The sequence below is a fragment of the Citrobacter sp. CK206 genome, assembly GCF_030333125.1.
GTDB lineage: Bacteria > Pseudomonadota > Gammaproteobacteria > Enterobacterales > Enterobacteriaceae > Citrobacter_B > Citrobacter_B koseri.
The window spans coordinates 460,760-518,430 of the sequence record NZ_JAOWGM010000023.1 but is presented as its reverse complement, the minus strand read 5'-3'; the positions used below and the strand labels follow the sequence as shown (position 1 = coordinate 518,430).

51 protein-coding genes (2 of these 51 running past the window's edge) are annotated in these 57,671 nt (G+C 54.9%); 14 read left to right on the top strand and 37 right to left on the bottom strand.

Annotated elements, in window-relative coordinates:
- Positions 1 to 1,507 carry the 3' portion of a DNA mismatch repair protein MutS gene (gene mutS, locus OGX81_RS09105; RefSeq protein WP_012134851.1) on the top strand. 1,055 nt of this gene lie to the left of the window's left edge, so the window shows 1,507 of its 2,562 coding nt (coding positions 1,056-2,562); its start codon lies off the left edge, out of view; the stop codon is at positions 1,505 to 1,507.
- 96 nt (positions 1,508 to 1,603) lie between these two features.
- Here the strand turns inward: mutS and OGX81_RS09100 are convergent, their stop codons facing one another.
- The 3 genes from OGX81_RS09100 to OGX81_RS09090 are packed head-to-tail and all read right to left on the bottom strand — an operon-like array spanning position 1,604 to position 3,871.
- Positions 1,604 to 1,840, bottom strand: coding sequence for a non-oxidative hydroxyarylic acid decarboxylases subunit D (locus OGX81_RS09100; RefSeq protein WP_104868266.1), 237 nt, complete (start codon positions 1,838 to 1,840; stop codon positions 1,604 to 1,606).
- A 10-nt stretch (positions 1,841 to 1,850) separates the two neighbouring features.
- Positions 1,851 to 3,278 carry a non-oxidative hydroxyarylic acid decarboxylases subunit C gene (locus OGX81_RS09095; RefSeq protein ID WP_071257925.1) on the bottom strand — a complete coding sequence of 476 codons (1,428 nt, stop codon included), beginning with the start codon at positions 3,276 to 3,278 and terminating at the stop codon, positions 1,851 to 1,853.
- Positions 3,278 to 3,871 carry a non-oxidative hydroxyarylic acid decarboxylases subunit B gene (locus tag OGX81_RS09090; protein WP_071257924.1) on the bottom strand — a complete coding sequence of 198 codons (594 nt, stop codon included), beginning with the start codon at positions 3,869 to 3,871 and terminating at the stop codon, positions 3,278 to 3,280. The genes OGX81_RS09095 and OGX81_RS09090 overlap by 1 nt, the downstream gene beginning before the upstream one ends.
- Before the next feature lie 168 nt (positions 3,872 to 4,039).
- On the opposite strand from OGX81_RS09090, the gene OGX81_RS09085 reads away from it, so the two are divergent.
- Positions 4,040 to 4,444, top strand: coding sequence for a MarR family winged helix-turn-helix transcriptional regulator (locus OGX81_RS09085; RefSeq protein ID WP_104868265.1), 405 nt, complete (start codon positions 4,040 to 4,042; stop codon positions 4,442 to 4,444).
- A gap of 150 nt (positions 4,445 to 4,594) precedes the next feature.
- Here OGX81_RS09085 and rpoS read toward each other — a convergent pair whose 3' ends face one another.
- The 12 genes from rpoS to cysD form a co-directional block, all read right to left on the bottom strand.
- On the bottom strand, positions 4,595 to 5,587 hold the full coding sequence (gene rpoS, locus OGX81_RS09080; RefSeq protein WP_000081498.1) for an RNA polymerase sigma factor RpoS: 993 nt from the start codon (positions 5,585 to 5,587) through the stop codon (positions 4,595 to 4,597).
- A 62-nt stretch (positions 5,588 to 5,649) separates the two neighbouring features.
- Positions 5,650 to 6,777, bottom strand: coding sequence for a murein hydrolase activator NlpD (gene nlpD, locus OGX81_RS09075; protein WP_104868264.1), 1,128 nt, complete (start codon positions 6,775 to 6,777; stop codon positions 5,650 to 5,652).
- A gap of 138 nt (positions 6,778 to 6,915) precedes the next feature.
- The gene (gene pcm / locus OGX81_RS09070; protein ID WP_012134859.1) at positions 6,916 to 7,542 is read right to left on the bottom strand and encodes a protein-L-isoaspartate O-methyltransferase; all 627 of its coding nucleotides are present in this window, start codon (positions 7,540 to 7,542) and stop codon (positions 6,916 to 6,918) included.
- Positions 7,536 to 8,297 carry a 5'/3'-nucleotidase SurE gene (gene surE / locus OGX81_RS09065; RefSeq protein ID WP_012134860.1) on the bottom strand — a complete coding sequence of 254 codons (762 nt, stop codon included), beginning with the start codon at positions 8,295 to 8,297 and terminating at the stop codon, positions 7,536 to 7,538. The genes pcm and surE overlap by 7 nt, the downstream gene beginning before the upstream one ends.
- On the bottom strand, positions 8,278 to 9,327 hold the full coding sequence (gene truD, locus OGX81_RS09060; protein ID WP_047461633.1) for a tRNA pseudouridine(13) synthase TruD: 1,050 nt from the start codon (positions 9,325 to 9,327) through the stop codon (positions 8,278 to 8,280). Before truD ends, surE begins: the two co-directional genes overlap by 20 nt.
- Positions 9,324 to 9,803 (bottom strand): 2-C-methyl-D-erythritol 2,4-cyclodiphosphate synthase, encoded by a 480-nt coding sequence (gene ispF, locus OGX81_RS09055; protein WP_104869109.1) that lies wholly within the window; start codon positions 9,801 to 9,803, stop codon positions 9,324 to 9,326. Before ispF ends, truD begins: the two co-directional genes overlap by 4 nt.
- A gap of 139 nt (positions 9,804 to 9,942) precedes the next feature.
- Positions 9,943 to 10,638 (bottom strand): 2-C-methyl-D-erythritol 4-phosphate cytidylyltransferase, encoded by a 696-nt coding sequence (gene ispD, locus OGX81_RS09050; protein WP_012134863.1) that lies wholly within the window; start codon positions 10,636 to 10,638, stop codon positions 9,943 to 9,945.
- Positions 10,639 to 10,656: 18 nt separating this feature from the next.
- The gene (gene ftsB / locus OGX81_RS09045) at positions 10,657 to 10,968 is read right to left on the bottom strand and encodes a cell division protein FtsB (protein ID WP_012134864.1); all 312 of its coding nucleotides are present in this window, start codon (positions 10,966 to 10,968) and stop codon (positions 10,657 to 10,659) included.
- 191 nt (positions 10,969 to 11,159) lie between these two features.
- Positions 11,160 to 11,483 carry a DUF3561 family protein gene (locus tag OGX81_RS09040; RefSeq protein WP_012134865.1) on the bottom strand — a complete coding sequence of 108 codons (324 nt, stop codon included), beginning with the start codon at positions 11,481 to 11,483 and terminating at the stop codon, positions 11,160 to 11,162.
- A gap of 49 nt (positions 11,484 to 11,532) precedes the next feature.
- On the bottom strand, positions 11,533 to 12,138 hold the full coding sequence (gene cysC / locus OGX81_RS09035) for an adenylyl-sulfate kinase (RefSeq protein ID WP_104868263.1): 606 nt from the start codon (positions 12,136 to 12,138) through the stop codon (positions 11,533 to 11,535).
- Positions 12,138 to 13,565, bottom strand: coding sequence for a sulfate adenylyltransferase subunit CysN (gene cysN / locus OGX81_RS09030; RefSeq protein ID WP_104868262.1), 1,428 nt, complete (start codon positions 13,563 to 13,565; stop codon positions 12,138 to 12,140). Before cysN ends, cysC begins: the two co-directional genes overlap by 1 nt.
- A 9-nt stretch (positions 13,566 to 13,574) precedes the next feature.
- Positions 13,575 to 14,483, bottom strand: coding sequence for a sulfate adenylyltransferase subunit CysD (gene cysD, locus OGX81_RS09025; protein ID WP_047461624.1), 909 nt, complete (start codon positions 14,481 to 14,483; stop codon positions 13,575 to 13,577).
- Positions 14,484 to 14,736: 253 nt separating this feature from the next.
- Between cysD and OGX81_RS09020 the strand changes: the two genes are divergently transcribed.
- Positions 14,737 to 15,780 carry an aminopeptidase gene (locus OGX81_RS09020; RefSeq protein ID WP_104868261.1) on the top strand — a complete coding sequence of 348 codons (1,044 nt, stop codon included), beginning with the start codon at positions 14,737 to 14,739 and terminating at the stop codon, positions 15,778 to 15,780.
- Between the two features lie 245 nt (positions 15,781 to 16,025).
- Here OGX81_RS09020 and cysH read toward each other — a convergent pair whose 3' ends face one another.
- The 3 genes from cysH to cysJ all read right to left on the bottom strand — a co-directional run bounded on the left by cysH (position 16,026) and on the right by cysJ (position 20,379).
- Entirely contained in the window at positions 16,026 to 16,760 is a 735-nt protein-coding gene (gene cysH / locus OGX81_RS09015) for a phosphoadenosine phosphosulfate reductase (RefSeq protein WP_012134870.1), read from the bottom strand.
- A gap of 101 nt (positions 16,761 to 16,861) precedes the next feature.
- Complete coding sequence (cysI, locus tag OGX81_RS09010; protein ID WP_104868259.1) at positions 16,862 to 18,574, bottom strand: assimilatory sulfite reductase (NADPH) hemoprotein subunit; 1,713 nt, start codon at positions 18,572 to 18,574, stop codon at positions 16,862 to 16,864.
- Positions 18,574 to 20,379 (bottom strand): NADPH-dependent assimilatory sulfite reductase flavoprotein subunit, encoded by a 1,806-nt coding sequence (gene cysJ, locus OGX81_RS09005; RefSeq protein WP_104868258.1) that lies wholly within the window; start codon positions 20,377 to 20,379, stop codon positions 18,574 to 18,576. The genes cysI and cysJ overlap by 1 nt, the downstream gene beginning before the upstream one ends.
- 307 nt (positions 20,380 to 20,686) lie before the next feature.
- On the opposite strand from cysJ, the gene queD reads away from it, so the two are divergent.
- The 4 genes from queD (at position 20,687) to OGX81_RS08985 (ending at position 23,311) form a co-directional block, all read left to right on the top strand.
- The gene (gene queD / locus OGX81_RS09000; RefSeq protein WP_012134875.1) at positions 20,687 to 21,049 is read left to right on the top strand and encodes a 6-carboxytetrahydropterin synthase QueD; all 363 of its coding nucleotides are present in this window, start codon (positions 20,687 to 20,689) and stop codon (positions 21,047 to 21,049) included.
- Between the two features lie 81 nt (positions 21,050 to 21,130).
- Positions 21,131 to 22,402, top strand: a complete 1,272-nt coding sequence (locus OGX81_RS08995) for an FAD-dependent oxidoreductase (protein ID WP_104868257.1) — start codon at positions 21,131 to 21,133, stop codon at positions 22,400 to 22,402.
- Positions 22,393 to 22,653 carry a ferredoxin family protein gene (locus tag OGX81_RS08990; protein WP_012134877.1) on the top strand — a complete coding sequence of 87 codons (261 nt, stop codon included), beginning with the start codon at positions 22,393 to 22,395 and terminating at the stop codon, positions 22,651 to 22,653. The genes OGX81_RS08995 and OGX81_RS08990 overlap by 10 nt, the downstream gene beginning before the upstream one ends.
- An 82-nt stretch (positions 22,654 to 22,735) precedes the next feature.
- A complete protein-coding gene (locus OGX81_RS08985; RefSeq protein ID WP_012134878.1) occupies positions 22,736 to 23,311 on the top strand; it encodes a glycerol-3-phosphate responsive antiterminator in 576 nt (191 codons plus the stop codon).
- Positions 23,312 to 23,430: 119 nt separating this feature from the next.
- On the opposite strand, the gene OGX81_RS08980 is transcribed toward OGX81_RS08985, so the two are convergent.
- The 5 genes from OGX81_RS08980 to OGX81_RS08960 all read right to left on the bottom strand — a co-directional run bounded on the left by OGX81_RS08980 (position 23,431) and on the right by OGX81_RS08960 (position 28,806).
- The gene (locus OGX81_RS08980; RefSeq protein ID WP_058668021.1) at positions 23,431 to 24,285 is read right to left on the bottom strand and encodes an electron transfer flavoprotein subunit alpha/FixB family protein; all 855 of its coding nucleotides are present in this window, start codon (positions 24,283 to 24,285) and stop codon (positions 23,431 to 23,433) included.
- Entirely contained in the window at positions 24,282 to 25,064 is a 783-nt protein-coding gene (locus OGX81_RS08975; RefSeq protein WP_104868256.1) for an adenine nucleotide alpha hydrolase family protein, read from the bottom strand. Before OGX81_RS08975 ends, OGX81_RS08980 begins: the two co-directional genes overlap by 4 nt.
- A complete protein-coding gene (locus tag OGX81_RS08970; RefSeq protein WP_232103851.1) occupies positions 25,042 to 26,391 on the bottom strand; it encodes an MFS transporter in 1,350 nt (449 codons plus the stop codon). Before OGX81_RS08970 ends, OGX81_RS08975 begins: the two co-directional genes overlap by 23 nt.
- Before the next feature lie 111 nt (positions 26,392 to 26,502).
- Positions 26,503 to 27,957: an FAD-binding oxidoreductase gene (locus OGX81_RS08965; protein ID WP_012134883.1), complete on the bottom strand. Its 1,455-nt coding sequence runs from the start codon at positions 27,955 to 27,957 to the stop codon at positions 26,503 to 26,505.
- A gap of 63 nt (positions 27,958 to 28,020) precedes the next feature.
- Positions 28,021 to 28,806 (bottom strand): SDR family oxidoreductase, encoded by a 786-nt coding sequence (locus OGX81_RS08960; RefSeq protein WP_104868255.1) that lies wholly within the window; start codon positions 28,804 to 28,806, stop codon positions 28,021 to 28,023.
- 317 nt (positions 28,807 to 29,123) lie between these two features.
- Here OGX81_RS08960 and OGX81_RS08955 point away from each other — a divergent pair, with 317 nt between their 5' ends.
- Entirely contained in the window at positions 29,124 to 30,422 is a 1,299-nt protein-coding gene (locus OGX81_RS08955; protein ID WP_012134886.1) for an MFS transporter, read from the top strand.
- Between the two features lie 25 nt (positions 30,423 to 30,447).
- Positions 30,448 to 31,926 (top strand): FGGY-family carbohydrate kinase, encoded by a 1,479-nt coding sequence (locus OGX81_RS08950; protein ID WP_024130901.1) that lies wholly within the window; start codon positions 30,448 to 30,450, stop codon positions 31,924 to 31,926.
- 149 nt (positions 31,927 to 32,075) lie between these two features.
- Here the strand turns inward: OGX81_RS08950 and queE are convergent, their stop codons facing one another.
- From queE to rlmD, 6 genes are all read right to left on the bottom strand, one after another.
- Positions 32,076 to 32,747, bottom strand: coding sequence for a 7-carboxy-7-deazaguanine synthase QueE (queE, locus tag OGX81_RS08945; protein ID WP_047461605.1), 672 nt, complete (start codon positions 32,745 to 32,747; stop codon positions 32,076 to 32,078).
- A gap of 135 nt (positions 32,748 to 32,882) precedes the next feature.
- The gene (eno, locus tag OGX81_RS08940) at positions 32,883 to 34,181 is read right to left on the bottom strand and encodes a phosphopyruvate hydratase (protein ID WP_012134889.1); all 1,299 of its coding nucleotides are present in this window, start codon (positions 34,179 to 34,181) and stop codon (positions 32,883 to 32,885) included.
- An 88-nt stretch (positions 34,182 to 34,269) separates the two neighbouring features.
- Positions 34,270 to 35,907, bottom strand: coding sequence for a glutamine hydrolyzing CTP synthase (gene pyrG / locus OGX81_RS08935; RefSeq protein ID WP_047461602.1), 1,638 nt, complete (start codon positions 35,905 to 35,907; stop codon positions 34,270 to 34,272).
- A 353-nt stretch (positions 35,908 to 36,260) separates the two neighbouring features.
- Positions 36,261 to 37,052, bottom strand: a complete 792-nt coding sequence (mazG, locus tag OGX81_RS08930; RefSeq protein WP_012134891.1) for a nucleoside triphosphate pyrophosphohydrolase — start codon at positions 37,050 to 37,052, stop codon at positions 36,261 to 36,263.
- A 130-nt stretch (positions 37,053 to 37,182) separates the two neighbouring features.
- Positions 37,183 to 39,417, bottom strand: coding sequence for a GTP diphosphokinase (gene relA / locus OGX81_RS08925; RefSeq protein WP_047461598.1), 2,235 nt, complete (start codon positions 39,415 to 39,417; stop codon positions 37,183 to 37,185).
- Positions 39,418 to 39,468: 51 nt separating this feature from the next.
- Positions 39,469 to 40,767, bottom strand: a complete 1,299-nt coding sequence (gene rlmD, locus OGX81_RS08920) for a 23S rRNA (uracil(1939)-C(5))-methyltransferase RlmD (protein ID WP_104868254.1) — start codon at positions 40,765 to 40,767, stop codon at positions 39,469 to 39,471.
- 57 nt (positions 40,768 to 40,824) lie between these two features.
- Here rlmD and barA point away from each other — a divergent pair, with 57 nt between their 5' ends.
- Positions 40,825 to 43,581, top strand: a complete 2,757-nt coding sequence (barA, locus tag OGX81_RS08915) for a two-component sensor histidine kinase BarA (RefSeq protein WP_049009494.1) — start codon at positions 40,825 to 40,827, stop codon at positions 43,579 to 43,581.
- An 88-nt stretch (positions 43,582 to 43,669) separates the two neighbouring features.
- Here the strand turns inward: barA and OGX81_RS08910 are convergent, their stop codons facing one another.
- From OGX81_RS08910 to syd, 8 genes are all read right to left on the bottom strand, one after another.
- Entirely contained in the window at positions 43,670 to 44,812 is a 1,143-nt protein-coding gene (locus OGX81_RS08910; RefSeq protein WP_047461590.1) for a glycerate kinase, read from the bottom strand.
- A gap of 81 nt (positions 44,813 to 44,893) precedes the next feature.
- Positions 44,894 to 46,234 (bottom strand): glucarate dehydratase, encoded by a 1,341-nt coding sequence (gene gudD, locus OGX81_RS08905; RefSeq protein ID WP_024130902.1) that lies wholly within the window; start codon positions 46,232 to 46,234, stop codon positions 44,894 to 44,896.
- Positions 46,235 to 46,253: 19 nt separating this feature from the next.
- Positions 46,254 to 47,594 carry an enolase C-terminal domain-like protein gene (locus tag OGX81_RS08900; protein ID WP_104868253.1) on the bottom strand — a complete coding sequence of 447 codons (1,341 nt, stop codon included), beginning with the start codon at positions 47,592 to 47,594 and terminating at the stop codon, positions 46,254 to 46,256.
- Between the two features lie 2 nt (positions 47,595 to 47,596).
- A complete protein-coding gene (gene gudP / locus OGX81_RS08895) occupies positions 47,597 to 48,949 on the bottom strand; it encodes a galactarate/glucarate/glycerate transporter GudP (protein ID WP_012134898.1) in 1,353 nt (450 codons plus the stop codon).
- Between the two features lie 456 nt (positions 48,950 to 49,405).
- Positions 49,406 to 49,855, bottom strand: a complete 450-nt coding sequence (locus OGX81_RS08890) for a flavodoxin (protein ID WP_012134900.1) — start codon at positions 49,853 to 49,855, stop codon at positions 49,406 to 49,408.
- 18 nt (positions 49,856 to 49,873) lie between these two features.
- Positions 49,874 to 50,656, bottom strand: coding sequence for a tRNA pseudouridine(65) synthase TruC (gene truC / locus OGX81_RS08885; protein ID WP_047461581.1), 783 nt, complete (start codon positions 50,654 to 50,656; stop codon positions 49,874 to 49,876).
- Positions 50,656 to 50,985 carry a YqcC family protein gene (locus OGX81_RS08880; RefSeq protein ID WP_104868252.1) on the bottom strand — a complete coding sequence of 110 codons (330 nt, stop codon included), beginning with the start codon at positions 50,983 to 50,985 and terminating at the stop codon, positions 50,656 to 50,658. The genes truC and OGX81_RS08880 overlap by 1 nt, the downstream gene beginning before the upstream one ends.
- Before the next feature lie 634 nt (positions 50,986 to 51,619).
- Entirely contained in the window at positions 51,620 to 52,165 is a 546-nt protein-coding gene (gene syd / locus OGX81_RS08875; RefSeq protein WP_047461575.1) for a SecY-interacting protein, read from the bottom strand.
- A gap of 68 nt (positions 52,166 to 52,233) precedes the next feature.
- Between syd and queF the strand changes: the two genes are divergently transcribed.
- The 4 genes from queF to sdaB form a co-directional block, all read left to right on the top strand.
- Positions 52,234 to 53,082, top strand: a complete 849-nt coding sequence (gene queF, locus OGX81_RS08870) for an NADPH-dependent 7-cyano-7-deazaguanine reductase QueF (RefSeq protein WP_104868251.1) — start codon at positions 52,234 to 52,236, stop codon at positions 53,080 to 53,082.
- Positions 53,083 to 53,196: 114 nt separating this feature from the next.
- Positions 53,197 to 54,561 carry a nucleotide 5'-monophosphate nucleosidase PpnN gene (gene ppnN, locus OGX81_RS08865; protein ID WP_024130903.1) on the top strand — a complete coding sequence of 455 codons (1,365 nt, stop codon included), beginning with the start codon at positions 53,197 to 53,199 and terminating at the stop codon, positions 54,559 to 54,561.
- A gap of 564 nt (positions 54,562 to 55,125) precedes the next feature.
- On the top strand, positions 55,126 to 56,415 hold the full coding sequence (sdaC, locus tag OGX81_RS08860; protein WP_049009488.1) for an HAAAP family serine/threonine permease SdaC: 1,290 nt from the start codon (positions 55,126 to 55,128) through the stop codon (positions 56,413 to 56,415).
- Positions 56,416 to 56,475: 60 nt separating this feature from the next.
- Positions 56,476 to 57,671, top strand: the 5' portion of a protein-coding gene (gene sdaB / locus OGX81_RS08855) for an L-serine ammonia-lyase II (protein ID WP_012134908.1). It continues 172 nt past the right edge of the window; 1,196 of the gene's 1,368 nt are visible here — the first part of the coding sequence; it begins with the start codon at positions 56,476 to 56,478; its stop codon lies off the right edge, out of view.

Sequence of the window (57,671 nt, the reverse complement as noted above, 5' to 3'; positions counted from 1 at the left end):
CGCCCGTCTGGCCTTGCGTACCGCCCGACCACGCGATCTCGCCCGTATGCGTCACGCCTTCCAGCAGTTACCGGAACTGCGCGCACAGCTTGAAACCGTAACCAGCGCCCCCGTGCAGAACCTGCGCGAGAAAATGGGCGAGTTTACCGAACTGCGCGATCTGCTGGAACGCGCCATTATCGATGCGCCGCCGGTTCTGGTGCGCGACGGCGGCGTTATTGCGCCGGGCTACAACGAAGAACTGGACGAATGGCGCGCGCTGGCTGACGGGGCGACCGACTATCTCGATCGTCTGGAAATACGCGAGCGTGAACGTACCGGGCTGGATACGCTGAAAGTCGGCTTTAACGCCGTACACGGTTATTACATCCAGATCAGCCGTGGGCAAAGCCACCTGGCGCCCATTAACTACGTCCGCCGTCAGACGCTGAAAAACGCCGAGCGCTACATTATTCCCGAGCTGAAAGAGTACGAAGACAAAGTTCTGACCTCTAAAGGCAAAGCGCTGGCGCTGGAAAAACAGCTTTATGACGAGCTGTTCGATCTGCTGCTCCCTCACCTGGCAGAGCTGCAACAGAGCGCCAATGCGCTGGCTGAGCTGGACGTGCTGGTCAACCTGGCTGAACGCGCGTATACGCTGAATTATACCTGTCCGACTTTTAGCGATAAGCCCGGCATTCGTATTACCGAAGGTCGCCATCCGGTTGTCGAGCAGGTGCTGAACGAGCCGTTTATCGCCAACCCGCTGAACCTTTCCCCGCAGCGCCGAATGTTGATTATCACCGGGCCGAACATGGGGGGTAAAAGCACCTATATGCGTCAGACCGCGCTGATTGCGCTGCTGGCGTATATTGGCAGCTACGTGCCAGCGCAAAGCGTTGAGATTGGCCCGATTGACCGCATCTTTACCCGCGTAGGCGCGGCGGACGATCTGGCTTCCGGTCGTTCAACCTTCATGGTCGAGATGACCGAAACCGCCAATATTTTGCACAACGCGACCGAAAACAGTCTGGTTTTGATGGACGAAATCGGGCGCGGCACATCAACCTATGACGGCCTGTCGCTGGCGTGGGCGTGTGCGGAAAATCTGGCGAATAAGATCAAAGCGTTGACGCTGTTCGCCACCCACTACTTCGAACTGACGCAGTTGCCGGAGAAAATGGAAGGCGTCGCGAATGTGCATCTGGACGCGCTGGAGCACGGCGATACCATCGCCTTTATGCACAGCGTGCAGGACGGGGCGGCAAGCAAGAGTTACGGTCTGGCGGTAGCTGCGCTGGCGGGCGTGCCGAAAGAGGTGATCAAACGCGCGCGGCAAAAGCTGCGCGAGTTGGAAAGCCTCTCGCCGAATGCCGCCGCGACCCAGGTGGATGGTACGCAGATGTCGCTGCTGTCGGTTGCGGAAGAGACCTCTCCTGCCGTTGAAGCGCTGGAGAACCTCGACCCTGACTCTCTGACGCCACGCCAGGCGCTGGAGTGGATCTACCGGTTGAAGAGTCTGGTGTAAATCAGAAACGCCCGGTGGCGCTACGCTTACCGGGCCTACAAGAAGCATCGCAATACGTAGGCCGGATAAGGCGCCAGCCGCCATCCGGCTTTTTTATTAACGCTTATCTTCCGCCAGCAGCGGTGGAATGCCCGGCACCATCGGCGCTTGATCAATATCTTTCTGCGTCATGCGAAACGCTTGCGGGTAATGTTCACGGCTGGTACGGCGTAGCGGCTCGGTATCACGCCAGGTGTACAGACAATGCTGGCACTGATACACCGTCCAGATCCCTTTGACCGGAGAGGTCGCCATCAATTCAATATGTTCATCAGTGCAACGTGGACAAATCATCTGCTACTCCTTATTTACGGTTGGCCAGCATGGCAGTCAGCTTTTCAGCCCAGGCTTTGGTTTCCGGTAAATCACATACCGGCTGGCTGTAGTGGCCGCGATTATCCGGCGCAACCGGCGTTGTGGCGTCGATGATCAGTTTGTCAGTGATCCCCGCCGGGCTTGAGCCTGGGTCCAGTTCCAGCACCGACATGTTCGGCAGCTGCACCAGATCGCCTGCCGGGTTGACCTTCGACGACAGCGCCCACATCACCTGCGGCAGGTTGAACGGATCGACATCCTCATCAACCATAATCACCATCTTCACATAGCCCAGACCGTGCGGCGTGGTCATTGCCCGCAGGCCGACCGCGCGGGCAAACCCGCCGTAGCGTTTTTTGGTTGAGATAATCGCCAGCAGACCGTGGGTATACATGGCGTTAACCGCCTGCACTTCCGGGAACTCCGCTTTCAACTGCTGATACAGCGGCACACAGGTCGCTGGCCCCATCAGGTAGTCGATTTCAGTCCACGGCATCCCGAGGTAGAGCGATTCAAAAATCGGTTTAGTGCGATAAGACACTTTGTCGATGCGCACTACCGTCATATTGCGCCCACCAGAATAGTGGCCGGTAAACTCGCCAAACGGCCCTTCAATTTCACGCTTACGGCTTTCGATCACCCCTTCAAGGATCACTTCTGAACCCCACGGCACATCAAAGCCGGTCAGCGGCGCGGTGGCGATCGGATATGGGCTTTCGCGCAGCGCGCCCGCCATTTCATACTCAGACTGATCGTATTTCAGCGGCGTGGCGCCCATCAGAGTGATGATCGGATCGTTACCGAGCGTAATAGCAATCGGCAGATCTTCGCCACGCTCTTCCGCCTTATGCAGATGCAGCGCGATATCGTGCATTGGCACCGGTTGCAGGCCCAGCTTGCGCTTGCCTTTCACTTCCATCCTGTAAATACCCACATTCTGCTTGCCGAAGTGATCCGGGTCGAGCGGATCGCGGGAGACGACACAGGCTTTATCCAGATAGAAGCCGCCATCGCCATCGTTGAGGCGAAACAGCGGCAGAATATCAAACAGGTTGATCGCCTCGCCATCAACGGTGTTTTCCGCCCACGCCGGGTTGACACGGCGCTCGGGGGCGACGGGGAACGTGTCCCAGCGGCGGATAAATTCATCAATTTGCTTTTTTACTGGCGTATTAGGCGGCAAGCCTAAAGAGATGGCATGGTTCTGCCAGGAGCCAATAGTGTTCATCGCCACGCGCGCATCCGTGAAGCCACGGATATTGTCGAACCACAGCGCCGGCGCTCCGTCGCCAATGCGCCCGGTTGCGTTAGCCGCAGCAGCCAGATCCGGCTCTGCATTCACTTCTTCACTGATTTTCAGCAGTTGCCCCTGCTCGTCGAGCGCCTGCAAAAAGCTGCGTAAGTCATCAAATGCCATTATTCATTCTCCTGTGAAAAATTCTGCGCCTGCTGCAACCCCTGCCAGCGCCGGGCACGCGGATGCTCCAGACCAAACTGATCCAGCACACGCGCCACAATATGCTGCGTAATATCATCAATGGTTTGCGGATGGTTGTAGAAAGCAGGCATGGGCGGCACCATCGCGACCCCCATGCGAGAAAGGGCGAGCATGTTTTCCAGATGGATCGTGCTGAGCGGCATTTCACGCGGCACCAGCACCAGTTTGCGCCCTTCTTTCAGCACCACATCGGCGGCACGGCCAACTAACCCCTCGGCATATCCTGCGCGAATCCCCGCCAGCGTTTTCATACTGCAAGGAATAATGATCATGCCGTCGGTGCGAAATGAGCCGGAAGAGATCGTCGCCGCCTGATCCGCCGGGTTATGGCAGTAATCAGCCAGTCCGGCAACATCTCGCGCACTGTAAGGCGTTTCCAGCTCAATGGTCGTTTTGGCCCACTTAGACATTACCAGGTGTGTTTCTACTGTCGGCATTTGCCGCAGCGCCTGTAGCAACGCAATGCCTAGCGGCGCCCCCGTTGCGCCAGTCATCCCCACAATCAGTCTCATTCATCACTCCATTTTTGTTCGTATACGAACGTTTTAGATAAAATACGCTACCCGGAATACCTGGACAAGCTTCATTCCCCATAGCCGCACGGAGAGCTAAAAGATTGAGCATTATAAAAATTGCTACAACCCGTTATGATAGCAACAGATATTTTGCCAGGAGCGCACATGGAGTTACGAAACACAGCGTTTCATCTGTTACGTCAGCTTTTTCAACAGCATACGTCCCGCTGGCAGCACGAATTACCGGAACTGACCAAGCCACAGTATGCGGTAATGCGCGCTATTGCTGAGCATCCAGGCATTGAGCAGATTGCCCTAATGGAGGCGGCGGTCAGTACAAAAGCGACGCTGGCGGAGATGCTAAGCCGAATGGAAAGCCGGGGACTGGTGACGCGGGAAAGCGATCCACAAGATAAACGCCGCCGCTTTGTTTATCTCACTGGCGAAGGAGAAACGCTGCTGACCGGCGCCATACCGTTGGGGGATCGTGTGGATGATGAATTTTTAGGGCGCCTGAGCGACGATGAGCGTGAGCAGTTCACGCAGCTGGTGCGCAAGATGATGGGGTAAAGTCAGCCTGGGATATTTTTGTCGGCCCGATAAGCAAAGCGCCATCGGGCAATAAGTGCCGGATGACGGCTACGCCTTATCCGGCCTACGAACTGACGGCCAAAGAAAAAGGCCAGTCTCACGACTGGCCTTTTTTTGACGAATAATCACTTACTCACGGAACAGCGCTTCGATATTCAGCCCCTGAGTCTGCAAAATTTCGCGCAGACGACGCAGGCCTTCAACCTGAATCTGACGAACACGTTCACGGGTGAGACCAATTTCACGCCCCACATCTTCCAGTGTCGCCGCTTCATACCCCAGCAGACCGAAACGACGTGCCAGCACTTCACGCTGTTTGGCGTTCAGTTCGAACAGCCATTTGACGATACTCTGTTTCATATCATCATCTTGCGTGGTGTCTTCCGGGCCGTTCTCTTTTTCATCGGCCAGGATATCCAGCAACGCTTTTTCGGAATCACCACCCAGCGGGGTGTCTACCGAGGTTATGCGCTCGTTGAGACGAAGCATACGGCTGACGTCATCAACCGGTTTATCCAGTTGCTCTGCTATCTCTTCCGCGCTCGGTTCGTGGTCCAGTTTATGCGACAACTCTCGTGCGGTACGCAGATAGACGTTCAGCTCTTTAACAATGTGAATCGGCAGTCGAATCGTACGGGTTTGGTTCATAATGGCCCGTTCGATCGTCTGGCGAATCCACCAGGTAGCGTATGTTGAGAAACGGAACCCACGTTCAGGGTCAAACTTCTCGACGGCACGGATAAGCCCCAGATTGCCCTCTTCAATCAGGTCCAGCAACGCCAGTCCACGATTGCCATAACGGCGGGCAATTTTTACCACCAGACGCAAGTTACTCTCAATCATGCGACGGCGAGAGGCAACATCTCCACGCAGTGCGCGACGCGCAAAATAAACTTCTTCTTCGGCCGTTAACAGTGGCGAATAACCAATCTCACCAAGGTAAAGCTGAGTCGCGTCCAACACACGCTGTGTGGCCCCTTGCGATAACAGCTCCTCTTCAGCCAGGTCGTTATCACTGGGTTCCTCTTCACTCAAGGCTTTTTCGTCAAAAGCCTCTACTCCGTTCTCATCAAATTCCGCGTCTTCATTTAAATCATGAACTTTCAGCGTATTCTGACTCATAAGGTGGCTCCTACCCGTGATCCCTGGACGGAACTAGCAAGTGCAAGCCTGGTTCCGCCGAATTATCGCTGCGGTAAATAGCGCAGCGGGTTTACGGATTTCCCCTTGTAACGAATTTCAAAATGCAAGCGTGTAGAACTGGTTCCGGTGCTACCCATGGTAGCGATTTTTTGCCCCGCCTTAACTTCTTGTTGTTCCCGGACCAGCATCGTATCGTTATGGGCGTAGGCACTCAGGTAATCATCGTTGTGTTTGATGATAATAAGATTACCGTAACCGCGCAGCGCGTTACCGGCATATACGACGCGTCCATCTGCGGTCGCGACAATAGCCTGTCCTTTACTGCCTGCAATGTCGATCCCTTTGTTGCCACCTTCGGTAGCCGCGAAGTTTTCGATCACTTTGCCTTCAGTCGGCCAGCGCCATGTGGAGATTGGCGAACTGGTTGACGTACTGCTTGCAGTCGGTTCGGTTGTGCTCGCTGTTGGTGCCGTTACAGGCGCTGTGACCACGGTCCCAGCAGGCTTGTTGTTCGGCAACATTTTATTAGCACTTTGTTCACCTGAATCCTCAGAATACGTAATTGTCGGTTTCGACGCAACTACAACGGTGGAATTTTGTGCAGGTTTGGTCACAACTCCTTGCTCTACTGCATCCGCCTGCGTAATCGCGTTGCCGCCGGTAATTGGCGTGCCTGAGGCATTGCCGACCTGGAGCGTTTGCCCCACATTCAGGCCGTATGGGGCCGGAACGTTGTTACGCTGAGCAAGGTCGCGGAAATCGTTCCCGGTGATCCAGGCGATATAAAAAAGCGTGTCGCCTTTTTTAACGGTGTATGTGCTGCCGCCGGTGTAGCTGCCTTTCGGAATGTTCCCATACTGGCGGTTGTACACGATACGGCCATTTTCCATTTGCACAGGCTGCTCAGCGACCGGCTGGATCTGCCGGGACTGGGCAACCGGTTGAACAGGCTGCACGGGCTGAATCTGCGGCGTTTGTTGCGCCGTTGTCCCCATTTTGGGCGGCGGCGTGATCAGCATCCCGGAGCTGGTGCTCGACGGGGTATTACCATTAACTGAGCTTACCGGCGCAGGAGGATTCGAAGAATTGGAACAACCTGCCAGCCATAGCGAAACCAGCGACAATGCCGCAATGCGGCTAACGGTGAATTTTGGGCTTCCCGCGCTCATTTATCCCCCAGGAAAAATTTGGTTAACAACCAGTGACGTAATAACCGTGCAAGGCATCGGCCTGGACGCTGGAAACGTCCCCACAATACGCTTACCCTTTATAAAATAACCAGGAAAAATCCGGGTATTAAAGGATGCTTAAGCGAGTTCGCCTTTCACTAAAGGCACAAAGCGGACGGCCTCCACGGTATCGATAATAAATTCGCCTCCCCGGCGACGCACCCGTTTCAAGAACTGATGCTCCTCACCCACGGGTAAAACGAGAATCCCGCCTTCATCCAGTTGCGTCATTAACGCCGTCGGAATTTCCGGCGGAGCTGCCGTCACGATGATGGCGTCAAACGGGGCGCGAGCCTGCCAACCTTGCCATCCATCGCCATGACGAGTTGAAACATTGTGTAAATCAAGCTGTTTCAGGCGACGACGCGCCTGCCATTGCAGCCCTTTAATGCGCTCCACCGAGCACACATGCTGTACCAGATGCGCGAGAATCGCCGTCTGATACCCGGAGCCAGTGCCGATCTCCAGCACTCTGGATTGCGGCGTCAGCTCAAGCAATTCTGTCATTCGCGCCACCATATAGGGCTGCGAAATGGTCTGCCCCTGGCCAATCGGCAAAGCGATATTGTCCCAGGCTTTATGTTCAAACGCTTCATCAATGAATTTTTCACGCGGGACGGCGGCAAGCGCATCCAGCACTTGCTCATCTTTGATGCCCTGAGCGCGCAATTGTTCAAGAAGAGTGTGTACGCGTCTGCTTACCATTGCGCGTCAACTCCCACGCTGTCTAACCAGTCCGAAACCACATCATGCGCGCTATACGCCGTTAAATCCACATGCAGCGGGGTAACGGAGACATAGCCCTCATCCACCGCTGCAAAATCGGTGTCCGGCCCGGCGTCGCATTTGCCGCCCGGCGGGCCGATCCAGTACAGCGTGTTGCCGCGCGGGTCCTGCTGTGGAATAACCTGATCGGCCGGATGGCGGCTGCCGCAGCGGGTTACGCGAATGCCTTTGATTTGATCCAGCGGCAGATCCGGGACATTGATATTCAGAATGCGTCCGGTACGCAGCGGCTCCCGACGTAATGCACGCAAAATAGAGCAGGTTACCGCTGCCGCCGTCTCATAGTGCTGATGGCCGTCAAGCGATACCGCCAGCGCGGGAAAACCCAGGTGACGGCCCTCCATCGCTGCGGCGACGGTCCCGGAATAGATGACATCATCGCCCAGATTGGGGCCCGCGTTAATGCCTGAAACCACAATATCCGGGCGCGGACGCATCAGCGCGTTCACGCCCAGGTAGACGCAGTCGGTCGGTGTGCCCATCTGCACGGCGATATCGCCGTTATCAAAGGTAAAGGTACGAAGCGAGGATTCCAGCGTCAGCGAGTTTGACGCGCCACTGCGGTTACGATCCGGGGCGACGACCTGTACGTCAGCAAACTCACGCAGCGCTTTCGCCAGCGTTTGTATACCGGGCGCGTGGACCCCATCATCGTTACTCAGCAATATGCGCATAATCACCCATTGTGTTAATCAGTTCCCTTACGACGCTGGTGGCGAAACTGCCTGCCGGTAGCCAGAAGCGCAGCTCAACGGTGACGTCATCCCACCAGTTCCAGCGTAATTGTTGCGGATAGAGCAGCATCGCCCTGCGCGCCGCTTCAACCTTTTCGCGTAGCAGTAACGATTGCAGTTCGCCCTCATCCGCAATGGCAGCCTCTTCAAACGCCAGCGCGTCGCGCAGGGTTCCCCACTCGCCGCTACCGGGAAGCGCCGCCGTAATCATCAGTTCTTTTTCGTCAACGCGACGCTGCAATTCCGCCTGTTCTTCCTGCGTGGCCACAAACCAGCTCCCGCGCCCCGCTAATTGTAGCGCATCGCCATCAACAACTTGATTAAAGTCTGGTTTTTTCACGCGTTCGTTGACGATCTGATTAAACAACGCACTGCGGGCCGCCGACAACCAAAAACTGCGTTTATTGCGATCGCGCACCGGCGCATTGCTTTGCGCCCAGCGCAGCGCGCCTTGCAGGTTGCTGCCGCCAATACCGAATCGCTGCGCGCCAAAATAGTTTGGTACGCCGCGCGTATTGATGGCCTGTAGCCGGGCTTCGACATCATCACGATGGCTGACTTCACGCAGCACCAGCGTAAACGCGTTGCCCTTCAGCGCGCCTAAACGCAGCTTACGTTTGTGACGCGCGTACTCCAGCACTTTACAGCCTTCAATCTGGAATGCGCTCAGGTCTGGCATCTCTTTGCCCGGCACGCGCGCGCACAGCCACTGTTCAGTGACGGCATGCTTGTCTTTCTGCCCAGCAAAGCTCACTTCACGGGCATGAATTTTAAGGAATTTCGCCAGCGCATCGGCCACAAAACGGGTGTTACAACCGTTTTTCAGAATGCGAACCAGAATATGTTCGCCTTCGCCATCTGGCTCAAAACCTAAATCTTCAACCACCACAAAATCTTCCGGGTTCGCTTTAAGCAGCCCGCTGCCCTGCGGCTTTCCGTGGAGGTACGTCAGGTTTTCAAACTCGGTCATTTCGCGGCCTTAATCAGTAGCGCCACCGCTTCGCAGGCAATCCCTTCCCCACGCCCGGTGAACCCGAGTTTCTCCGTGGTGGTCGCCTTGACGTTGACATCATCCATATGACAACCAAGATCTTCCGCGATAAACACGCGCATTTGCGGGATATGCGGCAGCATCTTCGGCGCCTGGGCGATAATGGTCACGTCCACGTTACCAAGGGTATAGCCTTTGGCCTGAATGCGTCGCCATGCTTCCCGCAGCAATTCGCGGCTGTCCACGCCTTTAAAGGCCGGATCGGTATCCGGGAAAAGTTTGCCGATATCGCCAAGCGCCGCCGCGCCGAGCAGCGCATCGGTCAGCGCATGCAGCGCCACGTCGCCATCAGAATGCGCCAGCAGCCCTTTATCATACGGGATGCGCACGCCACCAATGATAATTGGGCCTTCTCCGCCAAAAGCGTGTACGTCAAAACCGTGTCCGATTCGCATCATGCATTCTCCTGATATACACATCATCCTTCAAGCTGCCTCTTTGTTGGCTGCCTTTGTTCACCCCAGTCACTTACTTATGTAAGCTCCTGGGGATGCACTCAATTGCCGCCTCGATGCAGCCTGAATGATTTTGTGTCTAGATTGTTCGGGTCAGATAAAATTCCGCAAGCGCCAGATCTTCCGGGCGGGTGACTTTTATATTATCAGCCCGGCCTTCAACCAGTTGGGGATGAAAACCACAATACTCCAGCGCGGACGCCTCATCGGTAATGGTCGCGCCTTCGTTCAGCGCACGGCTCAGGCAATCGTGCAGCAGCTCGCGTGGGAAGAATTGCGGCGTTAACGCGTGCCACAGGTCGGTACGCTCTACGGTATGCGCAATGGCGGCTTTACCCGGCTCGGCGCGTTTCATGGTGTCGCGTACCGGAGCGGCGAGGATTCCACCCGTGCGGCTGGTTTCGCTAAGCGAGAGCAGGCGCGCCAGGTCATCCTGATGCAGACAAGGCCGGGCGGCGTCATGCACCAGCACCCACTGCGCGTCACCGGCCGCCCGTAAGCCTGCCAGTACGGAATCGGCGCGCTCGTCGCCCCCGTCCACGACGGTGACCTGCGGATGTTGCGCCAGAGGAAGTTCGGCGAAGCGGCTGTCGCCAGGGCTGATTGCGATAACGACGCGCGTCACCCGGGGATGCGCCAGCAGCGCATGCACCGAGTGTTCAAGAATGGTTTTATTGCCAATAGAGAGATATTGCTTAGGACATTCCGTTTGCATTCGGCGGCCAAATCCGGCAGCCGGTACCACAGCGCAAACGTCCAATAAAGTGGCTGCCATGTCATTTCCTGGGCTGATTTATCGATTAGTTTGCCCCGCAGCCTGAGCACGTTTAGACGCGTCAGGCACCAGACGGTAAAAAGTTTCGCCCGGTTTGGTCATGCTGAGTTCATTACGCGCGCGCTCCTCGATCGCTTCCTGGCCGCCATTGAGATCGTCAATTTCGGCGAAAAGCTGATCGTTACGCGCTTTAAGTTTCGCATTCGTAGCTTGCTGCGCAGCCACATCATCGTTGACGCGGCTGTAGTCATGTATGCCGTTCTTACCGAACCACAGCGAATACTGCAACCAGACCAGTAAAGTCAGCAGCAGCAGCGTTAGTTTACCCATCCTGCCCCCTGAAAAACGGCACCATCATCCCATAACTTTCCCAGAGACTCTACTCTGAGGCGGGAATGCCGCGACAACGCGGGCAAATGTACCACATTTATCCGCCGATCCGCATATCTCGTGCAGGGAGAACATAATCTTATTGTTGGTTACGGTTTGAATTATGGCCGTCATGAAAAGGGAGGGCTGACCTACCCCAACAGCCACATGAAGAGCGCGCCAAACATCGCGCCTACCGTTAATAGCGTAGCCGTAATGCTGTAGAACAGTTTGCCGCTCATGATTGAATGCAGGGCCACGCCGACCACAACCGCAACGGGCATGAGCGCCAGGAAAAAGGGCCAGGTATAGAGGAAGAAAAACAGCGTGTTAGGGCCATAGATGAGAAAGGGAATTCCCAACGCCAGCAGCCACGAGGCAAAACCGACCACGGCGCCCGGCAGTGACCAGGTTGTGTCGTCGTCGGTCGTGAGGGCATCTGACCTTGTGATAGTAATGTTATGGCTATTACGCATATCGAATCCTGTAACCTTGACTCACCGGGCATACAAGCCCGGCGGTGTCTCAGGATCTGATAATATCGCCCTGTCTCAGTAGATCTAATAATTGGGCAACCAAATTTGTTACTAATTGTTCACCATCCAGATGAACTTCAGGCGATTCAGGCGTTTCATATACCGAATCAATGCCGGTGAAATTACGCAGTTCACCCGCCCTGGCCTTCTTGTACAGCCCTTTAGGATCACGCGCTTCACAGGTTGCCAGCGGCGTATCGACAAAAACCTCGATAAACCGCCCCTCCCCGATGCGCTCGCGCACCATCTGCCGCTCCGCGCGATGCGGCGAAATAAACGCCGTCAGCACCACCAGCCCGGCATCCACCATCAGGTTCGCAACCTCCCCCACCCGACGGATATTCTCTTTACGGTCTGCGTCGCTAAAGCCAAGATCGCTGCACAGGCCGTGACGGACATTATCGCCATCCAGCAGCCAGGTGCTGACGCCCAGCTTATGCAGGGCCTCTTCCAGCGCGCCTGCAACCGTTGATTTCCCCGAACCGGAAAGTCCCGTAAACCAGACCACAGCCCCTTTATGCCCATGCAGCGCTTCACGATCTTCGCGCGTCACCGCATGGGCATGCCAGACGACGTTTTCGTCATGCAGCGCCATTACTTGCCTCCCAGCAAATCACGCGCGCCCCAGTGCGGGAAGTGGCGACGGATCAGCGCGTTCAGTTCCAGCTCAAAATCGCTGAACCCGGAAGGCGTCGCGGCGGTGCGCTCAATAGGCTCACGCACCAGCCCCGCGCCAACGGTCACGTTGGACAGCCGGTCGATGATGATTAACCCGCCAGTGACCGGGTTCTGCTGGTATGTATCCAGCACTAACGGTTCGTCAAAAGTCAGTTCGACCAGGCCGATACCGTTCAACGGCAGGCTTTCCACCTCGCGCTGGGTCAGGTTGTTGATATCAACCTGATGGCGAATGGCATCGACGCGCGCACGGGTCTTTTTACCGGCAATCTTGATGTCATAACTCTGCCCGGCCGATAGCGGTTGTTCCGCCATCCATACCACATCAACGGCGGCGCTCTGTACGGCTGGCAGGTTTTCGCCTGCATCCAGCAACAGATCGCCACGGCTGATGTCAATTTCATCTTTCAGCACCAGCGTAATCGCTTCACCGGCGTGCGCCTCTTGCAGATCGCCATCAAAGGTGACGATGCGCGCCACGTTGGATTCAACGCCGGACGGCAGAACTTTGACACGCTGCCCGACCTTCACGCTGCCGGAGGCCAGCGTTCCGGCATAACCACGGAAATCGAGGTTCGGACGGTTCACATACTGTACCGGGAAGCGCATCGGCTGGGTGTCAACAACCCGCTGGATCTCAACCGTCTCCAGCACTTCCAGCAGCGTCGGGCCGTTGTACCACGGCATACTGGCGCTCTGGGTCGCGACGTTATCCCCTTCCAGCGCAGAGAGCGGCACAAAGCGGATGTCCAGGTTCCCCGGCAGCTGCCCGGCAAACGTCAGGTAGTCTTCGCGAATACGGGCGAACGTCTCCTCGCTGAACCCCACCAGATCCATCTTGTTGATCGCCACCACCAGGTGCTTAATGCCCAGCAGCGTAGAGATAAAACTGTGGCGGCGGGTCTGATCCAGCACGCCTTTGCGGGCGTCGATCAGCAGGATCGCCAGATCGCAGGTCGATGCGCCGGTCGCCATGTTACGCGTGTACTGCTCGTGCCCTGGCGTGTCGGCAATAATAAATTTGCGTTTCTCGGTCGAGAAATAGCGGTATGCCACATCAATGGTAATTCCCTGCTCGCGCTCAGCCTGCAACCCGTCGACCAGCAGCGCCAGATCGAGTTTTTCACCCTGCGTGCCATGACGCTTACTGTCGTTATGCAGCGACGAGAGCTGATCTTCATAAATCTGACGCGTATCGTGCAGCAGTCGGCCAATCAGCGTGCTTTTACCGTCATCGACGCTGCCGCAGGTCAAGAAACGCAGCAGGCTTTTGTGTTGCTGGGCAACCATCCAGGCTTCGACGCCGCCTTCATTAGCGATTTGTTGTGCAAGTGTGGTGTTCATGGCGGCTCCTTAGAAATACCCCTGACGTTTCTTCAGCTCCATTGAGCCCGCCTGGTCGCGGTCAATCACGCGCCCCTGACGTTCACTGGTGGTCGAGACCAGCATCTCTTCAATAATTTCCGGCAGCGTCTGCGCGCTGGATTCCACCGCCCCCGTGAGTGGCCAGCAGCCGAGGGTACGGAAACGCACCATGCGTTTTTTGATCACCTCGCCGGGTTGCAGGTCAATACGATCGTCATCGATCATCATCAGCATGCCGTCGCGCTCCAGCACCGGGCGCTCAGCGGCCAGGTACAGCGGCACGATCTCGATGTTTTCCAGCCAGATGTACTGCCAGATATCCTGTTCGGTCCAGTTAGAGAGCGGGAAAACGCGGATGCTTTCGCCTTTGTTAATCTGCCCGTTATAGTTGTGCCATAGCTCCGGGCGCTGGTTTTTCGGGTCCCAGCGGTGAAAGCGGTCGCGGAAGGAGTAAATACGCTCTTTGGCGCGCGACTTCTCTTCGTCGCGGCGCGCGCCGCCGAACGCGGCATCAAAGCCATATTTATCCAACGCCTGTTTCAACCCTTCGGTTTTCATAATATCGGTGTGTTTAGCGCTGCCGTGAACGAACGGGTTAATCCCCATCGCCACCCCTTCCGGGTTTTTATGCACCAGCAGTTCACAACCGTAGGCCTTTGCGGTGCGATCGCGGAATTCGTACATCTCACGAAACTTCCAGCCGGTATCAACGTGCAGCAGCGGAAACGGCAACGAGCCTGGATAAAACGCTTTACGCGCCAGATGCAGCATGACGCTGGAATCTTTACCGATGGAATACATCATCACCGGATTAGAAAATTCGGCGGCCACCTCGCGAATGATATGGATGCTTTCCGCTTCCAGCTGCCGCAGGTGGGTGAGTCGTTTTTGGTCCATAACCGTTCCTTTGCAATACCGCTATTTTGCTAAACATTCAGATAACACGACTATAGGGAGCGCAGGAGAACGAATGAAATTACGAATTGGAATGAGTAGTTCCTCAAAGGAATAACGATTTGAGAAAGCAAATATCAAAAAGTGCTTAACCCACCGAATTTAGGGCATTTCAGAGCAAATGAAATTGTTTTACGGCAATCACGGTTTCATACTAAGCGGGTAAAAATTTCTGCTCTGTATTTAAGGACTCACTATGTTTTCCGCATCGCGCCTCCGTGCAGCGCTCCTGGCGCTCGGCGTATGCTTTATCCTTCCCGCGCAGGCAACGTCACCGAAGCCTGGCGATATCGCCACTATTCAGGCACGACACATTGCAACATTCTTTCCCGGCAGAATGACCGGAACACCGGCGGAGATGCTCTCTGCCGATTATTTACGTCAGCAATTTGAGCAGATGGGATATCGCAGCGATATCCGAACATTTAATAGCCGCTATATTTATACCGCCAGGAATAATCGCAAGAACTGGCATAACGTGACGGGCAGTACCGTTATTGCGGCGCATGAAGGGAAAGCGCCGCAACAAATTATTATTATGGCGCACCTGGATACCTATGCGCCGCTGAGCGATGCCGATACCGACGCCAATCTCGGCGGTTTAACCTTGCAGGGCATTGACGATAACGCCGCCGGGCTGGGCGTGATGCTGGAACTGGCTGAACGCCTGAAAGACATCCCGACGCAGTACGGCATCCGCTTTATCGCCACCAGCGGTGAAGAAGAGGGAAAACTGGGCGCAGAAAACCTGCTTAAGCGGATGAGCGCCGCTGAGAAGAAAAATACGCTGCTGGTCATTAACCTTGATAACCTGATTGTCGGCGACAAACTCTACTTCAACAGCGGGCAGCAAACGCCGGAAGCCGTACGCAAACTGACGCGCGACCGGGCGCTGGCGATTGCGCGCAGCCACGGTATCGCCGCCGCGACCAATCCGGGTCTGAACAAGGATTACCCGAAAGGCACAGGCTGCTGCAACGACGCCGAAGTCTTCGATAAAGCCGGTATTTCCGTGCTGTCGGTTGAGGCCACCAACTGGAATCTGGGGAAAAAAGACGGCTATCAGCAGCGTACGAAAACGCCTTCATTCCCGGCCGGAAACAGCTGGCACGATGTGCGTCTGGATAACCAACAGCACATCGACAAGGCGCTACCAGGAAGAATTGAACACCGCAGTCGCGATGTCGTGCGCATCATGTTGCCGCTGGTAAAAGAACTGGCGAAAGCCGGTAAAGCCTGATGTGTCGCCCGGTGGCGGCTACGCCTTACCGGGCCTACAGAGCTGCACTTGCCGGATGGCGGCGTAAACGCCTTATCCGGCCTACAGACACTGTCTGGTAGACCTGATAAGCGTAGCGCCATCAGGCAAAACAATCACCCTTCGTGCTGTCTGGTAGGCCTGATAAGCGCAGCACCATCAGGCAAAACAATCACCCTTCGTGCTGTCTGGTAGGCCTGATAAGCGCAGCGCCATCAGGCAAACAATCACCCTTCGTGCAGCCCGCACTCGCGCTTCAGCCCGAAGAATCGCGTCTCTTCTTCCGCCATGCCGGGCTCCCATTTACGGGTGGTGTGGGTATCGCCAACCGACAGATAGCCCTGATCCCATAGCGGATGGTATTTCAGACCGTGTTTTTGCAGATACTGGTACACCGTCCGGTTATCCCAGTCGATGATGGGCAGCACTTTAAAAACGCCGCGCTGAATCGCCAGCACTGGCAGATGTGCCCGGCTCCCGGATTGTTCGCGGCGCAGGCCAGCAAACCACGTTTGCGCGTTAAGCTCTTTTAACGCCCGGTTCATCGGCTCGACTTTGTTGATGTCATTGTATTTCTCAATGCCCTCAACGCCTTGCTCCCACAGTTTACCGTAGCGGGCTTCCTGCCAGGCCGCGCTTTCCGTCGCACGGTAGACTTTCAGGTTCAGATTCAGCTTTTCCGTCAGCTCATCAATAAACTGGTAGGTTTCCGGGAACAGATAGCCGGTATCGGTCAGGATAACCGGAATATCCGGGCGAACCTGGTTAACCAGATGCAGGCTGACCGCCGCCTGAATACCAAAGCTCGACGAGAGCACGTATTCACCGGGTAGATTCTCCAGCGCCCACGCCACGCGTCCTTCAGCATCCTGCTTTTCCAGCTGCGCGTTGGTTTCAGCCAGCGCCATGACGCGCTCGACTTTCGGCAATTCATTCAGGGCGTTTAGATCGAGTACGGACATAAGTTCCTCACTGTTTGCCTTGCCTGATGGCGCTGCGCTTATCAGGCCTACCGTCTACGTAGGCCTGATAAGGCATTTATGCCGCCATCCGGCGATGCACGTTATTCCCAGAAATCCCGGGCGGGATCGAGCACCGGGCGAATGATGCCCGCACGCACCGTAAAGTCGCCGAAGCCTTCACCCGCTTCGCGCTCTTTCACCCAGCGCCCAATCAGTTCATCCAGCGACGCCAGAATTTCCGGCTCGGTAATGTTCTCTTTGAACATACGCGGGATACGCGTTCCGATGCGATTGCCGCCCAGATGCAGGTTATAACGACCCGGCGCTTTCCCCACCAGGCCGACTTCCGCCAGCATGGCGCGTCCGCAGCCATTTGGGCAGCCCGTCACGCGCAGCACGATGTGCTCATCGCTCACGCCGTGGTGGGTCATCAACGCGTCCACTTTATCGACGAAGGTCGGCAGGAAACGCTCCGCTTCCGCCATCGCCAGCGGGCAGGTCGGGAACGATACGCAGGCCATCGAGTTTTCACGCTGCGACGTGACCACATTCATCAGGCCGTGGTTGCGCGCCAGTTTTTCAATCTTCGCTTTCTGGTTTTCCGGCACGCCGGCAATGATCAGGTTCTGGTTGGCGGTAATACGGAATTCGCCCTTGTGGATCTTCGCGATCTCCAGCAGACCGGTTTTCAGCGGGCGCCCCGGATAATCCAGAATACGGCCATTCTCAATAAACAGCGTCAGGTGCCATTTGTTGTCGATGCCTTTCACCCAACCGATGCGATCGCCGCGCCCGGTAAATTCATACGGGCGGATCGGTTCAAATTTGATGCCTGCACGACGCTCGACTTCCGCCTTGAACGTCTCGACCCCAACACGCTCCAGAGTGTATTTGGTTTTGGCGTTTTTACGATCGGTGCGATTACCCCAGTCACGCTGAGTCGTCACCACCGCTTCCGCCACCGCCAGAGTATGCTCCAGCGGCAGATAGCCGAACTCGCTCGCGGTGCGGGCATACGTTTTCTTGTTCCCGTGCTCAATAGAAAGCCCGCCGCCGATCAGCAGGTTAAAGCCCACCAGCTTGCCGTTTTCCGCCACGGCGACAAAATTCATGTCGTTGGCATGCAGATCGATGTCGTTCTGCGGCGGGATCACCACGGTCGTTTTGAACTTACGCGGCAGATAGGTCTGGCCGAGGATCGGCTCCTCATCCGTTGTGGCGACCTTTTCCTGATCAAGCCAGATCTCCGCATAGGCGCGAGTACGCGGCAGCAAATGCTCGGAGATCTTTTTCGCCCACTCATAGGCTTCGGCATGCAGCTCAGACTCATACGGGTTAGAGGTGCACAACACGTTACGGTTCATGTCGTTGGCGGTCGCCAGCGCGTCCAGCCCAACGGAGTGCAGCATCTGATGTACCGGCTTCACGTTCTTTTTCAGAATGCCGTGGAACTGGAAGGTCTGACGGTTAGTCAGGCGAATGCTGCCGTAAATCGTATTTTCCGCAGCGAATTTATCAATCGCCTGCCACTGTCTGGTGGTAATAACCCCACCCGGCAGACGGCAACGCAGCAGCATCGCATGACGCGGCTCCAGCTTCTGCTCGGCGCGCTCGGCGCGAATGTCGCGGTCATCCTGCTGGTACATACCGTGAAAACGGATCAGCAGAAAGTTGTCGCCTTTAAAACCGCCGGTCAGGCCATCATTCAAATCTTCAGCAATGGTGCCGCGCAGGTAGTTGCTCTCAAGCTTCATGCGCTCGGCATCTGCCAGTTTACCTTCGACCACCAGTGGGCCTGGATGTTTTTCGCTCATTAGTAGACATCTCGCTGATAACGGCGCTCAACGCGCAGCTCACTTAAAAATTCATCCGCCGCTTCGGCATCCATACCGCCGAATTCGGCAATCACTTCCAGCAGTGCCTGCTCAACGTCTTTCGCCATGCGATTGGCGTCGCCACAGACATAAATGTGCGCGCCGTCATTAATCCAGCGCCACAGCTCTGCGCCCTGTTCGCGCAGTTTGTCTTGTACGTATATTTTTTCTTTTTGATCGCGGGACCAGGCCAGATCGATGCGGCTCAGGACGCCCTCTTTGACGTAGCGCTGCCATTCCACCTGGTAGAGGAAATCTTCGGTAAAGTGCGGGTTGCCAAAGAACAACCAGTTTTTACCCGGCGCTTCATCTGCCGCACGCTGCTGCATAAAGGCGCGGAAAGGGGCGATCCCGGTGCCTGGACCAATCATGATCACCGGTGTTTCCGGGTTGGCCGGCAGACGGAAATTATCGTTGTGTTCGATAAATACGCGCACTTCACCCTCTTCTTCCACGCGGTCGGCCAGGAAGCTTGATGCCCCGCCCGCCCGCGCCCGGCCTTCTATTTCATAACGCACGGCGCCTACGGTGATATGCACTTCGCTCTCGACTTCCGCCTGGGAAGAGGCTATCGAGTAAAGACGCGGCGTCAGCGGGCGCAGCAGCCCCACCAGCGCATCAGCATCCAGCTGAGCCGGAGAGAAACGCAGCATATCAACGACAGGCGTCGTCGCGGCGTAATGCTGCAACTGGGCTTTATCACCCACCAGCGGCAACAGCGATTCGCTGCGGGTCAGCGTGGCGTAGTTTTCCACGATATTGGCGGTGTTCACCGTCAGCTCAAAATGCCACTGCAAGGCTTCGGCAAGCGGCAGCACCTTACCGTTAACGGTAACCGGCTCCGTGCCTTTCAGCCAGACCAGTTCGACGATCTCTTTGACCAGTTCAGGATCGTTCTGATACCAGACGCCCAGGGCATCGCCCGGCTGATAACGCAGGCCGGAATCTCCCAGATCGATTTCGATATGGCGCACATCTTTTTCCGAGTCGCGGCCGGTGATTTTCTGATTGACGGCGAGCGAGGCGCTCAGCGGCGCTTCTTTGGTATAAGGGCTGGAATGCACGTCATTCACGGCCCCCGTTGCCGCGACAGCGACCTGCGCTGCCGATGCGCTCGGCGCACGCGCTTTCAGTACGTCAACAACGCGAGCCCTCCATTCTTGTGCCGCCGCCTGGTATTCCACATCCGCATCGACGCGATCGAGCAGACGCTCCCCCCCCAGTTCCGCCAGCTTGCTGTCGAAATCTTTACCCGCCTGGCAGAAAAATTCATAGGAGGTATCACCGAGGCCAAAGACGGCGAAGGCGGTGTTGTCGAGCTTCGGCGCTTTTTTAGAGAACAGAAACTTACGCAGCGCAACGGCTTCTTCCGGTGGCTCGCCTTCGCCCTGCGTGGACGCGACCACAACCAGCAGCTTTTCATTGGCGATCTGTTTGAATTTGTAGTCGCCCGCATTAACCAGCGTGACGCTCAGTTTCGCCGCCAGCAGGTCATCGCGCAGGGCTTCCGCCACGCGCCGCGCATTGCCGGTTTGCGATGCAGAAATAAGCGTAATACCCGGCATTTCAGCGACAGGCGCTGGCGTGGCGGCGAGCGTGCCCGGCTGCTGGTTCAGCATTCCCCAGAAATAGCCGGAAACCCAGGCAAGCTGGGTGGGAGAAAGATCGGTTGTGGCCGCCTGAAGGCGTGCCAGCTGCTCCGGGTTTAGCGGAAGCAAAGCGGATGGTGGGGCCTGTGTTGTCATGCGTCGTTATGTTCCAGTAGCAAAGCGGAATTTATGCAAAAAGACCAAACTAGCGATAAGGTTAACGGCGGGGATAATAACAATTAAAGAAGGGATGGAAATAACAAATAACCAAATGGACTAACCTGTTTTAGTTATAGTTATTAACAACAAAAGCGATTAAACAACTTATTGAAATAGAAAGAAATAATTCACAATTCTTGTGTAAATCTCATTATCCGCGCGTCAACGCCGTTTTAGTTAATGATAAAAAATGTGCTTTCCGGTACCCTACGGCGGTTTTTGTATTCTTGAGAGTTAATCATCCATGTCCACCACCTTGTTTAAAGATTTCACCTTTGAAGCCGCTCACCGCCTGCCCCACGTACCGGAAGGGCATAAATGTGGCCGCCTGCATGGTCATTCATTTATGGTGCGCCTTGAAATTACCGGTGACGTCGATCCGCATACCGGTTGGATCATGGATTTCGCCGAACTGAAAGCCGCGTTCAAACCGACGTACGATCGTCTGGATCATTATTATCTGAACGATATTCCAGGTCTGGAAAATCCAACCAGCGAAGTGCTGGCAAAATGGATTTGGGATCAGGTTAAACCTGCCGTACCGCTGCTGAGCGCAGTAATGGTGAAAGAGACCTGCACAGCAGGCTGCGTGTATCGCGGCGAGTGATTTTTTTGTTTGTGTCGCGGGTCAATTTTCCTTAAATAACGTTATGTTAGGGTTGTGTTCTCAGGATTTCTGGAGCACAACATGGCTGACGATTTCGATATCATCATCATCGGTGCAGGGATAGCGGGCACTGCTTGTGCTTTACGCTGTGCGCGGGCTGGACTCTCAGTCCTGCTGCTTGAACGCGGTGAGTTTCCCGGCAGAAAAAATCTTTCCGGCGGTCGTTTATATTGTCATGCGCTCGCCGAACTTCTTCCCGACGTTCACCAGTCCGCCCCCCTTGAACGCCGTATCACTCAGGAAAACCTCACGCTATTAACCCGTGATGGCGCGACAACCTGGTCCAGTCTGCAACCAGACGGTGACTCATGGAGCCTACTGCGAGCCCGCTTCGATCCCTGGTTTGTCGCTCAGGCCGAGGCCGCAGGGGTACAGTGCGTTAACGGCGTTACGGTTGAAGCGCTCCATATTGAAGATGGCCGAGTCTGCGGCGTCATGTGCGAAGATGAAACGCTGCGCGCCCGTTATGTCGTGCTGGCAGAAGGAGCAAACAGCGTACTGGCGGAACGGTATGGATTCCTGCCTCGCCCCGCCGCGACATCAATGGCGCTGGGGATCAAAGAGGTGCTGGCGCTGGATAAACAGACGCTTGAAGAGCGCTTCCGATTGTCCGGGGCGGAAGGTGCCGCCATGTTGTTTAGCGGAGAAATTTGCGGCGATCTCCCCGGCGGCGCGTTTCTTTATACCAACCAGGAGACGCTCTCTTTAGGCGTCGTGTGTCCACTCTCTTCTGTTGCACAGAGCGACATTCCGACAGCCGAACTGCTGGAACGGCTCAAAGCGCATCCGGCGCTGCGTCCTTTGCTCAGAGGCAGCGAAACGCTGGAGTACGGCGCGCATCTGGTGCCGGAAGGCGGCTTACACAGCATGCCCGTCCAGTACGCAGGCGAAGGCTGGCTGCTGACAGGCGATGCGTTGCGCAGCTGCGTCAATACCGGCTTCTCCGTACGCGGTATGGATATGGCGCTCATCGGCGCTCAGGCGGCCGCGCAAACCCTGATTAACGCCTGCCAGAAACATGCGCCGCAAAATCTGTTCCCGGCCTATCATCAGGACATCCGGCACAGTCTGCTGTGGGAGGTTTTGCAACGCTATCGGGATGTTCCCGCGCTGTTGCAGCGCCCGGGATGGTATCGTCAATGGCCTGCATTAATGCAGGATATTTCTCACGAACTCTGGCATCAGGGGCATCATCCTGTGCCGCCACTGCGCCAGATCGTCTGGCGTCATTTTCGCCGTCACGGCCTGCGCCATCTGGCAGGCGATATTATCAGGAGCTTACGATGTCTGTAGCCCGCAACATCTGGCGCCCCGCCGATATTTCCCATATTGTTACGGCTGCCGCTGTCGACAGCAAAACGGCAGAACGGCTGATCACGTCCTGCCCCGCCGGACTCTTTTCCCGCACGCCGGAAGGGGGCCTGCAAGTCGACTTTCGCGGCTGCCTGGAGTGTGGCGCCTGTCGACTACTGTGTGATGAAAAAACGCTGCAACAGTGGCGCTACCCGGCATCTGGGTTTGGCATCACTTACCGATTTGGCTAATTTGATACTCTAAATAATTCGAGTTGCGAGGAAAGCCAACGCACCAGCAAATTGAAGTATGACGAGTATATAAGGATAATCTATGCCCCTGTTACACCTGCTCCGCCAAAATCCGGTGATTGCCGCCGTTAAAGATAACGCCAGCCTACAGTTAGCCATTGATTCCGAATGTCAGTTCATCTCCGTGCTGTACGGGAACATTTGCACCATCAGCGCGATTGTGAAGAAAATAAAAAATGCGGGTAAATATGCGTTTATCCACGTTGATCTGCTGGAGGGGGCGTCAAATAAAGAGGTCGTGATCCAGTTTTTAAAATTGGTCACCGAAGCGGATGGCATCATCAGCACGAAAGCGGCAATGCTGAAAGCCGCCAGAGCGGAAGGTTTTTTCTGTATTCACCGTCTGTTTATCGTTGATTCCATTTCATTTCACAATATTGATAAGCAGGTCGCGCAGTCAAACCCGGACTGTATTGAGATCCTGCCGGGCTGTATGCCGAAAGTGTTGGGCTGGGTGACAGAGAAGATACGCCAGCCGCTGATTGCCGGGGGGCTGGTATGCGATGAAGAAGACGCCCGCAATGCGATGAAAGCCGGTGTGGCGGCGCTTTCCACCACCAATACCGACGTCTGGACGTTAGCGAAACACCTTAATTAAGCCGGGCAACGCCGGATGGCGACGATAAATCGTCTTATCCGGCCTACACGTAGGCCTGATAAGCATAGTGCCATCAGGCATTTTGTAGCCTACACGTAGGCCTGATAAGCGTAGCGCCATCAGGCATTTTTGCAGCGGACCAACTCTTCCAGCACCGGTAGCCAGTCATCGACAATCCCGACATCCGCCTGCGCAAAAACCGGCGCGCTGGCATCGTGGTTTATCGCCACAACAAAACGGCTCTGGCGTACTCCGGCCATCAACGCCGCCGCTCCTGACGCGCCAGCCACGATACAGACATCCGGCGACAGCAGATGCCCCGATATTCCAGTCACGCGATCGGCATCAAAACCGCCGTTCATCACCCGCGCACGGCTGTACCCTACCTCAGCATCAAGCGCCTGACCAAGCGCGGTAATCTTATCTGCATCCGCTTCACTTCCCCCTTGCCCAACCACCAGTACGCGCCCGGCACGTAACAAAGGATGGGTAGCGACGCTATTTACGCTTTCCACCTTATCCAGCCAGTCGGGGGGCGCCGTGGGGGTAATCAGATATTCCGTCATCACAGGTAAGGAATGACCAGAAGCGCTCACCTCCGGCTGTCGCGCCAGCGACAGGCACAAAGGGCGTGCGGTAATTTGCAACGTTGCCGTCAGCGCATTCCCCCAGTGGGATTTTTTCACCAGGCCTTGTCGCACATCCACAGCCTGAACCTGACAGAGGCTGCCGCCATGCAGACGCCAGGCGAGTCGCGTCGCCAGTTCATCGCCCGGACTACCTGCCGGAAAGATCAGCATATCAACAGGTGTCCGCAGCCATTGCGCCGCCAGCGCATCCAGCACCTGCTCTGCAACATCCGGCACGGGATCGATAATCCAGCGCTCCAGTTCTGCGGTGCAAAGCGCATTCTCTGCGATCCAGCTCGCCATCGCCGCACACTCATGCGAGTCAGTAATGATGGCAATTTTCATGACGGCATCCTCTGGCGCAAATAATCCGCCCATAGCCTCCGGGCTTTTTCCTGCGCCGTCGCGCCGCTGATAATCGTTGCATGCCGCCGCTGCTCCGGCCTCTCCAGACGCAGGCACTGAACCGCTGGTGTTGTCTCAACCACAACGTTCCGACGCTCGACGTCTGCTTTCGCCGCCGCCAGACGCTGGCGCATCCCCGGTACGGGAAGCGCCACTTCACCACACTGCCTGACGGCGATGACGGCCGGGAACCGTACCCGACAACGCCGAAGCCCGGTCATCGTTCGCTGCTCAACCACAATAAAAGGAGGCTCAAGCGTAAAACGCTCCACCTGGGTAAAACAGGGCCACGCCAGCATTTCAGCAACCAGAAATGGCATCTGACTGTTCTGACCCTCGCTACTCTGACAGCCCGTTATAATCAGATCCGCACCGTGATTACGCTGCCAGTCGGCAATGCTCCTGGCGACAAATTCGGGAGCAAACCGCAGGTCTGCCGTCGTCTCCAGCAACACCGGCGTCTCAAAACCCAGCGCGACAAAATAGCGTAACCAGTGGAGCGCCCGCTCGTCGCCGATGCTTAACGCAGTCAACGTCATCTCACAGCCCCCATTGCGCTGAGCCAGCAGCAACGCTGCCGCCGCCTGTTCATCCGCACCTGGAGAGCAACGCAGCAAGGAGACATCCGGGCCGTGGGTATCCACCGTCGCCGCCTGCCAGTCTTTCTCCGCCAGCATGCCGGGATCGGGCTCTGCCTTAAACGCTAACAGAATGTTCATTCACACCTCCCTGTCTTTTGTCCACACTCCCGGCAGCCACCAGCGGCAGCGCCTTGGTTTCCGGCGCCCACAGCCAGGTCACCACAAATCCGATGACTAATATCCCAGCCAGCAGTAATAGCGTGACCTGCATTCCCCACTGCGCCAGCGTCCAGGGCAACAAACTGGTGCTGATCGCCGCCCCTAATCGGCTCATTGCCGTGGCAAACCCGACGCCCAGGGAACGAATATCCGTCGGGAAGCTTTCCGCAGGCAGAACCCCCACCAGATTGCTGACGGCAGAAATGGTGGTACTGAACAACACAAACAGCAACAGCGTCAGGCTGCTTCCCGCCGGTAAACAAGCCATGACGACAAGCGTCGCGGCGAGCAGCATAAAACTGCCGAGCAGAAATTGGCGGTGCGCCAACAGGTGTGTTAACAACAGCCCCAGCAGCGCGCCAACAATCAGCAGCGCGTTAAGCATCAGGCTGGCGGTTAGCGCATTTTCAAGACCGATCGTTTGTGCAATGGTGGGAAGCCAGGTGTAAATCACAAACCACGGGATCACCAGGCAGACAAAGAACACGCTGTTAAACGCGGTTCTTCGCCAGTAATGCGTTGAAAATAGCGTTTTGATATGTCTGCTCGTCGGCGCCGCCACCTCATCGCCGAGCAGCACATGCGTGCCAAAATAGCGGTGCACAATCGCATACGCTTCTGTTATCCGCCCCTGACGCATCAGCCAGCGAGGCGACTCCGGCGTTCCCCAGCGTAAGAACGTAATGCACAGCGCGGGTAATGATGCCGATGCCAGCAGCCAGCGCCAGGCATCCGGCGTTTCCTGAATAAAATGATGCCCCACCAGGCTCGCCAGAACATAGCCGATAGTCCACACCACACTGAATGCGCCCAGTAATATTCCCCGATGGCGACGCGGCGCAAATTCAGCCAGCAATGTATGACCAACCGAGTAGTCACCGCCAAGGCCGATACCAATCAGAATGCGCAAGCCAATAAGCTGTTCCGGCGTTGTGGCAAAAAACTGTAGGAAAGAGGCGATGGTTATCAGCATAAAGCTGAAGGTAAAAATTTTCTGACGCCCGATATAATCAGATACCCATCCCAGGATCAGGCTACCGAGAAAAAGTCCAACCAGCGCCGAGCCGCCAATCATCCCTTCCATAAAAGGCGTCAGTTGCATGGCGGGGGTCAGTTGGATCATGGCATAGCCGACGACGCCTAATACATAGCCATCGGTCAAATGCGCGCCGAATGTCAGCGCAGCAATGCGGCAATGAAAACCATTCAGCGGTAAATCATCCATTCGCACCGGTGAAGTGTTCATCGTAGCCCCTTCATTGTCCGGTAAAGTCGCGGCTTCCCGGTTGAGAAGCCGTTTATACGCTTCGCCCTTTAAGCTGCCTGATGCAGCTTAAAGGATTTTGCGTATAACTCTCTATTTTTCAATCGGGTAGATCGTGCCTGTATTCATAATACCGTTTGGATCAAACTGGCGCTTGAGACCTTCCAGCAGCGGCCAGGCGCTACCGTGTTCCAGCTTGCTCCAGTGAACGCGGTGCTTACCAATGCCGTGGTGATGCACCATTGAGCCGCCAAGACGGATCGTCTCTTCGCAGATGATCTTGTTGAGCGGGTTATGGTATTTATCAATCTCCTCTTCCGGCTTGCAGTCCACCACGTTGTAGTCATACACAAAATACATGTTGGTGCCGTTGATATAGCTGTGAGAAGAGTGGCCGCCCAGCATGGTGATATCGTCCGCATGCGGGAACTCGGTACGGATACGGTTGATCACGCTTTCGTAGATTTGATGGATGCAGCTCCAGCAACCGGATACTTCCGTCGTGAAGCCCATATTGCCGGTTTTCAGGATCTGTACGCGTTCGGCAGCCACTTTTTCCGGCCCCCAGTTCAGATGGTTGAACCAGTTTTCGATAAGTTTGCTGTCCACCCGCTGGCACTGCGGGTAGCGCGCCACGATCTCCGCAATCCCTTCTCCGGTGGCTTGCGCCAGTCGCGGATTGCCTTCAGCCATAAAAATCAGCACACATTTGCCGTCGGCAAAATGCGTGAAGTGCTGGGTTCCATCTTCGGCGTCGTACAGGCGCGCAATGGAGGGGCGATAGCCTTCCACCATGACTTCACGCAGGATGTCGAAACCGGTTTTCATGTCGTCCAGCACATAGCCGTAGTAGAGGTTGTTTTCGGGCGTGAACTTAAAGATTTTCACTGTGACTTCAGTGATGTAGCACAGCGCGCCTTCGTTCCCAATGATGATGTGGCGGATATCCGGCCCGGCCGCCCGGCGAGGCACGTTTTTGATGCGGGTAATGGTTCCGTCCGCCAGTACGGCTTCCAGCCCCACCACCATATCTTCAATCGCGCCGTACAGCGTGGAGAACTGGCCGATACTGCGAGTGGCGACCAGACCGCCCATCTGCGCCAGCGGCTTAGACTGCGGCGAGTGCCCGGTGGTATAGCCTTTTTCACGCAGCGCGTTTTCCAGAATCTCAAGCGGTACGCCACATTGCGCGGTTGCCTGCATGTTTTCGATATCAATACTCAGGATTTGATTCATCCCTGCGCCGTCCAGCACCACAGAATCTTTGACGACGGTTTCCAGACCGCCTTCCGTCGCAGATGCGCCGGTACGCGGCACGCCATTGATTTTATGCTGATTCATGAATGCCAGAACGCGAGAGACCTGCTCCGTCGAACCGAGCTTAACCACGGCCGCCGGAATGGGCAGCGTGTAAACGCCGTGAATATCCGCATATTTGCGAAAACGGTCAATACTGTTTTTCTTTAATACGGTTTCATCCGTAATAACACGCCCGGAACCCACAATTTCTTTTAACTGGTCAACAATCGCTTCACGGGATAATGACATAATAAATCCTTCCTGATAGTCAATGCAGAATAAAATAAAAACCAGAAACCACCGATATTAAAATTAACGCACCAGATAACCGCCATCGACAACCAAAAGATGACCATTAACATAATTTGATGCCTGGCTGGCGAGGAATATCGCCGACCCCATAAGATCCTGAGTATCACCCCAACGATTGGCCGGAATATGATCCAATACACGCTGATTAGTTTCCGGGTTACTGCGGGTTGCCAGCGTAATATCAGTGGCATAATAACCCGGCGCAATACCGTTAACCTGAATATTATATTGCCCAAGCTCATCGCAATATGCTTTGGTAAAACCAGCAAGCGCATGCTTGGTTGCTGAATAAGCCGGAGACCACTGCCCGCCAAGATAAGAGAACAAAGAGCAGATATTAATAATTTTCCCGCTATTTTGTGGGATCATAATTTTTGCCGCTTCATAGCTCAGCTCAAACGCCGCAGTCAGGTTAACATCAATCATCGGGTCCCAGTCCGCGCGGCCAAAGTCCAGAACCTTATTCAGCTTACAGATCCCGGCGTTGTTCACCAGAATATCTACCGTGCCAAAACGCTCGCAGCAGGCGGCAATAATCTTCTGCGGCGCGCCTTTCTCGGTGATGTCCACTTGCATGAACGCCACTTCAACACCCTGGGCTTCAATGAGTTCTTTCGTTTCACCGTTATCCTTTACGAAGCTGGGAATAAAAAGATTGGCTCCGGCTTTCGCCAGCGCCATCGCGAAAGCCTGACCCAGACCACTGTTCCCGCCCGTTACAATTGCCGTTTTCCCTTTCAGGGAGAAAAAATCCATTGAGAATGCATTGAGAGATTCGATCGACATAGTTGGCTCCAAATTCCTTCAGGCAAAAAAAAAGAAAGGTAACTTCCCCCGCGAGAGGGAAGTTACCTTTCTCATTATCTCTGGTAACTGGCGTAAATTTTTAGCACAACCTCCAGACATCTAATGTGATCGTAATCACAGATGAACCGTTCGCTTTGTAATTATGGTAAAAAACAAGAAGCGTGATTATTCTCACACTATAAGCTGCCCTTCCATGCTATTTCTAACGTAATTACTAGAGACCTGAGAAAAGTAATCCTCCTGAAAAGGCGGCTTACTTTTCTCTTTTTTTTGTCCATTACAAATGGGAATTCGATATGCAACACAACTCATATCGCCGCTGGATAACCCTCGCCATTATTAGTTTTAGCGGTGGCGTCAGTTTTGATCTGGCTTATTTACGCTATATATATCAAATTCCCATGGCAAAATTTATGGGATTTAGCAATACCGAAATAGGGCTAATAATGAGTACCTTTGGTGTTGCTGCTATTATTCTTTATGCGCCCAGCGGAATCATCGCCGATAAATTTTCCCATCGCAAAATGATTACCTCCGCAATGATTATTACCGGACTACTCGGTCTGGTCATGGCGACGTATCCACCGCTATGGGTCATGCTGTGCATTCAGGTCGCGTTCGCGATTACGACAATCCTGATGCTGTGGTCCGTATCCATTAAAGCCGCGTCGCTGCTTGGCGATCACAGTGAACAAGGCAAAATTATGGGCTGGATGGAAGGGCTGCGCGGCGTCGGCGTGATGTCGCTGGCAGTGTTTACCATGTGGGTCTTTTCTCGCTTCGCGCCGGATGACAGCAACAGCCTGAAAACGGTGATTCTGATTTACAGCGTGGTCTATATCCTGCTGGGTATCCTGTGCTGGTTCTTCGTCAGCGATGGTCATCATCACAGCAGCGCGGCAAAAGAAGAGAAAAAATCATTCCAGCTCAGCGATATTCTGGCCGTGTTACGCATCAGCACCACCTGGTATTGCAGCATGGTCATCTTCGGTGTCTTTACGATCTATGCCATCCTCAGCTACTCCACCAACTACCTGACCGAAATGTATGGCATGTCGCTGGTCGCCGCGAGTTACATGGGCATTGTGATCAACAAAATTTTCCGCGCTATCTGTGGCCCGCTGGGCGGCATCATTACCACTTACAGCAAAATTAAATCGCCGACGCGCGTCATTCAGCTTCTCTCCATTGTCGGAGCCGTCGCGCTTATTGCGCTGCTGGCCACCAACTCAAATCCACAGTCTGTCGTGATGGGGATCGGCCTGATTCTGCTGTTGGGCTTCACCTGCTACGCCTCACGCGGGCTTTACTGGGCCTGCCCTGGTGAAGCCAGAACGCCGTCTTACATCATGGGAACGACGGTAGGTATCTGCTCGGTTATCGGTTTTCTACCCGACGTTTTTGTTTATCCGATCGTAGGCCACTGGCAGGACACGCTCCCGGCAGCGGAAGCCTATCGCAACATGTGGCTGATGGGACTGGCGGCGCTGTGTATGGTGATTCTGTTTACCTTTTTGCTCTTTCGCAAAATTCGTACCGCTAACGCCACACCGGAAAAGATGACATCGCTGGCCGCAGAAGCCTCCGGCGAGTGAAGAGAGAAAATTAAGGAGAATGACAATGTCGAAGAAATACATCATTGGAATTGATGGCGGAAGTCAGAGTACGAAGGTCGTGATGTACGATCTCGAAGGGAATGTGGTGTGCGAAGGGAAAGGATTGTTACAGCCCATGTATACACCCGATGCCAATACGGCAGAACATCCTGATGATGATTTATGGACGTCTTTATGCTCCGCAGGGCAAGACCTGATGAGTCAGTTTTCGGGTGACAGAAAAGACATTGCTGGAATCGGTCTGGGTTCCATCCGTTGCTGTCGCGCATTATTAAAAGCCGACGGCACGCCCGCAGCTCCGCTGATTAGCTGGCAGGACGCGCGCGTAACCCGTCCCTACGAGCATACCAACCCCGATGTGGCTTATGTCACCTCATTTTCAGGTTATCTGTCGCATCGCTTAACCGGTGAGTTTAAAGACAATATCGCCAACTACTTTGGGCAGTGGCCGGTGGATTACAAAACCTGGGCGTGGAGCGATGACGATGAGGTGATGAAGAAGTTCAACATTCCGCGCAGGATGCTGTTTGACGTCCAGATGCCGGGAAGCGTGCTCGGTCATCTGACTGAAGCCGCCGCCCTGGCAACGGGTTTCCCTGTCGGCTTGCCCGTGGTCTGCACTACCAGCGACAAACCGGTGGAAGCACTGGGCGCAGGATTGCTGGACGATGAAACCGCAGTTATCTCATTAGGCACCTATATCGCCCTGATGATGAACGGCAAAGCGCTCCCCAAAGATCCGGTCGCTTACTGGCCGATTATGTCTTCTATTCCCGAAACCCTGCTCTATGAAGGCTACGGTATTCGTAAAGGCATGTGGACGGTCAGTTGGCTGCGGGATATGTTGGGCGAATCACTGATTCAGGACGCCAAAGCACAGGGGCTGTCGCCGGAAGATTTACTCAATAAGAAAGCGGCCGGCGTACCGCCTGGCTGTAACGGTTTAATGACGGTTCTCGACTGGCTAACCAATCCCTGGGAACCGTTCAAGCGAGGAATCATGATCGGCTTTGATTCCAGCATGGATTACGCATGGATTTACCGTTCTATTCTGGAGAGCGTTGCGCTGACGCTGAAAAACAACTACGACAATATGTGCAATGAAATGAACCACTTTGCTAAACATGTGATCATCACCGGGGGTGGTTCGAATAGCGACCTGTTTATGCAAATCTTTGCCGATGTGTTCAATCTCCCCGCCAGACGCAATGTGATAAATGGTTGCGCGAGTCTGGGAGCGGCAATTAACACGGCCATAGGGCTTGGTCTGTACCCGAACTATGAGACCGCGGTTGAAAAAATGGTGCGGGTAAAAGATGTGTTTATGCCGATAGAGAGCAATGCCAGACGCTATGACGCGCTGAATAAAGGGATTTTCCGCGACTTAACGCAATACACCGATGTGATTTTGAAAAAGTCGTATGAAGTGCTGCATGGCAATCTGGATAACGTCGATTCGATTCAAAGCTGGTCGAACGCGTAGCATTCCTTATCTCGCGTCTTATCCGGCCTGTAAATGAACGGGCGAACGTGCCGGATGGCGACGCGTTGCGTCTTATCCGGCCTACAAATGAGTATGACCGTAGGCCGGGCAAGCGAAGCGCCCCCGGCAAGCGCGCTAACGATTTTTTATCACGCAATATTCAGATATTTGTGCGTCTGCATTGATAAGCGCCAGTTACGCGCGATACAGGTTTCAATGCACAGACGCGTCGCGTCTTCTTTCTGGCTGATTGGCTGCAAGGCAATGATTCGCGGCTTATCGTCGCTCAGCGTCGCCAATAGCTCATCCAGCGCTTCAATATCACGGACGCGACCAACAGGGTGCTTGATTTCATTCGCACGCTCCAGCGCCTGTGACAGGACGTCATAGCCACCGCGCATATTCACCTTCGGCGAGACCGTCACCCAGGTATTGGGCGTACAGCGCACCTCGTGGGTACCGCTGGTTTCAATCTGACAGCTGAATCCATTCTTCTCAAGTAAATCGGTCAATGGCATCAGGTCATGGATACAGGGCTCACCGCCGGTGATCACGACATGACGCGCGGTATACCCCTGTCGGCTTATCACCGCCAGCAGGTCTTCGCTACTTGCCGCGCCCCACTTGTCGCTCTCTTTGGTCTTCGCCAGGATGCTGTACAACGACACTTCCCGATCTTCAAGCTTATCCCAGGTGTGTTTGGTATCGCACCAGGCACAGCCAACCGGGCATCCCTGTAAACGAATAAAAATGGCGGGGACGCCGGTAAAGTAACCCTCACCTTGCAGGGTCTGGAACATCTCGTTAATCGGGTACTGCATAGCATTCTCTGTTAAGGGGATAATCAGTGATTATCGCAGAAAGCCTCGCTAAGGTCATGCACAGCAGCTGCGCCAAACGCACACCATAAAAAAACCCGCCGGAGCGGGTTTTTTACGTTAAGAGTGAAAGCAGGATTACGCCTGACCTTTGATCTCTTTACGACCGTTGTACGGCGCTTTTTCGCCCAGCGCTTCTTCGATACGAATCAGCTGGTTGTATTTAGCAACACGGTCAGAACGGCTCATAGAACCGGTTTTGATCTGGCCTGCTGCGGTACCAACAGCCAGGTCAGCGATGGTCGCGTCTTCAGTTTCGCCAGAACGGTGAGAGATAACGGCAGTGTAGCCAGCGTCTTTCGCCATCTTGATAGCAGCCAGCGTTTCGGTCAGAGAACCGATCTGGTTGAATTTGATCAGGATGGAGTTAACGATGCCTTTGTCGATACCTTCTTTCAGGATCTTGGTGTTGGTTACGAACAGGTCGTCACCAACCAGCTGGATTTTGTCGCCCAGCACTTTGGTCTGGTATGCGAAACCGTCCCAGTCAGACTCGTCCAGACCGTCTTCGATGGAAACGATCGGGTACTGTTTGGTCAGGTCTTCCAGGAAGTGAGTGAATTCTTCAGAGGTGAACGCTTTGTTGCCTTCGCCAGCCAGAACGTATTTGCCGTCTTTGTAGAATTCAGATGCTGCGCAGTCCATCGCCAGAGTGATGTCTTTGCCCAGCTCGTAGCCAGCGGCTTTAACCGCTTCAGCGATAACAGCCAGTGCTTCAGCGTTGGAGCCCAGGTTCGGCGCATAGCCGCCTTCGTCACCAACAGCAGTGTTCATACCTTTAGCTTTCAGAACTTTAGCCAGGTTGTGGAACACTTCAGAACCCATACGCACTGCTTCTTTCAGGGTTTTAGCGCCAACCGGCTGAATCATGAATTCCTGGATATCAACGTTGTTGTCAGCGTGCTCGCCGCCGTTGATGATGTTCATCATCGGAACCGGCATGGAGTATTTGCCCGGGGTGCCGTTCAGTTCAGCGATGTGCTCGTACAGCGGCTGACCTTTAGAGGCCGCAGCGGCTTTGGCGTTAGCCAGAGACACAGCCAGGATCGCGTTCGCACCGAAGTTAGATTTGTTTTCAGTACCGTCCAGGTCGATCATGATTTTATCAATGCCAGCCTGATCTTTGGCGTCTTTGCCAAGGATTGCCTGAGCGATCGGGCCGTTAACCGCTGCAACAGCTTTGGTTACGCCTTTACCCAGGAAACGGGATTTGTCGCCATCGCGCAGTTCCAGCGCTTCGCGGGAACCCGTAGAAGCACCTGACGGAGCGGCTGCCATACCAACGAAACCACCTTCCAGGTGTACTTCGGCTTCAACAGTCGGGTTACCACGGGAGTCGATGATTTCACGACCGATGACTTTAACGATTTTGGACATTAGGTTTTCCTCAGTACAAGTTAAACTAAAACTCCAGACAAACAACGCGTACCTTTGGTACGCGTTGCCGTTCTAACTTTTTTACTTCTTACTTCGCCTGACGCTTCTGATAGTCGCTGGCGGCTTTCACAAAGCCTGCAAACAGCGGATGCCCGTCACGCGGCGTTGAAGTAAATTCCGGGTGGAATTGACAGGCAACGAACCACGGATGGTTCGGCACTTCGATGATCTCGACCAACTGATCATCCCCGGAACGGCCCGCAATGCGCAGACCCGCAGCTTCAATTTGGTTCAACAACATGTTGTTGACTTCATAGCGGTGACGATGGCGCTCAGTGATTGTCGGCGTACCGTACATCTGGCGAACCAGGCTCTCATCGGAAAGCTGACACATCTGCGCGCCAAGACGCATGGTGCCACCCAGATCGCTCTTCTCCGTACGGACTTCAACGTTGCCGTTCTCGTCACGCCACTCGGTAATCAGCGCCACAACAGGGTACTTACAGTCTGGCACAAATTCCGTTGAGTTGGCGTTTTCCATACCCGCTACGTTGCGCGCAAATTCAATCAGCGCAACCTGCATACCCAGGCAAATACCCAGATAAGGAATATTGTTTTCACGCGCATAACGCGCCGTCGCGACCTTACCTTCAACGCCACGGTAGCCGAAGCCGCCTGGGATCAGGATAGCGTCCAAATCTTTCAGAATTTCGACGCCGCGCGTTTCAACATCCTGCGAATCGATCAGCTTGATGTTGACGGTGACACGGTTCTTCAGGCCACCGTGTTTCAGCGCTTCAATCACCGACTTATAGGCATCCGGCAGTTCAATGTACTTGCCGACCATACCGATAGTCACTTCGCCCGCCGGGTTCGCTTCTTCGTAGATAACCTGTTCCCATTCGGCCAGGTTCGCTTCCGGGCAGTCTAAGCTGAATCGTTTACAAATATAATCGTCCAGGCCCTGAGATTTCAACATGCCCGGAATTTTATAAATAGAATCGACGTCTTTCAGAGAAATAACGGCCTTTTCAGCAACGTTACAGAACAATGCAATCTTCGCACGTTCATTGGCCGGAACGGCGCGATCGGAACGGCAGATCAGAATATCCGGCTGGATACCGATGGAGAGCAGTTCTTTAACAGAGTGCTGTGTCGGTTTCGTTTTGACTTCGCCTGCCGCGGCCATGTACGGCACCAGCGTCAGGTGCATAAACAGCGCGTGCTCACGACCGATATCAACCGCCAGTTGACGAATCGCTTCCAGGAACGGCAGGGACTCGATATCACCGACAGTACCGCCGATTTCGACCAGCACCACGTCGTGGCCTTCGCCGCCTTCGATGATGCGCTCTTTAATCGCGTTGGTGATGTGCGGGATAACCTGTACGGTTGCGCCCAGATAGTCGCCACGGCGTTCTTTACGCAGAACATCAGAGTAAATACGACCCGTGGTGAAGTTGTTGCGGCGGCTCATCTTGGTGCGAATGAAGCGCTCATAGTGACCCAGGTCCAGATCGGTTTCGGCGCCGTCTTCAGTAACGAACACTTCCCCGTGTTGGATTGGACTCATAGTACCAGGATCGACGTTGATGTACGGATCCAGTTTCATGATGGTCACGTTGAGGCCACGGGCTTCAAGAATGGCTGCGAGGGAGGCTGCGGCAATGCCTTTACCCAGAGAGGATACGACCCCGCCGGTCACAAAAATATAGTTCGTTGTCATGCTGAACCTGAGAAGTTAGGTTTAAAAGACGATGGAATAACCAGGACGGGAAAGCAGTATACCCGAACATGGCGTACGCCACAAACTTTCATTATCCCCTCTCCTTCGTTCTTCAAGCCGCACCAGTGTTAACTTCCTTCACTCCCCCCAGTCACATCGCATTTCTATGTTCCTGGGGATTCTTTCAGTCGCCGCCTTGTTGCGACTCGAATAACTCGAAGAGGCAGTATACAAGGTGTTTCATCAACATAACGGGAAGAGAAAATAGCCCCTTTGGGGTAAATGTTTTTGACGTAAATCAAGAGCTTGTTATTTAAAAAATCACACAAAACGCCCTTGACTGCCTAAATTCGTTAGAGATCAATTTCCTGGCGTTTTACCTGCTGCCAGACTTCTTCCATTGTTTCCAGATCAACCCCCGTCATTTCCAGGCCTCGCGCCGCAACAATCCGCTCAACTTCACGAAAACGCCGTTCGAACTTTTCATTGGCTTTTTGTAACGCGGTCTCTGCTTTTGTCCCTAAATGACGCGCCATATTGACGGTGGCAAAGAGCAGGTCGCCCATTTCCTCCTCCAGTTTAGCCTGGTCTACGACAGCCTGCCGCGCCTCGAACATGACCTCGTCGATCTCTTCATACACCTTATCGACAACCGGCCCTAACGTCGTCCAGTCAAAGCCGACGTTCGAACAGCGCTTCTGGATTTTTTGCGCGCGCATTAACGCCGGTAAGCTGCGGGGAATATCATCCAGCGCCGAATGCTGCGCTTTCTGCGCGCGCTCTTCGGTTTTGATTTGCTCCCAGCGGGCTAATACCTCGGTACTGTTGTGAGCGGCAACGTCCGCAAAGACATGCGGATGGCGACGTTCCAGTTTATCGCTGATGGCGGCGCAAATATCATTAAAGTCAAAGCGCCCTTCTTCCTGCGCCATCTGCGCATAAAACACGACCTGAAACAGCAGATCGCCCAGCTCTCCGCGCAGGTCGTCAAAGTCCTCACGGGCAATGGCGTCGAGCACTTCATAGGTTTCTTCAAGGGTATACGGCGCAATGGTGGCAAACGTCTGCTCTTTGTCCCACGGGCAGCCGTTTTCCGGGTCGCGCAAGCGTTGCATGATGCCAAGCAGGCGATCGATTTGATTCATTGGAATATCCTGAAAATTGTCACCAACGTAGACCGGATAAGGCGACAGCCGCCATCCGGCAACTGGCAATGCCTGATGGCAACGCTGACGCGTCTTATCAGGCCTACAAAGCGTATCCGGCCTGGAAAAATTAATTACCGTGCAAACGACGCGCGTCGATCACATCCGGCACCTGGTTGAGTTTACTGAGAACGCGCCCCAGCACTTGCAGGTTGTAAATTTCGATGGTCATATCGATGGTGGCGAGCTGCTGCCGGGTGTCGCTGCGGCTAGCCACCCCCAGCACGTTCACCTTCTCGTTAGCCAGAATGGTGGTGATATCCCGCAACAAGCCGCTGCGATCGTTGGCCTGAACGCGTACCACCAGCGAATATCCCGCAGAGTAGCTCTCGCCCCACACCGCATCCACGATACGTTCCGGTGCATGAGAACGCAGCTCCACAAGCTGTTCGCAGTCCGCCCGGTGTACGGAAATACCGCGCCCCTGGGTGATAAACCCGACAATCTCATCTCCTGGAATCGGCTGGCAGCAGCGCGCAATGTGGTGCATCAGGTTGCCGACCCCTTCCACCACCACGCGACCATCGTCTTTACGGCGATTCTGCGGGGCGTATGTTTTCTGCTGAAGCTGTTTCAGCGCGGCGGCGTCCTGTTCGGCGGCGCTCGGCTTATTAAACTGCGATTGCAGGAAGTTCACCATCTGGTTAAGGCGAATATCCCCGCCGCCAATCGCCGCCAGCAGTTCCTCCAGCTCATTGAAGTTGTAGCGCGGCAGCAGGTGTTTTTCCGCCTCTTTCAGGCTGATGCCCAAATGCGCCAGTTCATCGTCGAGGATTTGCCGCCCGGCGAGAATGTTCTTGTCCCGATCCTGCTTGCGGAACCAGGCGTGGATTTTAGAACGGCCACGGCTGGTCGTCACATAGCCCAGGTTCGGGTTGAGCCAGTCCCGGCTAGGGTTTGGCTGTTTCTGGGTGATGATTTCAATCTGATCGCCCATCTGCAACTGATAGGTAAACGGCACGATACGCCCGCCGATTTTCGCCCCGATGCAGCGATGCCCCACATCGCTGTGGATATGGTAGGCAAAGTCAAGCGGCGTGGAGCCTGCGGGCAGATCCACCACATCGCCTTTTGGCGTAAAGACATACACCCGGTCGTCAAAGACCTGGCTGCGCACTTCATCCAGCATTTCGCCAGAATCCGCCATCTCTTCCTGCCAGGCGATCAGCTTACGCAGCCACGCAATTCTGTCTTCATGGCCCGTGCGCGCGCCCCCGGAGACTGCTCCCTCTTTGTACTTCCAGTGCGCCGCGACGCCCAGTTCGGCATCTTCGTGCATCTGTTTGGTACGAATCTGGATCTCAACGGTTTTACCGCCAGGGCCAAGCACCACCGTATGAATTGACTGGTAGCCATTAGGTTTCGGGTTGGCGACGTAATCATCGAACTCGTCCGGCAGATGGCGATAGTGCGTATGCACAATCCCCAGCGCGGCATAGCAGTCCTGCAAACGTTCGGCCACAATACGCACGGCGCGCACGTCAAACAGCTCATCAAACGCCAGATGCTTTTTCTGCATTTTGCGCCAGATGCTGTAGATGTGTTTCGGGCGGCCATAGACCTCCGCCTTCACGCCTTCGGTTTTCATTTCAGAACGCAAATGCCCGACAAACTCTTCAATGTAATGCTCGCGGTCAATGCGGCGTTCGTGCAACAGTTTGGCGATCCGCTTGTATTCCGCTGGGTGCAGATAGCGGAAGCAGTAATCTTCCAGCTCCCACTTCAGTTGCCCGATGCCCAGCCGGTTAGCCAGCGGGGCATAGATATTGGTGCACTCTTTCGCCGCCAGTACGCGTTCATCTTCCGGCGCGTCTTTAACCTCGCGCAGATGGGCGATGCGTTCCGCCAGCTTGATGACCACGCAGCGGAAGTCGTCCACCATCGCCAGCAGCATCCGACGAACGTTATCCACCTGCTCGGAGGAGACGGAATCGTTATGCGTCGCTTTCAGCTGACGAATCGCCGCCATATCGCGCACGCCGTGAATCAGATTGACGATCGATGTCCCCACGCTCTCGCGCAGGATATCTTCGCTGACAACATTGGCGTCAGCCAGGGGGAAGAGCAGCGCCGCCCGCAGCGTGTCGATATCCATACTTAACGTAGAGAGGATTTCCACCATCTCCACGCCACGCCACAGCAACAGTTCCGCATCGGGATGTCCTTGTGTCTGTTGCAGGCAATACGCCCAGGTTTCGGCTAAGCGTTCACACGACTGCTGGCTGGAGATACTCAGACTCGCGATCCATTTTTTCGGATCAAACTCACCAGCTTTATTAAGATGTGCACTTCTTACCGCAACCATTGTCCTCTCCTTAAGGGACCAGGCCTACCGAAGTCAGCAAGCCATGACTCATTACAAACGCTCAAACAACACCATTGATTCCAGATGCCCAGTGTGTGGGAACATGTCGAGCATCGCCAGCCGCTGAATTTGGTATCCGGCATTCAACAAGGCGTCGCTATCCCGTGCCAGCGTAGCAGGATTACAGGATACATAAACAATACGAATTGGTTTTAACTTTATAATGTGTTTCATCACGCCTGCCGCCCCGGCACGAGCGGGATCGAGCAAAATTTTGTCAAAACCATTTTTCGCCCATTGCTGCTTCGTGACATCTTCTTCGAGATTTTCGTGAAAGAATGTCACATTCTGTAATCCGTTACGCCGCGCGTTTTCCCGGCCTTTTTCCACCAGCGCCGGAACGCCTTCAACGCCCACAACGCTGGCGGCGCGCGTCGCCAGCGGCAGAGTAAAATTCCCCATGCCGCAGAACAGATCCAGAACCCGGTCGCCAGGTTGAATATCCAGCCATTCCAGCGCCCGGGCGACCATTTTCTGGTTCACCCCTTCGTTGACCTGAATAAAGTCGCGCGGGCTGAAGGTTAAGCGTAGCCCGTTTGAATCATACCAGGGCGTCTCCCCGGTAAGCGGTTCAAGTATGTCGCTTTGAGGGGCCAGAAACAGAGACAGTCCCTCAGAATGCGAAAAGCGTTCCAGTTTTTCTCTGTCCGTCGCGCTCAAGGGCGCCATATGACGCAGCACCATCAGGGTGCCATTCCCCGCCTGTACCAGCTCGACATGGCCAAAGTGGCGGTTTCCTTGCAAACTTTCCAGACACGCCCTGACGCGGGGCAGCAGCGCCTCAAGCTGGAGCACCAGAATGGGGCACTGCCTGACATCCACGATATCGCTGGAGCCCGCCTTGCGAAATCCCATCTGCAATTGCTGAGTTTTAGGCAGATAATTCAGGCTTAAACGCGCACGGCGTCGATAGCCCCACGGCGTATCGGCGATCACCTCGGCGACATCGCATTTCATTAAGCGCGACAGCGCGGCGCTTTTGCTGCGTTGTTGCAGCGCGACGCTGGCATGCTGCTGCTGGCAGCCGCCACAGACGCCAAAGTGTGGGCAGCGCGGCGTTTCCCGTTCCGGGCTATCATTCAGGCGACGCTTAACTTGCGCGCGGGCGAACTGTTTTTTATCTTCGGTAATGACGACGTCGCCCTTTTCCTGGGGCAGTAATCCCGGTATAAACAGCGCCTTTCCATTATGGCGAGCCACGCCCTGACCAAAAGGATCGAGGTCATTGACCGTAACGGTTATGATCTGACGCGTCGTCACGCGTCGTTTTGCAGAGTAGAATTGCGCCATCGACGAGATATTTCTCAATTTAACAGTGTGACCCTAATTGTCCCATAACGGAACTCCATGACCAACTACAGCCTGCGCGCACGCATGATGATTCTGATCCTGGCCCCGACCGTCCTCATTGGTTTACTGCTCAGTATCTTTTTCGTTGTGCATCGCTATAACGACTTGCAGCGTCAACTGGAAGATGCTGGCGCCAGCATTATCGAACCTCTTGCGGTCTCCAGCGAATATGGCATGAACCTGCAAAACCGCGAATCAATCGGGCAGCTCATCAGCGTTCTCCATCGCCGCCACTCCGACATCGTGCGCGCCATTTCCGTTTATGACGAGAATAACCGGCTGTTTGTCACATCCAATTTCCATCTCGATCCGTCAGAAATGCAGCTCGCCACCGGGGAGCCGTTTCCCCGCAGGCTGAGCGTGACCCGCCACGGGGACATTATGATCCTGCGAACGCCGATTATCTCCGAAAGGTATTCGCCGGACGAATCCCCCGTAACAGACGCCAAAACGCCGAGAAATATGTTGGGATATGTGGCGCTTGAACTGGATCTCAAGTCCGTCCGCCTGCAACAGTACAAAGAGATTTTCATCTCCAGCGTGATGATGCTGTTCTGTATCGGCATTGCCTTAATTTTTGGCTGGCGTCTGATGCGCGACGTCACCGGTCCCATTCGTAATATGGTCAATACCGTTGACCGCATTCGTCGTGGGCAGCTCGACAGCCGCGTCGAGGGCTTTATGCTGGGCGAGCTGGATATGCTGAAAAACGGCATCAACTCGATGGCGATGTCGCTTGCCGCTTACCATGAAGAGATGCAGCATAATATCGATCAGGCCACTTCGGATCTGCGCGAAACGCTGGAACAGATGGAGATCCAGAACGTTGAGCTGGATCTGGCGAAGAAGCGCGCTCAGGAAGCGGCGCGTATTAAGTCTGAGTTTTTGGCCAACATGTCGCACGAACTGCGCACGCCGCTTAACGGCGTGATTGGCTTTACCCGTCTGACGCTAAAAACCGAACTCAATACAACCCAGCGCGATCACCTCAATACTATCGAGCGTTCGGCCAACAACCTGCTGGCGATCATCAATGACGTGCTCGATTTTTCCAAGCTGGAAGCGGGCAAGCTGATTCTGGAAAGCATTCCCTTCCCGCTACGCAGCACGCTGGATGAAGTGGTGACGCTGCTGGCGCATTCATCCCATGACAAAGGGCTGGAGCTCACGTTAAACATCAAAAATGACGTACCGGATAACGTCATCGGCGACCCGCTGCGCCTACAGCAGGTCATTACCAATCTGGTCGGTAATGCCATTAAATTTACCGAAAGCGGCAATATCGACATTCTGGTTGAAAAGCGCGCGCTCAGTAATACCAAAGTACAGATTGAAATCCAGATCCGCGATACCGGCATCGGCATTCCCGAGCGCGACCAGTCGCGTCTGTTCCAGGCTTTCCGCCAGGCGGACGCCAGCATTTCACGCCGTCATGGCGGAACCGGTCTGGGGCTGGTGATTACGCAAAAACTGGTCAATGAGATGGGCGGCGATATCTCGTTCCACAGTCAGCCCAATCGCGGTTCCACTTTCTGGTTCCACATTAATCTCGATCTCAACCCGAATGTGATAAGCGACGCGCCGCCAACGCGCTGTCTGGTCGGAAAACGGCTGGCCTACGTCGAACCGAACGCCACCGCCGCGCAATGCACGCTGGATATGCTGAGCGACACGCCGCTGGAGGTGATCTACAGCCCGACGTTCTCAGCGTTGCCGCTGGATCACTACGATATCCTGCTCATCAGCGTTCCGGTGACCTTTAACGAACCGCTCACCATGCAGCAAGAACGGCTGGCAAAAGCCGCCGCCATGACGGACTTCCTGTTGCTGGCGCTGCCTTGCCATGCCCAGATTAACGCCGAAAAACTCAAGCAAGGCGGCGCGGCGGCCTGTCTGTTAAAACCGCTCACCTCAACGCGTTTACTGCCTGCGCTGACGGAATACTGCCATTTAAATCAGCATGTTGAACCGCTGCTGACGGATGAGAACAAAATCGCCATGACGGTAATGGCGGTCGACGATAACCCGGCCAACCTGAAGCTGATCGGCGCGCTGCTGGAGGACAAAGTCCAGCATGTGGAGCTTTGCGACAGCGGGCATCAGGCGGTGGAACGGGCCAAACAGATGCAGTTTGATTTGATCCTGATGGACATTCAGATGCCGGATATGGACGGTATCCGCGCCTGTGAGCTGATTCATCAGCTTCCGCATCAGCAGCAAACGCCGGTGATCGCCGTGACGGCACATGCGATGGCGGGTCAGAAAGAGAAGCTGCTGAGCGCGGGGATGAATGACTATCTGGCCAAGCCGATAGAAGAAGAAAAGCTGCACAGCCTGCTGTTGCGCTATAAGCCGGGGGCCGTGGTAGCGACCCGATTACCCGCCGCTGAATCGACAGAGTTTATCGTCAACCCGAACGCAACGCTCGACTGGCAACTGGCGCTGCGCCAGGCGGCCGGAAAATCCGATCTGGCACGGGATCTGCTGCAAATGCTCATCGACTTCCTGCCGGAAGTACGTAACAAAATTGAAGAACAGCTGGTGGGAGAGGCGCCCGAAGGGCTGGTGGATCTCATCCACACGTTGCACGGCAGCTGCGGCTACAGCGGGGTGCCGCGCATGAAAAACCTGTGCCAGTTAATTGAGCAGCAGTTACGCAGCGGCACCAAAGAAGAGGAGCTTGAACCCGAGTTTCTGGAGCTGCTTGATGAGATGGACAACGTCGCGCGCGAAGCAAAGAAAATATTAGGATGAGGGGGATGCCGGATGGCGACGCTAGCGCGTCTTATCCGGCCTACAGGTGCGTGACCGTAGGCCTGATAAGCGCAGCGCCATCAGGCAGTTAACGTAAATGCTGCCCCACGTTAAGGGTGGCGGCGATATTGCGCGCAGCCATACGCACATTTTCTGCGGCATTCTCCAGCGCCTCATCCAGCGTACAGATGGTATAAATCACGCTGAAAACAGCATCCAGCCCATGTTGGTGTACAACACCCACATCCGCCGTCAGGCTACCTGCAATGCCAATCACGGGCTTATTATGTCGTTTCGCGACCTTTGCCACGCCGACAGGCACTTTGCCGTGAATCGTTTGGCTGTCAATGCGCCCTTCTCCGGTAACAACCAGATCCGCATCAGCAACGCACTCCTCCAGATGCAAGGCATCGGTCACGATCTCAATGCCACGCCGTAACTCCGCGCCGCAAAACGCATATAATGCGGCCCCCAGACCGCCCGCCGCGCCGCCGCCCGCCAGTTCGAATACGTTAATATCCAGATCGCGGGAAATCAGCCGGGCATAGTGCGTCAGCGCGTCGTCTAAGCGTTGAATCATCTCCGGCGTGGCGCCTTTTTGCGGACCAAATACCGCAGATGCCCCCTCCTTCCCGGTCAGCGGATTCGTAACATCGCAGGCGACTTCGATACGACACGCGGCAAGACGTTTATCAATACCGCTGATATCAATCTTTGAGAGCGCTTCCAGCGCCGCGCCGCCTTGCGTAATCTCCTGGTGCTGCGCATCCAGCAATTTCGCCCCCAGCGCCTGCACCATACCGGCGCCGCCGTCATTCGTCGCGCTACCGCCAAGGCCAATAATAATATGTTCCACCCCGGCATCGAGAGCGTGGCGAATTAACTCACCGGTTCCCCACGAGGTGGTTTTTAGCGGATCGCGTAATTGCGGTGGAACCAACTCCAGCCCGCTGGCGGCGGCCATTTCGATAAAGGCCGAACGTTCGTCGCCAGAAAGCCCATAAAATGCCCGCACGCTGTCACCGAGCGGGCCCGTCACGTCAACATCAACAATCCGGCCTGCCGTGGCCTCGACCATCGCTTCAACCGTTCCCTCACCACCATCAGCAACCGGGAGTTTTACGTAATCCGCATCAGGCCAGATTTCACGAAACCCCTCCTCAATGGCGGTCGCTACCTCAAGAGCGCTCAAACTTTCCTTATAAGAGTCCGGTGCGATCACTATTTTCATAAAGCATCCTTACGCATGTTGACTGTACTAAGCATACACCAGGAGAAGAACCGACCCCATGACGAAACCGGTTCAATACAGTCAGCGCACCATGCACGGGCGCTTATTGTCGAATGTCCAGTTCGGGATCAAATACTGCATTCCCATCGCATCATCACGCGCGCCCAGGCCGTGTTGCTGATACAACTCGTGCGCCTTCATCACCTGATCCATGTCAATCTCAACGCCAAGACCTGGTTTATCAGGCACCTGCACCATACCGCCTTTGATTTCAAACGGCTCTTTGGTCAGACGCTGATTACCTTCCTGCCAGATCCAGTGGGTATCGATCGCGGTGATCTTGCCTGGCGCGGCGGCCGCCACATGCGTGAACATCGCCAGGGAAATATCAAAGTGGTTATTGGAATGCGAACCCCAGGTCAGGCCGAACTCATGGCACATCTGCGCGACGCGAACAGATCCCTGCATCGTCCAGAAATGTGGGTCAGCCAGCGGAATGTCCACAGACTGCAAGGAGAGCGTATGCCCCATTTGACGCCAGTCAGTGGCGATCATATTGGTGGCCGTCGGCAGGCCGGTCGCGCGACGGAACTCCGCCATCACTTCACGACCAGAGAAACCCTGCTCCGCCCCGCACGGATCTTCCGCATAGGCCAGCGAGCCTTTCAGGTACTTACCGATTTGGATTGCTTCGTTCAGCGACCAGGCGCCGTTCGGGTCCAGCGTCACGCGGGCATTCGGGAAGCGTTTCGCCAGCGCTACAATGGATTCCGCCTCTTCATCTCCCGCCAGAACGCCGCCCTTCAGTTTAAAGTCGTTAAAGCCATACTTCTCGTATGCCGCTTCCGCCAGGCGGACGACCGCATCAGGAGTCATCGCCTCTTCGTGACGCAGACGATACCAGTCGCATTTCTCATCCGGCTGGCTCTGGTACGGCAGCGGCGTCGCTTTACGGTTGCCGACAAAGAACAGATAGCCAAGCATTTCCACTTCGCTACGCTGTTGCCCCTCACCCAGCAGGGATGCCACGTTGACCCCCAGGTGCTGGCCTAACAGATCAAGCAGCGCCGCTTCAATGCCGGTGACCACATGAATGGTGGTACGTAAGTCGAAGGTTTGTAAGCCGCGCCCGCCCGCATCACGATCGGCGAACTGATGACGCACGGCATTCAGCACGTTTTTGTACTCACCCAGCGTTTTACCCACCACCAGCGGGATCGCCTCTTCCAGCGTCTGGCGGATTTTCTCGCCGCCAGGGATTTCCCCCACGCCGGTGTGACCAGAATTGTCTTTAATAATGACGATATTACGGGTGAAGAACGGCGCATGCGCCCCGCTCAGGTTCATCAGCATACTGTCATGCCCAGCAACCGGGATGACCTGCATCGCGGTAACAACAGGGGTCGTAAATTGTGTACTCATCATTCAGTCCTTATATGAATTAGCGACGGCCGAAAACGGGGCGTTTACGATCAAAAGTCCAGCCGGGGATCAGGTATTGCATCGGGCCTGCGTCATTGCGCGCGCCGCCGGGCAGTTTCTTGTAAGCGTCATGCGCTTTTTGCACCTGCTCCCAGTCCAGCTCCACGCCAAGACCCGGCGCATCCGGCACTGCAATTTTTCCGTCTTTAATTTCCAGCGGTTGCTTCGTCAGGCGGCAATCGCCCTCCTGCCAGATCCAGTGGGTGTCAATCGCCGTCGGTTTACCCGGCGCGGCAGCGCCAACATGAGTGAACATCGCCAGGGAAATATCGAAATGGTTGTTCGAATGGCAGCCCCAGGTCAGCCCCCAGTCATCGCATAATTGCGCCACGCGCACCGCGCCGGAGAGCGTCCAGAAGTGCGGGTCGGCGAGCGGAATATCCACCGCGTTTAACATCACCGCATGGCCCATTTCGCGCCAGTTGGTGGCAATCATGTTGGTCGCGACCGGCAGCCCCGTCGCACGACGGAACTCCGCCATCACTTCACGCCCGGAGAATCCTTGTTCTGCGCCACACGGATCTTCAGCATACGTGAGCACATCGTTCAGCCCTTTACACAACGCGATGGCTTCATCCAGCAGCCAGGCGCCGTTTGGGTCAACCGTGATTCGCGCATCCGGGAAGCGTTTTTTCAGCGCGCGAGCCGTGTCGATCTCCTGCTCGCCGGGCAACACGCCGCCCTTCAGTTTGAAATCTTTAAAGCCGTAGCGATCCTGCGCCGCCTGCGCCAGATGCACAACCGCGTCGCTGGTGAGCGCTTCCTGATGGCGCATGTGATACCAGTCATGATTGCTCGGCGTTTTTTCGAGATAAGGCAAATCCGTTTTGGTGCGATCGCCCACGTAGAAAAGGTAGCCCAGCACAGTCACCGCATCGCGCTGTTTGCCCGGCCCTAACAGTTCGCACACCGGTACATTCAGCGCTTTGCCCAGCAGATCCAGCAGCGCCGCTTCCAGCGCCGCTACCGCATTCACCCGCAGTTCGAAAGTCCAGGCGCCTTTACCAAAGGTATCAAAGTCGGCAGCCTGATTACCTTTATGCACCTGTTGCACCACTTTATTCAGGCGGGCCACTTCCTGGCCTAAAACCATCGGAATCGCATCCACCAGCGTCTGGTAAATCACCTCGCCGCCGGGCGCTTCACCCACGCCGGTGTTACCAGCGTTATCGGTGAGGACGACGATATTGCGCGTGAAATACGCGTTATGCGCCCCACCGATGTTGAGTAACATACTGTCATGTCCGGCCACCGGAATGACTTTCATATCGGTAATGACGGGACTTGATTGCGTTGTCATATTTATTGTCCTGCTACAGGTTTCAGTTCGATGCGTTTAATATCCCCGACCAGCACGAGGTAACTCAGTACCGCCACCAGCGCATGGACGCCAACGTAAATCAGCGCGCCATTGAACGAGCCGGTCGTGCCGACGATGTAGCCAATCGCAATTGGCGTTACGATGCCGGAAATATTGCCAAACATGTTGAATAAGCCGCCGCTCAAGCCGCTGATTTCTTTCGGCGCGGTGTCCGCCATGACTGCCCAGCCCAGCGCGCCAATGCCTTTACCGAAGAAGGCCAGCGCCATGAAGCCGATAATCATCCATTCGACGTTGACGTAATTACAGAACACCATCACCATCGACAGCAGCATCCCCATCACGATCGGCGTCTTACGAGCGATGTTCAGCGAGCCGGTACGACGCATCAGCCAGTCGGAAATAATGCCGCCCAGCACGCCGCCCACGAAGCCGCAAATAGCCGGGACGGAAGCGACGAACCCCGCTTTCAGAATCGACATGCCACGCGCCTGCACCAGATAAACCGGGAACCAGGTGATAAAGAAATAGGTCAACGCATTAATGCAGTACTGGCCGATATAGACGCCGATCATCATGCGGGAACCCAGCAGCTGTTTGATTTGGCCCCATTTCACGCTAAACGGGACTTTCACCTTCGTATCTTTCTGATCCATATTGATCAGCGCGCCGCCTTCAGCAATGTACTCCAGCTCTTTTTTGTTAACGCCGGGATGCTGGTTTGGTTCATGGATCACTTTCAGCCAGATAAAGCTGATCACGATCCCCAGACCGCCCATAAAGAAGAAGACATGCGACCAACCCACTTCATGGGTCAGCCAGCCCATGATTGGCGCAAAGATAACGGTGGCAAAGTATTGCGCGGAGTTGAAAATCGCCACCGCCGTTCCCCTCTCCTGCGCCGGGAACCAGGCCGCGACGATTCGGCTGTTGCCGGGGAAAGATGGCGCTTCGGCTAACCCGACCAGGAATCGCAGGGTAAACAGCGCCACGATGATGCCAAAACCGCTGAAGATATCCACAAAGCCCTGTAACAGGGTAAACATGGACCAGATAAAGATGGACCAGAAGTAGACACGTTTAGAACCAAAACGGTCGAGCAGCCAACCGCCGGGGATTTGCCCGATCACGTAGGCCCATGAGAAAGCGGAGAACACGTACCCCATGCCTACCGGGTCGAGACCAATATCTTTGGCCATTTCCGATCCGGCAATGGACAATGTGGCGCGGTCGCCATAGTTGAAGGATGTGACGATAAACAGCATCACCACTATCCAGTAGCGGGCATTGGTGCGTTTTTCCGCGCCGCTCACCGCGTGACTTAATGAACTCATTGTTGCACTCCTGAATTTTCGCGTTATCTACGCTCACTCTGAACTGCACAACCGGTAGGGAATCAGAGATGACGTTTCGTGTTTTTTTGCAGCTTTTTATGAGGTCGTTTGCCTTGTGTACTGCATTTTTAATAACTGGCACGAGAAGTATAAAAAGCACACCTCGCACTCTCACCGTGCAACAACACAGTATTTCGGCAGCGTATCACGTATGTTTGTGGCAAAAGCCCAGGGCAATGGAAGCCACTTCACGGAAATGAAAAACGAAGAGGTAAACAGACAGGGTGCGAGAAGCAAAAGAAGAGGAGTGTGAAACGGGTCGCTTGACCCTATGAAAATGCCTCTGAAAACCCTTTCGTATGAAAGGGTTTTAGGGCAAATGCCTGATGGCGCTACGCTTATCAGGCCAACAGACAGCACATGTAGACCGGACGTCGCCATCCGGCTGGGTTTTGCTCAGGAGAGCAATGTTCCCCAGTTTTCGACCCAGGGGTTGGATTCGCTCTCCGGCTCCGGGTGTTCGCTGGCGTCAATCAACAGCATCTCCCCAACACGCTGCGCGCTTTGCTCCTGCAACAGCGCATCGAACTGTTTGCCGCCATTGCAAAAATTAACGTAGCTGCTGTCGCCCAGCGCAATCACGCCGTAACGCAGATTTGGCTGAAAACCGAGATTGTCCTTTATTCCCTGGAACAGCGGCACAATGCTGTCCGGGAGATCGCCCTGCCCCGTCGTCGATGTCACAACCAGCACAACTTTATCCAGATACGGCTGCCAGTCGCTCAGTTGCGGATCTTCAAAGACGGTTGCTTTATGCCCCTGCGCGGTAAGGATCGCCTCGGCCTCTTCGGCAACCAACAGCGAGTTTCCATACATGGTGCCGACAAAAATACCAATTTCCGCCATTAACGTTTTCTCCCTGATTTAAGCCTGATTATTTTCATCCTGCCGGGACAACGCACTAAACTCAACCCTTTCATTCTCAGGGAGAAGTCCGCGCCAGCCAAACTGTGATAACGCCTGCATCCAGACGTCGTCCAGACCGGCGCGCAGGATCAGCGGTTCACCGGTAAAGGGGTGGGTAAGCGTCAGTTGACTGGCGTGCAGCATTAAGCGCTGGCAACCAAAATGCTCTGCGGCGCTGCGATTCTGACGTAAATCGCCGTGTTTGCTGTCGCCGATAATCGGATGGCGTAAATGCGCCAGATGACGTCTGAGCTGGTGTTTACGGCCCGTTTTCGGCTCCAGTTCCACCAGGCCGTAGCGGGTTGTCGGATAACGCCCGGTCGCCACCGGCATTTCGACCGTCGCCAGCCCCCGGTAATGGGTCACGGCAGGCTGCGGGCCTTTATCTTCGCGGGCAAATTTATCGGCAATCTTATCCAGTTCTTCCACCAGCGGATAATCCAGAACGGCCTCATCCATTAACCAGCCGCGCACAATCGCATGGTAGCGTTTCTGAATCTGATGCTGCTCAAACTGCTGCGCCAGCAGGCGCCCCGCTTCGCTGGAAAGCCCCATCAGCAGGACACCGGAAGTCGGCCTGTCGAGCCGGTGGGCAGTAAAGACGTGCTGACCAATCTGGTCGCGTACGGTTTGCATCACCACGACTTTTTCGTCGCGATCCAACCAGCTGCGGTGAACCAGCCAGCCAGACGGTTTATTCACCGCCACCAGCCATTCATCCTGATAGAGGATTTCCAGCATCAGACGTTATCGCTCGTAAACAGCGCGTCCAGACCCTGCAATGTCGTCAGGATCACCTCGCGTTGAGGATGATCGGCCGTCAGCGCCATTTCATAATACGGCGCGACAGCAAAGGCTTGTGGAAGCGGCTGCGCGTTATCGAGCAACGCGTGCATACGGGGGATCAGCACCCATTGCAGCCATTCAAGCGGTTCCATCGTATCCATACAAAAAGGTTGCGTGCTGGTAAACAGGTGGGCCTGCGGCTCGTCCATCCGCCAGTGATGATGTTCACGCAGCAGGGCTTCCAGCGCGTGGAGTTGCTGGCGCACACGGTCATGAGTCGTCATGAAATTAACCTCAGTGATGAAAAACTGGCGCGAAGGATAGCATCAGTGAAGACGAAATAAAAAAAAGGGAGCACTGTAAAAACAGTGCTCCCGGTTCGTTTCGCAGCATTCCGGCTACTTTTGGTGCTCCCTGCTCATCCGTGACAACTTTTCCTGTGGTCTTGCGACCTGCTCATCCTGAACAATTTGCATCCTGCTCACATCACCCCGATGCGAATCGACTTCATCCTGAAGTATCCTGGCCATCCTGACCCACCGAACATCCTGCCCGGCTCTCGTTCTCCGTCCTGGAGGTGTCCCTTAACGCATCCGGCGTTTTCCACTTTGCTTCATCCTGAAGCCTGTCCTTGTAACACCATCCTGGCGTGTCCTGCTGAAGCGCCATCATCCTGACGTTCGCTTCGTTGTGCGACTCCTTGTCGACAGGTATAGAATCGCCTGTTTCGCCTTGTCTTACAAGACACTTACAGACAATGCCTTAAGGATATTTTCATATGAAAGGCAGGATTGTTAATTCAACTCATTAATATTAAAGGAATTATAGTTAACACCATGAGATAAGTATTCGCTTATTATCTGGCGATCTCTCACAGGGTATGTAAGAGATCTCTCACACGGTGTCTGGCAAAGTGGATTACAGAAGCGGCTTAAGCTGAGTCAGGAATTCCGCAAGAGAGGCGGCCAGAACGGTACGATTGCGCGTTCCCAGGGTCTCTTTGCAAACTTCCCCAGAGAGATTACACACCGAAATGACCTCAAGTTCATTTTCCAGCGTGGCGATAAAAAGCGTAGGCGGTAACTTGAGACGCTTCTGCGTGACCAGATGGCCGATCAGGTTTTCCTGAACGCGTCTGAAGTCATCTGCGCTCCATGTTTGCAGCAGCGTCAGCTTTTCATCCGCGAACTGCGCGTACATATCCCCGGCAAATTGCGTGGTGTAAAAAGCATGGACCGCAGGTTGTATCACAATATCAAATGCGCGTTCAACCGCGTTTACATTCGCCTCGCCTTCAAACGGCTGCGGCTGCCAGTAAACGGCATCGCTGGTCGAAGAGATAATGCACGGGGAAGGCACGCCATACAGCTCTTCGCTGAGCGGCCAACTGTTGTGTTTCTCATGCCATGCGTCGCAATAACGCGTCGTAAATGCCGTCAGGGCTTGCGATGTCAGTTCGTCCACCGATTTCTCTCTTCATAAAAGCCAGGATACACTTGACGCATAGTGTATCTGGTTTATGACGGTGAAACATGTCTTCTTATGAAAACCATCAGGCGCTTGATGGCCTGACTCTCGGAAAATCAACGGATTACCGGGATAATTATGACGCCAGCCTGCTACAGGGCGTTCCGCGCAGCCTGAATCGCGATCCGCTGGATTTAAAAGCGGACAACCTGCCTTTTCACGGCGCCGATATCTGGACGCTGTATGAACTGTCATGGCTGAACGCGAAAGGCGTGCCGCAGGTCGCCGTTGGTCATGTGGAACTGGACTACACCAGCGTCAATTTGATTGAGTCGAAAAGTTTTAAGCTGTACCTGAACAGCTTTAACCAGACCCGTTTTGACTCCTGGGACGCCGTGCGCCAGACGCTGGAAAACGACCTGCGCGCCTGTGCGCAAGGCGAAGTCAGCGTCGCGCTGTACCGTCTTGATGAGCTGGAAGGGCAACCTGTCACCCATTTTCACGGCACCTGCATTGATGACCAGGATATCACCATCGATAACTATCAGTTCAGCACCGACTACCTGGAGAATGCCGCCAGCGGCGAAAAAGTCGTGGAAGAGACGCTGGTCAGCCATCTGCTGAAGTCAAACTGCCTGATCACCCACCAGCCGGACTGGGGCTCCATACAAATTTGTTATCGCGGGCGCAAAATTGACCGCGAGAAGCTGCTGCGTTATCTGGTCTCGTTCCGTCATCACAACGAGTTCCACGAGCAGTGCGTAGAGCGCATTTTTAACGACCTTCTGCGTTTCTGCCAGCCGGAAAAACTGAGCGTGTACGCGCGCTATACGCGTCGTGGCGGTCTGGATATCAACCCGTGGCGCAGCAACACCGATTTTGTGCCTGCGACGGGCAGACTGGTGCGTCAGTAATCTTTTTTTCTCAATTTTGCGCGCCTGATTCCGCGCGCAAGGTTGTGAAAGGTCATAAGCCAGCGCTATTGTAATCAACAGGGAATGACGTCTTGCGTCCCATAAGGAGTTTACTTGATTACACATATTAGCCCGCTTGGCTCAATGGACATGTTGTCGCAGCTGGAAGTCGATATGCTTAAACGCACGGCCAGCAGCGACTTGTATCAACTGTTTCGTAACTGTTCGCTTGCCGTACTGAACTCCGGCAGTCTGACTGATAACAGCAAGGAATTGCTGTCTCGTTTTGAAAGTTTCGACATCAACGTGCTGCGTCGTGAACGCGGCGTGAAGCTCGAACTGATTAACCCGCCTGAAGACGCCTTTGTGGACGGACGCATCATCCGCGCCTTGCAGGCTAACCTGTTCGCCGTGTTGCGCGACATCCTGTTCGTCAACGGTCAGATTCACAATGCAGGCCGTTTCCAGCATCTGGATCTCGAAAGCTCGGTGCATATTACCAACCTGGTGTTCTCGATTCTGCGCAACGCCCGGGCGCTGCACGTCGGCGAAGCGCCAAACATGGTCGTCTGCTGGGGCGGTCACTCCATTAACGAAAACGAATATCTCTATGCCCGCCGCGTCGGCACCCAGCTGGGTCTGCGTGAGCTGAACATTTGCACCGGCTGCGGGCCAGGGGCAATGGAAGCGCCAATGAAAGGCGCAGCGGTAGGCCACGCGCAGCAGCGTTACAAAGACAGCCGCTTTATCGGTATGACGGAACCTTCCATCATCGCGGCAGAACCGCCTAACCCGCTGGTCAATGAGTTGATCATCATGCCGGATATCGAAAAACGCCTCGAAGCCTTCGTGCGTATCGCCCACGGCATCATCATCTTCCCGGGCGGCGTCGGTACGGCGGAAGAACTTCTCTATCTGCTGGGGATCCTGATGAACCCGGCGAATAAAGATCAGGTGCTGCCGCTGATCCTCACCGGGCCGAAAGAGAGTGCGGATTACTTCCGCGTGCTGGACGAATTTATCGTGCATACGCTGGGAGAAGACGCCCGCCGTTACTACCGCGTCATCATTGATGACGCCACGGAAGTGGCGCGGCTGATGAAAAAAGCGATGCCGCTGGTGAAAGAGAATCGCCGCGACACTGGCGACGCTTACAGCTTCAACTGGTCGATTCGCATCGCGCCGGACCTGCAAATTCCGTTCGAACCGTCGCATGAGAATATGGCGAATCTGCAACTTTACCCCGATCAACCGGTTGAAATTCTGGCGGCGGATCTGCGGCGCGCCTTCTCCGGCATCGTTGCGGGTAACGTCAAGGAGGTTGGCATCCGTGCGATTGAGGAGTTCGGGCCTTATAAAATCCACGGCGACCGCGAGATGATGCGTCGCATGGACGACCTGCTCCAGGGCTTTGTCGCGCAGCATCGTATGAAACTGCCCGGCTCGGCTTACATTCCCTGCTACGAAATCTGCGCATAACGCGCAGCGCCCGGTGGAGCACATCCGCCGGGTCAGACGATCGTCCGCTTTCTCAGACCGGGTCTGGTGTTTTCACCGCCCGGTTTTTTCATTGATACCAGTCACATAGTGAAGCTAAGTTTATAAATGCCGCTTATATTTCAAAATAAAAGCATTAATGCGCAAACGTTTACCTTACAATACCAATAGTAATTTATCAGCCGTAATTCTTATTAGTCGCGACAATCCTCCAAAAACATTGTTTTTTATAGCCAAACCTCCGTATATTGCGCCCCGATCTTTTAGGGCATATGTCGTTAATGGTAGCCTTCGCGCCCGTAAATTCGCTTTGACGTTTTTTTAACAGATTAATGGTCCAAATTTATCCACATAACAGGTGGATTATTGCATTTGGGATCGCGATCACTGATACATTCATAAGTTAAATGTATCTTTCCGCCCGCAAATTATTACGGCGAAAAATTATATAAAAATCGTCATTAAACGAATTTCATTTTACGGTCAGGTCTTTTTTCATTGGATTAGACCACAAACCTGACTTTTAGCTTCCTCCAGGAGAAACAGATGGAAACCACTCAAACCAGCACTATTGCTTCGATTGATTCTCGAAGCGGATGGCGCAAGACGGACACCATGTGGATGCTGGGCCTTTACGGCACGGCAATCGGCGCGGGCGTACTGTTCCTGCCAATTAACGCAGGCGTCGGCGGTATGATCCCGCTGATCATCATGGCGATTATCGCTTTCCCGATGACCTTCTTCGCACACCGTGGCCTGACTCGCTTCGTGCTGTCCGGTAAAAACCCTGGCGAAGACATCACTGAAGTGGTTGAAGAGCACTTCGGTATTGGCGCGGGTAAACTGATCACCCTGCTCTACTTCTTCGCGATTTACCCGATTCTGCTGGTTTACAGTGTGGCGATTACCAACACCGTGGAAAGCTTCATGACCCACCAGTTGGCCATCACCCCGCCGCCGCGCGCGATTCTGTCTCTGATCCTGATTGTCGGCATGATGACCATCGTGCGCTTCGGTGAGCAGATGATCGTTAAAGCGATGAGTATTCTGGTATTCCCGTTTGTTGCGGCCCTGATGCTGCTGGCCCTGTACCTGATCCCTCAGTGGAGCGGCGCAGCGCTGGAAACGCTCTCCTTTGATTCCGCTGCCTCTACCGGCAATGGTCTGTGGATGACGCTGTGGCTGGCAATTCCGGTAATGGTGTTCTCTTTCAACCACTCTCCGATCATCTCCTCCTTCGCGGTCGCGAAGCGTGAAGAGTACGGCGATGCGGCTGAGAAGAAATGCTCTAAGATCCTGGCATTCGCTCACATCATGATGGTGCTGACCGTTATGTTCTTCGTCTTCAGTTGCGTACTGAGCCTGACGCCGGCGGACCTGGCGGCAGCGAAAGAGCAGAACATCTCTATTCTGTCTTACCTGGCGAACCACTTTAACGCACCAGTTATCGCCTGGATGGCACCGATCATCGCGATTATCGCCATCACGAAATCCTTCCTCGGCCACTACCTGGGCGCTCGTGAAGGTTTCAACGGAATGGTTATCAAGTCTCTGCGCGGCAAAGGCAAATCCATCGAAATCAACAAGCTGAACAAAATCACTGCGCTGTTCATGCTGGTTACGACCTGGATTGTCGCCACGCTGAACCCAAGCATCCTGGGGATGATTGAAACCCTGGGCGGCCCAATCATCGCGATGATTCTGTTCCTGATGCCGATGTATGCCATCCAGAAAGTCCCGGCAATGCGTAAGTACAGCGGCCACATCAGCAACGTATTCGTTGTTGTTATGGGTCTGATCGCTATCTCCGCTATTTTCTACTCCCTGTTCAGCTAAGTTTTGTAGCGCCGCTTTCGGGCGGCGCTTCCTCCCTGAGATTTAAGCAATGGATGCCCTATGATTAGCGTATTCGATATTTTCAAAATCGGCATTGGCCCTTCCAGCTCTCACACCGTCGGGCCAATGAAAGCAGGCAAACAATTCACGGATGATCTGATTGCCCGCAATATCCTGACCGATGTCACCCGCGTCGTGGTGGATGTCTATGGTTCACTGTCGCTGACCGGTAAAGGTCACCACACTGACATTGCCATTATTATGGGTCTAGCGGGAAATCTGCCGGATACCGTCGACATCGACGCTATTCCGTTCTTTATTCAGGACGTGAATACCCACGGACGTTTACTGCTGGCGAATGGTCAGCATGAAGTGGAGTTTCCGGTCGATAAGTGCATGAATTTCCATGCCGACAACCTGTCTCTGCATGAGAACGGGATGCGTATTAGCGCGCTGGCGGGCGATAAGGTCCTCTACAGCCAAACTTACTACTCCATTGGCGGTGGTTTCATCGTTGATGAAGAACATTTCGGTTTGTCGAACAGTGCGCCGGTCAACGTGCCGTATCCGTACAAATCCGCAGCCGATCTGCAAAAACACTGCCAGGAAACCGGTCTGTCGCTTTCCGGCCTGATGATGCAAAACGAGCTGGCGCTGCACAGCAAAGAAGAGCTGGAACAGCACTTTGCCAACGTCTGGGAAGTGATGCGCGGCGGTATTGAACGCGGCATCACGACGGAAGGCGTACTGCCGGGTAAACTGCGCGTTCCACGTCGTGCCGCGGCGCTGCGTCGTATGCTGGTCAGCCAGGATAAAACCACGACCGACCCGATGGCGGTTGTCGACTGGATCAACATGTTCGCGCTGGCGGTCAACGAAGAGAACGCGGCGGGCGGGCGTGTCGTGACTGCGCCAACCAACGGCGCATGCGGCATCGTTCCAGCGGTACTGGCGTACTACGACAAGTTTATCCGCGAAGTTAACGCCAACTCACTGGCTCGCTACATGCTGGTGGCCAGCGCGATCGGCTCTCTGTACAAGATGAACGCCTCCATTTCCGGTGCGGAAGTGGGCTGTCAGGGTGAGGTCGGCGTGGCCTGCTCTATGGCGGCGGCGGGTCTGGCAGAGCTGCTGGGCGGCAGTCCGACACAGGTGTGCATCGCTGCGGAAATCGGCATGGAGCACAACCTGGGTCTGACCTGCGACCCGGTTGCGGGCCAGGTACAGGTGCCGTGCATTGAGCGTAACGCGATTGC

What these genes read in the sequence shown, in the direction of transcription:
- OGX81_RS08985 (WP_012134878.1), top strand. Translation starts at nt 22,736, where the DNA reads ATGCCCCTGTTACACCTGCTCCGCCAAAATCCGGTGATTGCCGCCGTT.
- truD (WP_047461633.1), bottom strand. Translation starts at nt 9,327, where the DNA reads ATGACCGAGTTTGAAAACCTGACGTACCTCCACGGAAAGCCGCAGGGC.
- gudD (WP_024130902.1), bottom strand. Translation starts at nt 46,234, where the DNA reads ATGAGTACACAATTTACGACCCCTGTTGTTACCGCGATGCAGGTCATC.
- OGX81_RS08980 (WP_058668021.1), bottom strand. Translation starts at nt 24,285, where the DNA reads ATGAAAATTGCCATCATTACTGACTCGCATGAGTGTGCGGCGATGGCG.
- barA (WP_049009494.1), top strand. Translation starts at nt 40,825, where the DNA reads ATGACCAACTACAGCCTGCGCGCACGCATGATGATTCTGATCCTGGCC.
- gudP (WP_012134898.1), bottom strand. Translation starts at nt 48,949, where the DNA reads ATGAGTTCATTAAGTCACGCGGTGAGCGGCGCGGAAAAACGCACCAAT.
- OGX81_RS08880 (WP_104868252.1), bottom strand. Translation starts at nt 50,985, where the DNA reads ATGACGACTCATGACCGTGTGCGCCAGCAACTCCACGCGCTGGAAGCC.
- pyrG (WP_047461602.1), bottom strand. Translation starts at nt 35,907, where the DNA reads ATGACAACGAACTATATTTTTGTGACCGGCGGGGTCGTATCCTCTCTG.
- pcm (WP_012134859.1), bottom strand. Translation starts at nt 7,542, where the DNA reads ATGGTAAGCAGACGCGTACACACTCTTCTTGAACAATTGCGCGCTCAG.
- sdaC (WP_049009488.1), top strand. Translation starts at nt 55,126, where the DNA reads ATGGAAACCACTCAAACCAGCACTATTGCTTCGATTGATTCTCGAAGC.
- cysI (WP_104868259.1), bottom strand. Translation starts at nt 18,574, where the DNA reads ATGAGCGAAAAACATCCAGGCCCACTGGTGGTCGAAGGTAAACTGGCA.
- OGX81_RS08970 (WP_232103851.1), bottom strand. Translation starts at nt 26,391, where the DNA reads ATGAACACTTCACCGGTGCGAATGGATGATTTACCGCTGAATGGTTTT.
- queF (WP_104868251.1), top strand. Translation starts at nt 52,234, where the DNA reads ATGTCTTCTTATGAAAACCATCAGGCGCTTGATGGCCTGACTCTCGGA.
- eno (WP_012134889.1), bottom strand. Translation starts at nt 34,181, where the DNA reads ATGTCCAAAATCGTTAAAGTCATCGGTCGTGAAATCATCGACTCCCGT.
- OGX81_RS08995 (WP_104868257.1), top strand. Translation starts at nt 21,131, where the DNA reads ATGGCTGACGATTTCGATATCATCATCATCGGTGCAGGGATAGCGGGC.
- truC (WP_047461581.1), bottom strand. Translation starts at nt 50,656, where the DNA reads ATGCTGGAAATCCTCTATCAGGATGAATGGCTGGTGGCGGTGAATAAA.
- OGX81_RS08990 (WP_012134877.1), top strand. Translation starts at nt 22,393, where the DNA reads ATGTCTGTAGCCCGCAACATCTGGCGCCCCGCCGATATTTCCCATATT.
- ispD (WP_012134863.1), bottom strand. Translation starts at nt 10,638, where the DNA reads ATGGCAGCCACTTTATTGGACGTTTGCGCTGTGGTACCGGCTGCCGGA.
- OGX81_RS09085 (WP_104868265.1), top strand. Translation starts at nt 4,040, where the DNA reads ATGGAGTTACGAAACACAGCGTTTCATCTGTTACGTCAGCTTTTTCAA.
- OGX81_RS08890 (WP_012134900.1), bottom strand. Translation starts at nt 49,855, where the DNA reads ATGGCGGAAATTGGTATTTTTGTCGGCACCATGTATGGAAACTCGCTG.
- cysH (WP_012134870.1), bottom strand. Translation starts at nt 16,760, where the DNA reads ATGTCCGTACTCGATCTAAACGCCCTGAATGAATTGCCGAAAGTCGAG.
- mazG (WP_012134891.1), bottom strand. Translation starts at nt 37,052, where the DNA reads ATGAATCAAATCGATCGCCTGCTTGGCATCATGCAACGCTTGCGCGAC.
- nlpD (WP_104868264.1), bottom strand. Translation starts at nt 6,777, where the DNA reads ATGAGCGCGGGAAGCCCAAAATTCACCGTTAGCCGCATTGCGGCATTG.
- OGX81_RS09040 (WP_012134865.1), bottom strand. Translation starts at nt 11,483, where the DNA reads ATGCGTAATAGCCATAACATTACTATCACAAGGTCAGATGCCCTCACG.
- OGX81_RS08960 (WP_104868255.1), bottom strand. Translation starts at nt 28,806, where the DNA reads ATGTCGATCGAATCTCTCAATGCATTCTCAATGGATTTTTTCTCCCTG.
- OGX81_RS09090 (WP_071257924.1), bottom strand. Translation starts at nt 3,871, where the DNA reads ATGAGACTGATTGTGGGGATGACTGGCGCAACGGGGGCGCCGCTAGGC.
- OGX81_RS09095 (WP_071257925.1), bottom strand. Translation starts at nt 3,278, where the DNA reads ATGGCATTTGATGACTTACGCAGCTTTTTGCAGGCGCTCGACGAGCAG.
- relA (WP_047461598.1), bottom strand. Translation starts at nt 39,417, where the DNA reads ATGGTTGCGGTAAGAAGTGCACATCTTAATAAAGCTGGTGAGTTTGAT.
- ispF (WP_104869109.1), bottom strand. Translation starts at nt 9,803, where the DNA reads ATGCGAATCGGACACGGTTTTGACGTACACGCTTTTGGCGGAGAAGGC.
- cysD (WP_047461624.1), bottom strand. Translation starts at nt 14,483, where the DNA reads ATGGACCAAAAACGACTCACCCACCTGCGGCAGCTGGAAGCGGAAAGC.
- rlmD (WP_104868254.1), bottom strand. Translation starts at nt 40,767, where the DNA reads ATGGCGCAATTCTACTCTGCAAAACGACGCGTGACGACGCGTCAGATC.
- surE (WP_012134860.1), bottom strand. Translation starts at nt 8,297, where the DNA reads ATGCGCATATTGCTGAGTAACGATGATGGGGTCCACGCGCCCGGTATA.
- queD (WP_012134875.1), top strand. Translation starts at nt 20,687, where the DNA reads ATGTCCACCACCTTGTTTAAAGATTTCACCTTTGAAGCCGCTCACCGC.
- ftsB (WP_012134864.1), bottom strand. Translation starts at nt 10,968, where the DNA reads ATGGGTAAACTAACGCTGCTGCTGCTGACTTTACTGGTCTGGTTGCAG.
- queE (WP_047461605.1), bottom strand. Translation starts at nt 32,747, where the DNA reads ATGCAGTACCCGATTAACGAGATGTTCCAGACCCTGCAAGGTGAGGGT.
- OGX81_RS08955 (WP_012134886.1), top strand. Translation starts at nt 29,124, where the DNA reads ATGCAACACAACTCATATCGCCGCTGGATAACCCTCGCCATTATTAGT.
- OGX81_RS08975 (WP_104868256.1), bottom strand. Translation starts at nt 25,064, where the DNA reads ATGAACATTCTGTTAGCGTTTAAGGCAGAGCCCGATCCCGGCATGCTG.
- rpoS (WP_000081498.1), bottom strand. Translation starts at nt 5,587, where the DNA reads ATGAGTCAGAATACGCTGAAAGTTCATGATTTAAATGAAGACGCGGAA.
- cysJ (WP_104868258.1), bottom strand. Translation starts at nt 20,379, where the DNA reads ATGACAACACAGGCCCCACCATCCGCTTTGCTTCCGCTAAACCCGGAG.
- OGX81_RS09020 (WP_104868261.1), top strand. Translation starts at nt 14,737, where the DNA reads ATGTTTTCCGCATCGCGCCTCCGTGCAGCGCTCCTGGCGCTCGGCGTA.
- OGX81_RS08910 (WP_047461590.1), bottom strand. Translation starts at nt 44,812, where the DNA reads ATGAAAATAGTGATCGCACCGGACTCTTATAAGGAAAGTTTGAGCGCT.
- OGX81_RS08900 (WP_104868253.1), bottom strand. Translation starts at nt 47,594, where the DNA reads ATGACAACGCAATCAAGTCCCGTCATTACCGATATGAAAGTCATTCCG.
- cysC (WP_104868263.1), bottom strand. Translation starts at nt 12,138, where the DNA reads ATGGCGCTGCATGACGAAAACGTCGTCTGGCATGCCCATGCGGTGACG.
- OGX81_RS08965 (WP_012134883.1), bottom strand. Translation starts at nt 27,957, where the DNA reads ATGTCATTATCCCGTGAAGCGATTGTTGACCAGTTAAAAGAAATTGTG.
- OGX81_RS08950 (WP_024130901.1), top strand. Translation starts at nt 30,448, where the DNA reads ATGTCGAAGAAATACATCATTGGAATTGATGGCGGAAGTCAGAGTACG.
- cysN (WP_104868262.1), bottom strand. Translation starts at nt 13,565, where the DNA reads ATGAACACCACACTTGCACAACAAATCGCTAATGAAGGCGGCGTCGAA.
- OGX81_RS09100 (WP_104868266.1), bottom strand. Translation starts at nt 1,840, where the DNA reads ATGATTTGTCCACGTTGCACTGATGAACATATTGAATTGATGGCGACC.